Source organism: Paraburkholderia sp. SIMBA_054, from assembly GCF_046534875.1.
GTDB classification, from domain to species: Bacteria; Pseudomonadota; Gammaproteobacteria; order Burkholderiales; family Burkholderiaceae; genus Paraburkholderia; species Paraburkholderia hospita.
In genome coordinates this window covers 1-55,741 of the sequence record NZ_JAWRXV010000054.1, presented here as the reverse complement: position 1 = coordinate 55,741, position 55,741 = coordinate 1, and the positions used below count along the sequence as shown (strand labels likewise).

The window sequence follows — 55,741 nt, the reverse complement described above, 5'->3', positions numbered from 1 at the left end:
CGCAGTGTTATCGACGCCAATCGCATTGCGCACCTGATCTTCCTGCGCGACGAGCGCGGGATCGCGCTGGATCAGCAGATGGATATCGTCGTCGCTCGTGAGGCGCAGCCAGCCTGGAATCGCGATCAGCACGAGCACGCCCGCGACGATCCACGCGCGCCGCCCGCCGATGGCCGCGTGCCAGCGTTCGAGCAGCGTCGCGGCGCGCATGAAGAGACGCCGCTGGGCGTGCTTCGGCCCCTTGACGAGCAGCACGGGCAGCAGCCACAGCACGGACGCGAACGCGGTGCAGATGCCGACGATCGCAAAGCACGCAATCTGCTTGAGCGCCGGGAACGGCACCCACGCGAGGATCGCGTAGCCGAGCAGGCTCGTCGCGAGCGCAACCGTCAGCGGGGGCCGCACCGAGCGTGCGCCCTGCCGGGCATTCCAGCCACGCTGTGCGCCGAGATAGACGACGAAATATTGAATCGAATAGTCGACGGCCTCGCCGATCAGGCTCGCGCCGAACACGAGCGTCAACAGATGCAGCTTGCCGAACACGAGCATCGTGACGGCGAGCGCGCAAACAATGCCGAGTGCCGTCGACACGAAGCCGAACAGCAACAGACGCGGCGAACGGAACACCCACAGCATCAGCAGCGCGATACCGCACGCGGACGCGATGCCGATCAGATGCACTTCGCGCTCCGACGCGCTGCGCGCCGATTCCGCATAGAACACGGCGCCCGTGCGCGCGACACTCGCGTCGGGATAGCTCGAGTTCAGCGTTGCTTGCGCCTGCGCAACGGCCGACAGCACCTCGCGCTGCGTCTGCGATTCGTACGCCGAACCGGGCAGCGTCGTGACGACGAGCACGCTCGTCAGGTCGCCGCGATGCGCGACGAGCATGTTGTCTTCGAGATCGAGATTCGAAGTGGCGAGCGGCAAGGCGCTCAGGAAGTGTTCGAGCCAGCCGAACGGATCGTCGGCGAGTTGCGTGGCGAGTGGGCCGCGCACCGGGTTGTAGATGCGCTGCATCAGCGCATCGTGCAGCGATGCCGTGTTATTTGCGACGGCGTCGCGATCTTCGCGCGTCAACAGGCCGAAGCGATACGGCATGTACAACCCGCCGATCTGCGACATGTCGAAGGGCGGCAACTCCGCCGTCACCGACGCGAACGCACCGCTCTTCTGCAACGCCGCGCCGAACTGTTTCGCCGCCGCTTTCGCGCGCGCGTCGTCCTTGCTCGTCACCAGAAACACCGTGCGATCGCCGAGCGCGTTGGCGAGCGTATCGACGGCTTTTTCAGCGACGGGATCGGCTTCCGTCGCGGGCAGGAGCGCGAGCAGATTCGTCTCCAGCGGCGACGGCCCAATGAAACGAAAGACGCAGTACAGCGACGCGACGAGCGCGAGCACGAGCCATGTGGCTCTGATGCCCCACAACTGCGTCTTGGTCCACTGTCGCGCCATCAGCATCATTGTGCTCCAAGCAACGTGCGCTCGCCGGGCGCGAGATCGTTGATCGCTTCGCTCTTCGCGAACTCGATTTGCGTGACGTCGCCGTTAGCCAGCGTGATACGCAGCGTCTGCAGGAATTCACCGCCCGTCATCTGCAAGCCCTTGATCGACTGCGCGAGCTGCGGCTGGTTCGGCTTCAGTTCGAGCTTCCATTGCGACGGCGTGCCTTGCGCGTCGACATCGAACTGCGAATAGAGCGCGGACAGATCGCCGCCGAGCATCGCGCGCATCATCTTCGATACCTGTGCGACACCGCGCACGCCCTGCGCGCTCTTTGTATTGACGCGCTTACCGTTCGAGTCGACTTCACTGACGCCTGCGTCGGTGATCACATACGTTGCCTTGTACGGCGTATCGACGCGCCAGATCACGCCGCGCTCACGGAAAAACACGAGCGTGCCCGTGCTCACCAAAGGCTGCTTCATCGCGGACAGCGTCTGTGTCTGCGTGAACTGCGCGCGCACGCCCTTCGCTTGCGCAAGACGCGACGCGACCTGCGAGACGAGCGCGGGGTTGCCGTTTTGCGCTTGAGACTGCGTCTGCTGTGTCGCCGCGTATGAACTCACGCTCACCACAGCAAGCAACGCAGCTATCAGCGTAACGCGTAATGTCAGCGTGCCCATGCGCGCTCCAGCTTTTCGAACACGACAGACGGCGACACGAATTGCGTTTCCTGCGTCGCGGCATCGATCGCGACCTGGATCGTGTAGCCCTTCGTCAACCGCGTGCCCGTCGCGCAATCGACGATTTCGTAGCCTATTTTCAGGCGGTTTTCGAATTCGAGCAGCTCCGTGCGCACGTCGATCCGCTGGCCGTATGTCGCGGGCCGCACGTACTTCAGATGCGCCTCGACGATCGGCCACAAATAGCCCGACGCCTGCATCTCGCGGTAATCGTAGTCGAACGCACGCAACAGCGCGGCGCGGCCGATCTCGAAGTACTTCAGGTAATGGCCATGCCAGCAGACGTTCATCGCGTCGACATCATGAAACGGCACTTCGACGATCGCGCTCGCCTTCAACGTCTTGCCCGGGTGGCGTTCATTCATGATGCGCGCCTCCTTCAACCAGGGCGCAATCGGCAATGCGCGCCGTCAACGCGCGCAGATCGCTTTCGAGCGCGCGGTCTTCGTCGACGAACGGCGACATCGCGGCCACCTCTTGAGCGAATGCACGCAGCGGCGCGGGCACGGTCGTCTCACCGTTGATGCGCACACGCAGCTTCAGCGCCTGCACGGTGGCGAGCGTATGCGCGGCCGCGACCTGCTCCGTCAGTTCGAGCACGCGCAGGCAATCGCGCGCGGCGATCGTGCCCATGCTGACCTTGTCCTGGTTGTGCGCTTCCGTCGAACGCGAGAACACGCTCGCGGGCATCGTGTGCTTCAGCGCTTCCGCCGTCCACGCCGACGACGAAATCTGCACCGCCTTGAAACCGTGATTGATCGGCGCGCGCGCCGAGGTCGCGCCCGTCAGGTTGCGCGGCAAGCTGTTGTTGAACTTGTCGTCGACGATCAGCGCGAGTTGCCGGTCCATCAGATCGGCGAGATTGGCGACGGCCGTCTTCAACGCGTCCATCGCGAATGCGATATGCCCGCCGTAGAAGTTGCCGCCGTGCAGTACGCGCTCGCCGTCCGGGTCGATCAGCGGATTGTCGTTCGCGCTGTTCAGTTCGTTCTCGACGTCGCGCCGAACCCACGACAATGCATCGACCGCAACGCCGATCACATGCGGCGCGCAGCGGATCGAATAGCGATCCTGCAAACGATGGCCCGGCGTATCGTCGCGGCCCGCGAGGTCCGCGCGAATCCACGCGGCGGCTTCGGCCTGGCCCGCGTGCGGTTTCGCTTCGAAGATCATCGCGTCGAAGTGCGCGGCGCGGCCATCGAGTGCAACCGTCGACAGCGCCGTCAAACGCGAGGCAAGACGCGAGAGATGTTCGGCACGCGCGAACGCGAGACACGCGAGGCCCGTCATCACGGCCGTGCCGTTCATCAGCGCGAGGCCTTCCTTCGGCGCGAGCGTCAGCGGCGCATGGCCAAGCTGCGCCCACACGCCGGCGGCATCGCGCAGCGTGCCGTCGAACATCACGTCGCGTTCGCCGACGAGCGCCGCCGCCACGTACGACAGCGGCGTCAGATCGCCGCTCGCGCCGACCGAGCCTTCCGACGGAATGCGCGGCAGCACGCGATGATTGATCAGATCGGCGAGCCGTTCCAGCAGCACGGGGCGCACGCCGGAAAAGCCGTACGCCAGCGAGTTCAGACGCGCGGCGATCACGGCGAGCGCTTGTGCATCGTCGAGATATGCGCCCATTCCGCAGCCGTGATAGCGCGTCAGTTGCAGCGGCAAGGCTTCGACGAGTTCCATCGGCACATCGACGACGCACGCGTCGCCATAACCCGTGTTCACGCCGTACACCGTTTCGCCCGCGGCGAGATGACGGCGCAGAAAATCCGCGCCGCGCTGGATGCGCGAGCGCCAGGCGGGATCGCCGCTCAGTGCGACGCTCGCACGTCCCTTCGCAATCGCGACGACCTCTTCGATCGACAGCTTGCGCCCGCCGATTACCACCGCGCGCGGCGTTGCCGTGTGCGCAGCGCGTGCGTGCGCATCGTCGATCAGATCATGTTCCGACATTCGCGTCTCCGTGTGGGATGCCACCCGTTATCGTCTTTCGGGGGCGCGCCCAGAAATCGAAGAAATTGAACCATTGATAAGGTGCCTTGCGGCAATAGTGCTCGAGGCGCGACGCATAGCGCTGCGCCCAGGCGGCGATATGCTGTGCGCGTTCGCGGCGCGGCAGGTCGATGCGCTCGGCGAACGGCTCGAAGTACAGGCGGTAGCGCTCGCGATTTCGCTCGTCGCGCTCTTTCAGGCAGAAGAACAGATACACCGGACAGCCGAGCGCATGCGCGAGCACATACGGCCCTTGCGCGAACGGCGCCGTCGCACCGAGGAATTGTGCATCGGTCGTGCGGCCCGATTCGCGCGCGGGCACTCGGTCGCCGACGATCACCAGCAGCTCGCCCGCGTCGATGCGCTCCTGCATCATCATCGACGTCTCGGGTCCGAAGTCGCTGACTTGCATGAGCCGCTTCGCGAACTCGCTGTTCGCCGTCGACAGCACGCTGTTGAAGCGCTTCGCGTGCTCCGTATAGACGATGGCCGTGACCTTCGCGTGGCCGCCGTTCACGGCGAGCGCGCGCGTCATTTCGAGGTTGCCGAGATGCGCGCCGATCACGAGCGCGCCGCGGCCGCTCGCGACGAGCGCGTCGAACGCGGACGAATCGTCGAAGATCACGTCGTTCGAATCGATGCGGCCCGACCAGGCGGCGAGCTTGTCGAGACCCGATTGCGCGAACGCGAGCATGTGCCGGTATGCGGAGCGCCAGCCCGGACGCGGCGTGCGCTCGCCTTGCGCAGCCTGTTCGAGATGTGTGAAGTACGTGCGAGAAGCAGAGCGCGCAGCGCGGCCCGTCATCAGAAAATACGCGACGATAGGATGCAACCACAGCGCGGTGAAGCGCATGCCGAACAGCTTGCAACTGAGCGCAAGCAGCGTCATGCCAAGGCGGCTGCCGCGCTCTGCCATGCGCCACCATTTCGCGTTGTCGCCATGCGAATTCGAAGCGGCGGACTTGCGCGGCATGAACTTGTGCGCGAGCAGCATCGGCAGACGCAGCAGCATCCCGCACACAAGGCGCGTATGACTTGCGCTGATGCGCACGTTGTCCCACAGCACGTCGAAGTGCGACACGCCGTCCATCGCGTACGTGACGCGCGTCGGAATCGCGCGGAACGCGAGGCGCCGCCAGTACAGCCGCACGAGAATCTCGATGTCGAAGTCCATGCGCGTCGGCAGATCCACGCTGTCGATCAGCGCGCATGCGGCGTCGAGCGGATACAGACGGAAGCCGCACATCGAATCGCGGATCGTCAGCGACAGCGTTTCGATCCATACCCACACATGCGTCAGATAGCGGCCATAAAGGCGCGACTTCGGCACGCTCTCGTCGTAGACAGGCCGGCCGAGAATCACAGCGCCCGGCTCGGCGCGCGCGGCATCGAGGAAAAGCGGCACGTCGTTCGCATCGTGCTGGCCGTCCGCGTCGATCTGCAAGGCGTGCGTATAGCCCGCTCGCTTCGCCGCGCGCAGTCCCGCCATCACGGCCGCGCCCTTGCCGCCGTTGACGGGCAGGCGCAGCAGCGTCATCTGCTCGCGATGCTGGCAAGCGAGCTTCGCGAGCACGGCTTGCGTCGGTTCATCGCTGCCGTCGTCGACGACGAAGATCGGCAATCCGTGCACGGCAAGACGCTCGACGGTGCCGCCGATCGCGTCCTTGTGGTTGTAGATCGGAATGACGATGCACGCGTTGAAACCTGCGTCGCTCATGCGCGCTCCCGATACACGATCACGCCCGACGAACTGTCGCGGCCATCGACGCGAAACGCGAACAGCACGCGCCGCCGCGCGGCATCGTGCGACAGCTTCAGGTCGAGCACGGCGCCCGGCATCACGGGCGCGGTGAATTTCAGGCGATCGACGGATTCGATCTCGCGCACGCCCGTCACGTGCGCGGCGGCAAGGCGAATCGCCCAGTCGAGCTGCACGACGCCGGGAAGGATCGGCAGGCCGGGAAAGTGGCCTTTTAAATGAACGAGCGTTGGCGGCACGCGCAGTTCGTAATGCACGTCGTCGCCGTTGCGCGCTTCGGACAGCAGTTCGAAGCCGTCGTCGCGCGGCTCGAAAGCGGCGGCCACGGCGGCGGCGGGCAGCTTGCCGCGCGCGTCGAACGGCAGCGCAATGCGAAAGCGCCAGTGACGCGGCAGCACGACCACGTCGAAATAGGCGGCGAGATGGCGGCGCAAGGTCTTCGCGAGCGCGACGCGCCCCTCGTTGCGCAGCGCCGCGCTGCCCGCATCGTTGAGCGCGACCACCGCGCCGAGACGTTCGCGCGACGCGCCCGCGAGTGGCACCACGGCCGCCTGCGCGACATACGGATGCAACGCGAGACGCGCTTCGACTTCGGGTAGCGACACGCGCTTACCGTCGAGCTTGATCACGCGGTCGAGGCGTCCCTGTAGACGGAAGCGGCCGTCGTCGTCGAACACGATGGCGTCGTCGGTGCGATGCCAGTCGTCGTGGCCCAGATGCGGCGAGCGCACGTTCAGCGCACCGTCTTCGCCGCGCTGAACGTGTACGCCGTTGACGGGCCGCCATGCCGACGTCTCGTTCTGACGACGCCACGCAATACCGCCCGTTTCCGTGCTGCCGTAGATTTCGATCGGCGCGCTGCCGAAAGCGGCGGCGTATTCAGCGGCGGATTCGGCGGAAAGCGGCCCGCCCGACGAGAAAAACGCGCGCGGCACGGGCGTCAAAGCCGCGAAGCCCGGCATCGCGGGCCAGCGCGACAGTTGCGCGGGCGTCGACACGACCACGGCCGCGCCGCATTGCCCGATACGCGACTGCACGTGTTGCGGCTCGATGCAGACGGCGCGATCGAACGCGCGTCCGGCCGCGAGCGGCCACATGACGCGAAACAGCAAACCGTAGATGTGATGATGCGGAACGCTCGCGAGCATCGTCGCATCGCCGACGAGTTCGCCCCATTCGCGTTCCAGCGTGTGCACTTCGGCGTCGAACTGCGCGAGCGTCTTGTGGATCGGCTTCGGCGAGCCGCTGCTGCCCGATGTGTAGAGCGTGAGCGGCGCGTTGGGATCTATTTTTAAAGGCGTTTCGGCGCATGCCTGCGTTGCGGCATGTGCACGGACGTCGGCGTCCGTCAGCACGGCGTCGTAGGCATCCGCGAGATCGGCGAGATAGCCGGGCGTCGCGTTCGCCGGAATCACGGGCGTCTTGCCGCAGGCGAAAAGCGCGTACAGCGCGCACGCGAAATCGAAGGGATCGTCGATGCACAGCGCGTAGCGGTGCGCCGGTGTTTCGCGCAGTTGCAAAGCGATGGCGAAGACGCGCGCGCGAAACGCTGCGAAATCGATTGTGTGGTTTGCTTCGTCGCCACGGCAGACGGGCACGTGCCCAGCGCGCTCGCACGATAGCAGATCGTGCAGCGCGATCATGCCGCCTCCGAGCGTCGCACGCGCGGCAGGATCACGAGATACCGCCACGCAATTTCGCCGGCCAGCAACAGGCCGATAAGACCGTAAGCAATCGCGCCGTTATACAGCGACCACGCTTCGCGCGGCCAGTAGAGCGCGGTGTCGAGAGAGAACACGCCATTCGCGAGGAAGAACGCGCACCAGATCTGCGTCACGCGGCGCGTGTGGCGGATCGCCGGCTCGCTCAGATTGGGCGTGCCGATGCGTGCGAATTTCTCGATCATCGTCGGGCCGCGCACGAGCGTTGCGCCGAACGCGATCAGCAAACCGAGATTCACCAGCGACGGATAAATGCGCAGCAACAGTTCGCTATTGGTCCACACGATGGCGGCGGAAGCGATGCTCAGCATGAACGCCACTGCCCAGTCGACCCGCGTGAGCTTGCGCAGCGACGCGCCGAACGCGCCCGTGCCCGCGCAGCGCTGCAGCCACAACAGCGCAAACAGCAGGCAACCGACGAAGCGCGGCGCGTCCCAGAACCACGCGCACAGAATGACAGCGGGGTATGCGAGCTTCGCGAGCACACCCAGCGCGAAGCCCGCCCAGCTACGCGGGCGCTCGCCGTCGTTCGTTGCCTGCACGGCTGCTGGCGTTGCAGCTTGCGTGGCGCCCGGCGCCTGACTATCGTCCGAGGCGCCCTGCGCGTGCGAACGTTGCGTGTGCATCAGCCCTGCGCCGCGAGCAGCGACTCGACAGCCGCGATCACGTCGCCAACCGTGCGCACCGACTTGAACTCCTCCGGCTTGATCCGGCGGCCCGTCATCTCCTGCAGCTTGATCGCGAGATCGACGGCGTCGATGCTGTCCAGATCGAGCTCTTCGAACAGGTGCGCTTCGGGCGTCACGCGTTCGGGCTCGATGGCGAAGTTCTCTTTGAAGATGGCGCGGATGCGCTCAAGAATCTCGGTGTCGGTCACGGTCATTCCCCTTTCTTTGTGGTATCGCCCGATTCATGCGCAAGCTCGCGCTGGCTCGCCACCAGCGCCGCAAGTGTATTGATCGAGCGGAAGTGCTCTCGCGTGCGTTCGTCATTCGCCGCGATCGTCAATTGATAGTGTTTGCGCAGCACGATGCCGATTTCGAGTGCGTCGATCGAATCGAGACCGATGCCGTCGGTATCGAAGAGCGGCGCATCGTCATCGATGTCGGCGGGCGTCAGGTCTTCCAGATCGAGTGCTTCGATCAGAAGCTGTTTGATTTCAAGCTTTAAAGAATCCATAGTCGAACAGGTGCTGGGTGATATGTGCTTCGATGGCGCTCGTCACCGTGCGAGCGGCCAGCGCGGGCGGTTCGTCGTGCGCCGCGAGCGCGTCTGCGCCGAGCGGCTCGAGCACGTTGACGCGCATGCGGAACGCACGCTCGGGCACGTTGTACCAGCGCATGCCCTTCGTAAAAGCGGGTGGATCGCAATCCATCAGTACCGGCAGGATCGGCGCGCCGGACTTGAGCGCCATGTGCGCGAAACCGCGCGAAAACGCATGCATCCGGTTGCGCGCCGGGCTGCGCGTGCCTTCCGGAAAAATGATCATCGTGTAGCCGCGCTCAAGCTGCCGCGCGCCCGCTTCGACGAGATCGATCGGATCGGCGTTGCTCACGTATTCGGCCGCGCGCACGACGCCCCAGAAAAACGGGTTGCCCCAGTGCGCGCTCTTGACGACGCAGCACGCGCGCGGCGTCAGCGACAGCAGCACCATCACGTCCAGCCACGTCGGATGATTCGCGACCACGATGGCCGGGTCGTTGTCCTTGCGACGCAGCGCAGCAACGCCGTGCGCATCGAGTTCCATCACGCCGGCCCACTTCAGCACGGCGACGAGCGCGCGAAAGAACGCGTGAATGATCGCGGTGATCGCGCGCTGCTTCGACGCGCGATGCGGCCAGATCCACGCGATCGGAAACAGGATCAGCGAAAAGCCGAGCCCGCAGATGCCGAACGCCGTGAATGCGAGCGCCGTCGCGACGAGGCGCCAGTGGTAGTCAAGCCACGCCTTCATCCCAGCTCCATTCCCAGACCGCGTATTCGCCGCGCCATTGCGCAGCTGCATGCGTGTCGAGGCAGTGATGCACAGCCTGACTCTGGGTTGCAAAGAGAGTGCCCGCGCCTTCGGGCGGTGCCTTGCCGTCGGCGACGGCCGTGCGCGAACAGGACAGGTGGCCCGCCGGTGCTTCGTCCAGCAGGATCGCGACCGCGCCGCCCTGCACTTCTTCTTCGATCGTGCCGTAGCCGGGATCGGCCGGTTCGTCGGCGTAGACGAGCAGCACGGGCGTCGAGGTGTCGGTGGCGTATTGCGCGTGCGCTTCGAGCAGCGCGTAGCCGAGCGTCTCCGCACCGGCGGACAGCGCGCTCGCAGCCGTGCGGTCGCCGCGCGAAATGCCGAACACGCCCGTCATCGCGTTGAGCACGGAAAGACTGAAGGCCGTTGGCGACACCGGCTCGCCCGCGCTGATGTTGCGCAGGATGTCGGTGGTGCGGCGCAGCTCGCCGTGGCGCGACGCGAATACGATGCGCACGTTCGGCCGGTCGGCGGCGCAATCATGCGCGACTTTCAGCGCGATACGCGACAGCGTGCTCAGGCGACGCCGCACCATCGGCTCGATAAAGCCAATATCGGGTGCGGCGGCTGCGACGGCAGGCCAGGAAGACCAGCGAGCAACCGGAATAGTCCAGTGCAGATCGGGCATATCGGTGTTCGCGCGTGAAGGCTGCTGACGCCAGAGGCGCGCTCGCCATCGACAGCACGTGAAGCGCGCTACTCCGGGGCGAGGCGCTGCGCCAGTTCGGTGAGTCCACTTTTATTTTAAGGAGTCACCCAAATAACGGCACGCACCGGTGATTATTTAGGGGCGGGACGCCAAAACAGGTTTTCGTCTGGTCATTACGTAGACCGCCCGAAATGATACAGAGCATTCTGGCCGAAATCAGCCAGAAAAGACGTATCTATCTGTATCCGTCTCGTGCGCGCGACGGAAGCGTTCCCATGCCTTGCGCAGCCCGTCCGGGCAGCCTTTCGCCCGGCCTGACCGCGCGCCAGCACGCCAGGCATTCACGCGGTTTGTAACGCTTCCATTCGCGTTGGCAGCGCGCGACGGATCCGTAAAAAAAACGATAATCGCGCCCGATTTTGCAATGACTTGCTGTAAGTGAACCAACGGCGAACGTAAGTAGCGCGGAGTCTTCGCCTTTGCGCAAGCTGCCGTGCTATACTCCGCCCCTCATTGGGGAGTAGCCGCCCCGCTTCATGCCCGCGCAACGGCCCAGCTTCTGGCCGGCGAGCGCAGCGCGCATGATTTGCGGGGGCGCCTGTCAACAGACTTGGCCGTATTGGCCATGGCAGACGCAGCCTCTGGCCTGGCGAGACCGATGATCCACCGCCGCTTTAGGGCCCGGCGCGTTGTGGGTCGTCGCTCGCACACATCTCGGCCCGGGGAATCTATCAAAACGTGGAACAAGCCTTTCTGATCTCGACGGGCGCGGTCGCGCTGGCTGAAATCGGCGACAAGACCCAATTGCTGTCGCTCGTCCTCGCCGCCCGCTACCGCAAACCGCTGCCCATCATTCTCGGCGTGCTCGTCGCGACGCTGATCAACCATGCGGGCGCCGGCGCGCTCGGCGCCTGGCTCGGCTCGCTCGTCACGCCGACCGTGATGCGCTGGGCGCTGGCGGCATCTTTCATTGGTATGGGCTTGTGGATTCTCGTGCCCGACAAGCTCGACGACGCCGAAGCGAACACGAACCGCACGCACTTCGGCGTGTTCGGCGCAACCGTGGTCACGTTCTTTCTCGCCGAAATGGGCGACAAGACGCAGATCGCGACGGTCGCGCTCGCCGCGCGCTTCCATGATTTCTTCGGTGTCGTCGCAGGCACGACGCTCGGCATGATGCTGGCGAACGTGCCGGCGATCCTGCTCGGCGACCGCTTCGCGCACAAGCTGCCGACCAAACTCGTGCACGGGATCGCTGCAGTCATGTTCGTCGTGCTCGGCACAATGGCGTTGATGGGCATCGGCGTCTGACCGTCTGTCGGGTCATCCGGCAATCGCTCCGGTAAAAAGCAACAGCCGCATCGCTCACACGATGCGGCCGTTTTTTTATGGACAGCGCGTAATGAACCGCTTCCTGAACCGCGCTTATTGAACCGTCTTTGCACCCGAGGCTGGCACCGGCGGCGCGGCATTGTCCGCCGTCACTTCGTTCGAAATCCCGCCCTTCCCGTCGACGGGCAGCTTGACGGTGCGCACCACGCCGTTGCCCATCGGGAAATCGGACATCGCGCTGCGCGCCAGATACGGCATCGCGGCGATCAGCGAAGACTGCTCGTCCGTGTTGCGCGCCGTCACGTTATACAGTTCCTTGCCCGTCGCGCGATCCGTAATGCGGATGCCGAGCAGATGCGTGTACACGGGATAACTCTGGTTCACATAGCTCGGCGAGTACGGGCCCCACGGACCCCATGGGCCCCACGGGTCGAACGGACGGCCCCAGTAGTACGGGCCGGGCCACGCGCTGTAGTAATAGACGGGCTGCGCAACCGTTACGGTATCCGAGCGCATGCCATACGCGAGCGCGACCAGATAGTGCGCCTGGCGCTCGTCGGTCTGTCGGAACGCATGCGTCGCGAGTTCGTTTGCGACGATCTGTTCGTAGGTGGCCTGCTCAAGACTGTTCGTTTGCTCAGCCGTGCGCGCAAACGCGTAAGTGCGCGTCGCGTCGCTGCCGCTCCAGTCGGAAAAAGCCGTCACCTGCGAGGTCACATAGGTCGTGCAGCCAGCCAGCAGCGTGGCGAATGCCGCAAGCACGAGTGCGGCGTGGCGGGTCAATCGGTCGAGCTTCATGGTCGTCCTCATTGGTATCGTCGCTCGCGCCTGCCGCGCGAGCGGCCCGATAATACGCTGACCGGACAAGGCGGTAAAAAGTTCTATCCGCACGATCAGCCTAGGCTTTGTACAATGGTCCGATCACCCGGCGCGCATCTACCAGTATGGATATAACGCGCCGGCTTCGAGCTTATTCCCGACACGACACCATGGCCGATACCGAAACGCCTCAAGTGATCCGCCGCGCCGACTACGCGCCGCCCGCTTTTCTCATCGATACCGTCGCGCTCGAGTTCGATCTCGTGCCCGAGCGTACGGTCGTCAGGAATACGATGCGCATCCGCCGCAATCCCGACGCGGTGCGCGCCACGCATCTCGAACTGATGGGCGAGGCCCTGCAGTTCGTCGAGGCATCGATCGACGGCAAGCCGTATGCCAACGTCCACGCGCACGAGCACGGCCTCACTGTCGACAACGTACCCGATTCGTTCGAGCTGACGCTGACGGGCATCTGCAATGCCGCAGCGAACACGACGCTGTCGGGCCTGTATGTGTCGAGCGGCAACTTCTTCACGCAATGCGAGGCGGAAGGCTTCCGGCGCATCACGTGGTTCCTCGACCGCCCGGATGTGATGGCGACCTACACGGTCACGCTGCGCGCCGACAAGGCCGCGTACCCGGTGCTGCTGTCCAACGGCAACCTGCTCGAAGAAGGCGACCTGCCCGACGGCCGCCACTTCGCGCGCTGGGAAGATCCGTTCAGGAAACCGAGCTATCTGTTCGCGCTCGTCGCGGGCAAGCTGGTCGCGCTGGAGGAACGCGTGAAGTCCGGCTCGGGCAAGGAAAAGCTGCTGCAGGTCTGGGTCGAGCCGCACGATCTCGACAAAACGCGTCACGCAATGGATTCGCTGATCCACTCGATCCGCTGGGACGAAGAGCGTTTCGGCCTGGAGCTCGACCTGGACCGCTTCATGATCGTCGCCGTGAGCGACTTCAACATGGGCGCAATGGAGAACAAAGGCCTTAATATCTTCAACACGAAGTACGTGTTGGCCAATCCCGAAACGGCGACGGACACCGACTTCTCGAACATCGAAGCCGTGGTCGGCCACGAGTACTTCCATAACTGGACGGGCAACCGCGTCACCTGCCGCGACTGGTTCCAGCTGAGTCTGAAGGAAGGGCTGACCGTGTTCCGCGACCAGGAGTTTTCCGCGGATATGGCAAGCGGCGGCAGCACGGTCGAGAATCAGGCGGCACGCGCGACCAAGCGTATCGAAGACGTGCGCGTGCTGCGTCAGATGCAGTTCGCCGAGGATGCCGGTCCGATGGCGCACCCGGTGCGCCCGGAAAGCTACGTCGAGATCAACAACTTCTACACGATGACCGTCTACGAGAAGGGCTCGGAAGTCGTGCGGATGTATCAGACGCTGTTCGGACGCGAAGGCTTCCGGCGCGGCATGGACCTGTACTTCAAGCGCCACGACGGCCAGGCCGTCACCTGCGACGACTTCCGTCACGCGATGGCCGACGCGAACGGTCGCGACCTCGCCAAGTATGAACGCTGGTACAGCCAGGCGGGCACGCCGCGCATCACGGTCGACACGCACTATGACGCGTCGCAAAAGCGCTACACGATGACGCTCACGCAGGGCTACGGCGATGCCGCGGCGGCAGCGCGTGACACGCAGAAGGGTCCGTTGCTGATTCCGTTCGCGATCGGCCTGATCGGCGACGACGGCAACGACATGCCGCTGCGCCTCGAAGGCGAGGCGTCGGCGTCGCCGCACACCACGCGCGTGCTCGAATTCACGGAGAAGGAACAGAGCTTCACGTTCGTCGATGTGGCCGAAAAGCCGCTGCCGTCGCTGCTGCGCAATTTCTCGGCGCCTGTCGTCGTCGAATACGACTACACGGACGATGAACTCGCGTTCCTGCTCGCGCATGACAGCGATCCGTTCAACCGCTGGGAAGCTGGCCAGCGTCTCGCGACGCGCGAGCTGCTGACGCTCGCCGAACACGCGGCAACGGGCAAGGCGCTGGAACTCGACGATACCGTCGTCGCCGCGTTCGGCCGCGTGCTGAACGACGAGACGCTGTCGCCCGCGTTCCGCGAACTCGCGCTGATGCTGCCGTCGGAAGCGTATCTCGCCGAGCAGATGGACGAGTCGAATCCCGCCGCCGTGCACAGCGCGCGCCAGTTCGTGCGCAAGCGTCTCGCGTCGACGCTCAAGGGCGACTGGCTCGCGGTCCACGAACGGCATCAGACGCCGGGCGCCTATGAACCGACGCCAGAAGCAGGCGGGCATCGCGCGCTGAAGAATCTGGCGCTCGCCTATCTCGCCGAACTCGACGATCCCGCCGACGCCGTGCGCCTCGCGAAAGCGCAGTACGACGCAGCGAACAACATGACAGATCGGGCGGCGGCGCTATCCGCGTTGCTGACGGCGGCTGCGTCGAACGGCGGCGCGGCAGCCGCAGACGCACTCGACGACTTCTATCGCCGCTTCGAGAACGAGCCGCTCGTGATCGACAAATGGTTCGCGCTGCAGGCAATGCAGCGCGGCACGAAAGCGCGACCCGTTATCGAGATCGTGCGCAAGCTGATGGCGCATCCTGCGTTCACCCTGAAGAACCCGAATCGCGCCCGCTCACTGATCTTCAGCTTCTGCTCGGCGAACCCGGCGCAGTTCCACGCGGCAGACGGCTCGGGCTATGCATTCTGGGCCGAGCAGGTGATCGCGCTCGACGCGCTGAATCCGCAAGTCGCGGCGCGCCTCGCCCGCGCGCTGGAACTATGGCGGCGCTTCACGCCGGCGTTGCGCGACCAGATGCGCGCGGCACTGGAAAAGGTCGCCGCGCAGGCGAAATCGCGCGACGTGCGCGAAATCGTCGAGAAGGCTTTGGCCTGATTTTCTGACGGTACTGCTGTATGCAAAAGCCGGCACATTTGCCGGCTTTTTTTCATCTGTTTCGCGGAATGCGATTTTGCCTACGCCGCTCTGCTGACTGGTTGCGCGTCGTTGTTGCGATCACACTGAACGTGTTCATTTGATGGTTTACGTTTAACATGACACGTTATACACTTCCCGTGATCTCTACTTTTAATGACAAAGAAACTGCGGCCGTCTTCAACGGCGTATTCGTGCGGTCGCTGCCGCGCGAAGTACAGCTCGCCGCGCGCCGCAAGCTCCTGTTGATCGATGCCGCAGAGTGCATCAACGACATGTTCGTGCCACCCGGCAACCGGCTCGAACTGCTGCAAGGCGCGCGCAGCGGGCAATGGAGCATCCGTATCAACGCGCAGTGGCGCATCTGTTTCCAGTACATCGACGGCGACGCGCTCAATGTCGAGATCGTCGACTATCACTGAATCATGGGAAACCATCATGGTCATCAAACGCTCTGAACTCGAAAACCTCGACTTCTCCGACGTTTCCACCGGCGAGCGCATGCCTGAAGCAACGCCTGGCGACATCCTGCGCAGCGAATTTCTCGAACCGCTCGGCATGTCGGCCCACGCGCTGTCCATTGCGCTGCGCGTGCCCGCGCCGCGCATCAATGACATCGTGCGCGGCAAGCGGGCCATTTCGTCGGAAACCGCTTTGCGTCTGTCGTGCTTTTTCAACAATAGCCCGCTCTTCTGGCTCAACCTTCAGATCGCCTACGACCTGCGTGTCGCCATTGCGGAATCGGGCGAGCAGATTAAGCGCGAGATCGAGCCGCTGCCGCCGTCGCGCCGGCCAAAGCATTCGCAGTTGTCGCGCGAGCAGCTAAAAGCTGCCGAAGACGCAGCGGCCGCGACGCGCAGGGTCGCTGCCTCGCGTTGACGCATTCATCCCGTCGGAAGGCACGACGGGAACGCGACTTCGGACAGCGATTTTTTAAAGTCACGGAACCCGCACATCGAAAGGTTAAAATCAGGGAATTCCCAAGCCTCTCCGGAGTACTGCAATGTCTTTGCAACGTCGTACCACCCTTACGAAGTACCTGATCGAGCAGCAGCGCGAGAACAACAATCTGCCTGCCGATCTGCGCCTGCTGATCGAAGTCGTTGCGCGCGCGTGCAAGGCCATCAGCTATCACGTCAGCAAGGGCGCGCTCGGCGATGCGCTGGGCACGGCCGGCAGCGAGAACGTGCAGGGCGAAGTGCAGAAGAAGCTCGACATCCTGTCGAACGAAATTCTGCTCGAAGCCAACGAATGGGGCGGCAACCTGGCCGGCATGGCATCGGAAGAGATGGAACAGTTCTTCCCGATTCCCGCGAACTATCCGAAGGGCGAATACCTGCTCGTGTTCGACCCGCTCGACGGCTCGTCGAACATCGACGTCAACGTGTCGATCGGAACGATCTTCTCAGTGCTGCGCTGCCCTGACGGCCAGCAGCCGACGGAACAGTCGTTCCTGCAAAAAGGCACGCAGCAGGTCGCGGCGGGCTATGCAGTCTACGGCCCGCAAACCGTGCTGGTGCTGACCACGGGCAACGGCGTCAACTGCTTCACGCTCGACCGCGAGCTGGGCTCCTGGGTGCTCACGCAAAGCGACATGCGTATTCCTGTCGAGACGCGTGAGTACGCGATCAACGCGTCGAACCAGCGCCACTGGCTTGAGCCCGTGCAGCAGTACATCGGCGAACTGAACGCAGGCACGGACGGTCCGCGCCAGTCGGACTTCAACATGCGCTGGATCGCATCGATGGTCGCCGACGTGCACCGTATCCTGAACCGCGGCGGCATCTTCATGTATCCGGCCGACAAGCGCGATCCGTCGAAGCCCGGCAAGCTGCGCCTGATGTATGAAGCGAACCCGATGGCGTTCATCGTCGAGCAGGCTGGCGGCGCGGCGACCAACGGCGAGAAGCGCATCCTCGACATCCAGCCGAAGAGCTTGCATGAGCGCGTCGCGGTGTTCCTCGGCTCGAAGAACGAAGTCGATCGCGTGACCCGCTACCATCTCGAAAAGAAAAGTTGAGAAAAGCACTTGCGTACCGATACAGAGCACTCTATAATCTTGCTTCTTCGTTGCTGACGAACTAACGAAAGCAACAACGGGGCCGGAATAGCTCAGACGGTAGAGCAGCGCATTCGTAATGCGAAGGTCGGGGGTTCGATTCCTCTTTCCGGCACCAGCAGATTCAAAAAAAGCCCAGTCCTCGTGACTGGGCTTTTTGCTTTTCTCTTCCGCTCACGTGTGTCCTGCGTGCATAGCGCCGTTCATCCCAACACCGACCGCGCAATCACCGTCCGCTGAATCTCGGACGACCCTTCGTAGATACGCAAGATCCGCGCATCGCGCACGTAGCGCTCCAGTGGCATCTCGCGCGTGAAGCCGTAGCCACCATGCATCTGCAACGCCGCATCGGTGACAAACGCAACCATCTCCGACGCATAGAGCTTTGCCATCGACGCACTCTGCGTGAACGGCTCCCCCGCCGCGCGCTTCGCGGCCGCCTGCAAGGTCAGCAGCCATGCAGCTTCGAGCCGCGTCTTCATGTCGGCGATCGTCCATTGCAAACCTTGCCGGTTCGACAGCGGCTCGCCGCCAACCCGCCGCCCTTTCAGCCAGCCAATCGCCGCTGACAAGGCCGCCTCCGCAATTCCAATAGACGTTGCGGCCACATCGAGCCGGCTGTTGTCGAGCACTTTCATCGCTGTGCGAAAGCCGCTGCCTTCCGCGCCGAGCCGATTCACAGCGGGGACGAAGCAATCGAGCGCGACTTCGTGCGCCGGCGCGCCGCGAATGCCCATGAGTTTTTCGGCGGGCGCGACATCGACGCCCGGCATATGCCGGTCGACCACGAAAGCGCTGATCCCGCGCGTGCCCGCCTCGGGATCGGTCTTCGCATACACGACGATGAAACCGGCCGCATTGGCGTTCGAGATGAAGTGCTTCACGCCCGTGAGCCGGTAGCCGTCGCCTTCGCGCGTGGCGCGCGTCGCCATGTCGGCGGGATTGGAGCCCGCGCGCGGCTCGGTCAGCGCAAACGCGCCGAGCTTTTTACTGCTGGCCGCGTCGGGCAAATAGCGATCGCGTAACGCATCGTCGCCACCGATCAGGATCGAATCGGTTGCGAGATAGTGCGCGCCGATCATCGACGAAGTCGACGCGCAGGCCTTCGCGATCTCTACCAGCGACAGCACGAGCGCCACCGGCGATGCATCCACCCCGCCCCATCGCTCCGGCAGGTTCATGCCCATCACACCGAGTTCGGCGAGTTGTGCGACGTAACGCGTCGTCGGAAGCTCCTCTCGATCGACTTGCGCGGCGCGCGGCGCAAGTTCGCTTTGTGAGTAACGCGAGATCGCATCGGCAATCTCCAGGTCACTGTCTTCGATGCCCAGCCGCTTATGCATGATCTCGCTCCTCGTTACGATTGACATCGGTCGCACTGATTGCATGAACACCGAACGCGCCGCGCTCGCGCAACGACGCGATGTCGTCGGCGTCATAGCCGAGTTGCTGCAACAGCGCGTCTGCATGTTCGCCGAGCGCCGGCGCAGGCGACACGCAATTGGCCCCGTACGCGGAAAACTTCACCGGCTGCGACGGCATGCGCTTCGTATGTCCTCCGTCTCGCCGCACCTCGGTCAGCAAAGCGCGATGCGCAGCGTGATCGCTTTCCAGCGCCTCCTGAAGATTGCGAATCGGCGCGACGGGAATGCCCGCTGCGCCGAGAATGCGACTGACCTCATCAACGGTCAGCGCCGACGACCACGTCTCGATCGTCGCGCGCAAATCGGCTTCGTGACGGCAGCGTGATGCGTCGCTGGCGAAACGCGGATCGTCGGCGAGATGCGGTGCGCCGATTGCATGCGCAAAAGCCGAAAAGAGCTTGTTATTCAGCACCGCGACGACATAGAAACCATCAGCTGCCCGATACGCGCCGAACGGCGCCGACGACGGATGCCGGTTACCCACGCGGCGCGGCGCGATTCCCGTCGCGGCGTAGCGCGCGACGAGCGTCGCGCTCAGGCCGAGCGTCGCGTCGAACATCGACACGTCGACATGCGTGCCCTTGCCGCTCTTCTCGCGGCCGAGCAACGCAGCAAGCACGCCCCACGACGCGAACAGTCCGCTAACGACATCCGACACCGACTCGCCGATCATCGTCGGCGGGCCGTCGGGCGAACCCGTTGCGTCCATCAGCCCGCACATCGCCTGCAGGATGATGTCGTAGGCAGGGCGATGCGATTCGGGACCCGTCTGCCCGAAGCCCGAAACGCTCGCATACACGAGCGTTGGATTGGCGGCGCTCAAATCCGCGTAGCCGATGCCCAGCCTGTCCGCGACGCCCGGCCGGAAATTCTCGACGACGACATCGGCATCCGCGCACAACGCGCGCGCGAGTTCACGGCCCGCTTCCGTTTTCAGATCGAGCACGATGCTGCGCTTGTTGCGGTTCATCGCGGAGAACAGACCGCTCTCGCCGTCTGCCGCAAACGGGCCGACAGCACGATAGTCGTCGCCCGAAGGCGGCTCGATCTTGATCACATCAGCGCCCAGATCGCCGAGCAGCGCGGCGCAATACGGGCCGGCCAGCACGCGCGAGAAGTCGATTACGCGCAAGCCTTCGAGCGGCAAATTCGCATGTTGCATCGAATGCTCCTTTCAGCAGAGATGCAACGATTCTCGGCCGCACAGGCTATCAAGTAAAATATGGAATCAAACTAGCACCTATAGGATTTCCTGATGCGTGTCTCGTTGCGGCTTCTGCGTTATTTCACGGCGGCGGCCGAAACGGGCAGCACGACGGCGGCCGCAAAACTGCTGAACGTATCGCAGCCGTCCATTTCCGTCGCCATTCGCGAACTGGAAGCGCTGTTCGACGACACGCTGTTCACCCGCGAATCAGGCGCAAAGATGACGTTGACGCGCTTCGGCGTGCGCAAGCTGGCGGAGGCGCATCAACTGCTGAACGCCGCTGCGTCGTTCGAAGCCGACGACAGCGGCGACGCCGCAGCGGGCGAAGTGCAGATTGGCGTATTCAGCACGATCGCGCCTGTTTATCTGCCCGAATTGCTGCGCATCGCGCGCGCACGCTTCCCGGATCTGTCGATACGCTTCATCGAAGGCGATCTCTTGCAGCTCGAAGATGCGTTGCGCAGCAGCCGTATCGAACTCGCGCTGATGTACGACGTAGGCTTGCCCGCCGATATCGAGCGCGAATGTCTTGCGGAACTTCGTCCCTACGCGCTCGTGCCGGCGGAATCGAAGCTCGCGAAGAAAGCGGGCAGGCTGTCCCTGCATGACCTCGCGAAAGAGCCGCTGATCCTGATCGATCTGCCGCACAGCCGCGAGTTTCTGATGGCGCCGTTCTGGCAATGCGGGCTTGCACCCGAAGTGCGTTATCGGGCGACATCGCTGGCGCTCGTGCGCGGGATGGTGGCGAACGGGCTCGGCGTATCGCTGCTGATCACACAAGGCGATCAGGCCGCAACGTCAGGCGCGATCGAGCGGCCCATCCGCGAAGAGACCATTCGCCAGCCGCTCGTGATTGCGCGGCCCGCGCGCGCATCGCGCACGAAAGCATCGGAACTCGTCGCGCAATGCATGCGCGACGCAGTCAACCAGGCGTTGGCAAAACGCGCGGGACAAACGAACAAGGCGGCGGGCACGCGCCGCCGCACTGCGCCACCCACATAGCGCCCTAGCGATGCCAGGCGTCGAGCGTCGCGGGCTGCAACAACCCGCTCGACGCCTGGCGCGCGCCACGCGCGTCGATCAGCAGCGTGCGCGGCATCTCGCCGCGCCAGTTGGGGTCGAGCGCACGGCGCAGCTTCTCGGGGATCGCCTCGGCATTCGCGTAGAGCGCGGTTTGCGGCGGCAACGGCAACGTCGCGAGCACTTGCGACAGCGCGGCCGCGTTGTCGTCGATGGAATCCATCGCGATCATCGTCAGGCGTACGTCGCGATGCTTCTTCTGCCATTCGACGATGCGCGCCGTGTTCTCGCGGCAATAGCTGCAATCGAGCGACCAGATTTCGACGATCTGCGGCCTGCCTTGAGAAGCCGCAAGCACCGCGTCGACGTCGAGCGCGCGCAGCGGTTTGAGATCGACCGCCTGCGCGTTGAAAGCGATAGCGCACGCCGTCAGCGCCATGAAGATTCGCTTCATTTACTTCGCCTCCTCGACGGGCACGAGCATGTAGCCGTTGTTCTGCGTGCGCCACGACAGATAGACGCGGCCGGCGTCGTCGAGCAACTGCGGGTTGTCGCTGCCGCCCGCCGTCTGCGCGAGCGTCCGCGGCGCGCTCCAGTGCGCGCCTTCGTCGTCGGAGCGGCGCAGCATCAGGCGCATCGTGTCGCCGTCGAAATCCTTCCACGCGAGCCACAGCGTCTTGCCTTGACCGATCAACGCCGCGTGCGACGCCTGTTCGTCCGGCTTGCCCGTGTCGCCGAACGCCCACGGCTCGCCAATCGGCTTGCCGTCGGTGGACAGGCGCGAATAGTAGACTTCGGCGCGTCCATTGACGACGCTGAACCACGCCATGTGGCGCACGCCGTCCGGCGTGATCGCGAGCGCCGGGCCGTGCTCGGGGCAGGCTTCCATATGCCAGCCGGAGAATGTGGCGCGAATCGGCACAACGGGCTGCTGCGCGTCGACGGGCAGCACGGCGAGTGCGTGATCGCGGATCTGGCATTCGAACACGTTGCGCCACATGGCCTGCACGCGGCCTTCGCTGTCGAGCGCGAGAGCGATGCGGCAGCACTCGCACGTATGGTCGGCGACCTTGCGTTCGGGCTGGAACGTCTGCCCGCCATCCGTCGATACCGCGAAGTAGACGGCCGCGCCGTCGTACGGCTTGCCCGCCTTTTTTGCCAGCGTCAGATCGCGCTTGTCGATCCACGTAACGAAGAGGCGCCCTTGCCCGTCGACGATCAACGAATCGAAGCGATGCGTGATCGGCTGCCGGTCGCCGTGCACGGTGGCGGGCACGCTCCACGTCGCGCCGCCGTCCGTCGAGCGCGAGAAGCGGACCATGCCCGTGTACGGCGCGTCGAGCGGCATCGACCAGGTCACGTAGATCGTCGTTGCGTCGGGACTGGCGGCGATCTTCGGACGATTCTCGGCGCTCGTGTAGATCGGTTCCGGCATCGCGTTGACAGTAACGGGCGGCGACAGCGTGCGGCCCCGATCGTCCGAATGCGCAACCACGACGTGTTGCCCCTCGACCCACGCAACCCACAGGCGATGCTTCGCATCGAACGCGGCGCCAGTCGCGAGCGGCGTTTTCGCGGGCTTCGCCACGGCGGCGCCCATGTTTATGCCGCCCATGCCGTCCTTACCGCCCTTACTGCCCGCCATGTCCATCTGCATGCCATGCGCGGCGTGCGCGTCGCCCGATGCGTCATGCGCCATCAGCGGCTGCGTCAATGAGAAGCCAACGGCCCACACGGCCGCCCATTTTCTTAAAGCATCCATTTGAGTTCTCCGTAGAAGGTGCGGCCCGGATACGGGTGAAAGACGTAGTAGCGGCGGTCCGTCAGGTTGTCGATGCCAACCGACGCGAGCCAGTGCTTGCCGACCTGATAGCGCGCCTTCAGATCGATCACGAAGAACGAACTGGTGCCGCCGTAGACGTCGGGATTGATGTCGCTGTTGTCGAGCGTGTTGTACTGGCGGCCCGAGTAGCGCAGTCCCACGCTGCCCTGCCACTGCTGCGTGAAGTGGTAGTTCGCGAGCAGGTTGGCCCGCACCACGGGAATGCGCGGGAAGCGCTTGCCGACATACGACGGGTTCGCCGCGTCGGCGAGAATCTTCGAGTGGGTCGCCGTCACGTTCGCGTCGAGATCGAGCCCGTGCAGCAGCACGTTTTGTCCGGAGAATGCGAGTTCGACGCCGCGCACACGCACGCGGTCGACGTTCGAGATGTTCGTGACGGTCGTCGAACCGCTGACGGTCGTCTGACTGTAGATCGCGTCGCGCAGATCGCTCTGGAACACGCTGGCCCGCACGACGCCCACACCGACGTCGCGTTCCGCCGTGAAGTCCCAGTCGATCGCCTTTTCCGGCTTCAGCCCAGGATTGTTGTTGACGATCGCGTTGTTCGAGATCGTCCCCTGGAACAGCTCGGCGACGCTCGGAAAACGCGTACCCGTCGCAAACGACAGACGAAACAGCCAGTCTTGCGTCGCCTGCCATTGCACCGACGCTTTCGGCGACAGCGCGTTCGCGCTGCGGTCCGCGTAACCGAAGGTCGACGAGCCGTTGCCGAGCGCGCCGTCGTACGCGTCCCAGCGCTCGTAGCGCAGGCCGAGCGTCGCGAGCCAGCCGGGCGCGAATCGCCAGGCGTCCTGGCCGTACAGCCCCTGGGTGCGCGTGTCGCCGCGATAGGTGCTGGCGAGCGTCGACGGCGAGCCGTTCAGCCAGTCGGGCGTGTTGTACGTCTCGTTGCGCAGAAAGTAGTTGTCGAAGTGATAGCCGACCGTCAGCGCATGGCCCGCGTACAACGGCGATTCCGCTTTCAGGTCGAAGGTGCGCCAGCCCGTGCCGTCGCCGTAGAAGATCGTGCCGGGGCCGCCACCGTATGCCGCGGGCGGCGCAGTCGTCGACGAGCGCAGCGTGTCGCGCGACACGTCATACGCCGATACGATGCCCGACAGCTTCCAGCCCGAATCGAGCCGTCCGTTCAGCCCGAACGCGTAGAGCCAGTTCTCCTGATCGCCATTGGCGGGCGAGAACGCCGTCGGCGAGATCGTGTAGTTCTTCCCGCCGATCGTTACGTTGCCCGCATAGACGGGGTTGCCCGCGGCGTCCGTCAGAAACGTCTGCGCGCGGTCCTTGTAGTGGTTTTCCCAATGGCCGAGTGTGAGCGTCGCGTCGACGTGATCCGTGATCGCGTAGCCCATGCGCACGCTCTCGTTGATCTGCTCGGTGCGCTCCATCATCTGCGGACCGACGATCACGCGCGGCTGGCCGTTCGGGCCGATGTCCGTGGCCGCGCCCGTCACCGCGACGGGCGCGCCGAGCTTCGCGTTGTACGTGCTGTTGGGGCTCGCGTACTGCAGCGGCTGGCTGTTGTTCTCGAGGCGGTCGAGCGTCAGGGAATACCAGAAACGGCCGACGCGATCGGCGATATGCGCCGTCTCGTGATTGCCGCCGAAGTTCTTCGAGAAACCGTACGCGTCGTCGTAATGCTGCGTGAAAAGCTGCGTATCCAGCGACGCCTCGAGCTTCTCCGGCTTGCGCGTCGTGATCTGCACCGTCGAGCCGATCGAGTTGCCCGGATACAGCGCCGAGAACGGGCCATACAGCACTTCGACCTGCGCGATGTCGTCGGGCGCGATCAGCGACCAGCGCGGCGGATACGCGTAGCTCGAGCCCAGCAGGTTCGACAACAGCAGCCCGTCGGCATAGACGAGACCGCGCGCGCTTTGCAGTTCGTTGAAGTCGCGGCCGGCGAAGACCGAGTTGCGGTCGCCGGTGAAGCGCTTGCGCACCATCACGTTCGGCGCGTACTTGAGGGCGTCTTCCGTGTTGACGATATTGCGCGCGTCGATCTGCTCACGCGTGACGGTCTCGACGACGCCGGGCGTATCGGGCGCGAACGTCGGCGCGGTGCGCGCGGCTGTCACGCTGACGGCCTGCAATGTGTTGGCAGGTTCCGTCAACGAATTCGCGGAGCTGTTCGTTACAGAAGGATGGGAGACCGAAGTATCGGACGCGGAATGGTCGATGACGGCACGATCGGTCGTACTTTCGTCGGCCCAGGCGGGTTGAACGGCGAACACTGCCGCGCACGCGAGCGATAGCCGCGTGCGTGCGGACAGCGCAGCGGAAACGATGCGCATATGAGTCCTGTGGACATGATCGAAGGCGCCATGCCGACCCGGATGTCGCCGCACTGCGCCGCGTGAAGAACACGGGCGGACAGAGCACTCGGGACAAAGAGGCGCGCATGGCGGCCCGCCGCCCGCTACGTCATAACGACGTCAGACGCGGGCAAGCGGACTGGCTGAGACAGCTAGCTTCAGATCGACGGGACAGGTGGTGCGCGAGGCTGTGCGACGCGTACGCTGCGGCGCACAAAGACGGCCTCCGGCTCGATGGCTTGCGAGTACGCAAGCGTGCGGACGGAAGGCACAACGAACGGGACGCTGCTGCCAAGCGCGAAGTTGGCGGCAAAGCCCGGACAGTAGACACAGTGGGGAACGACGAGGTGCGTCTTCGACGTGTTGTCGTGCGAACCATCGAGATCGATGACGACGTTCTGCGCACCGGCTGCGTGACAAAGCTCGACGGATAGCGGGCCTTGAGCGCCCGGAGCACGCGCATAGCCGATGACAGGCGACAGTACATTGAGTACCAGCGCCAGCCATACGAGGCCGATCCAGCGTGTCGAACGTGTCATCGCGACTTGGAAAAAGTGAGCGCGCGCAGTATAGCAAGCGGCCGCGAGACAGTCTTTAGACGTACTGCAATACCGACAATCGTCAAATTTTAAACAAGGCGCTTCAATCCCTGGGAGCGTGTGCCGTTAAAGCAACAAAGAGCGCGCCAAAACATCGGCTGTATGCGGCAGCGCTGGTACGCCACGCGTGCTGAGGGACATAATGAATTCGTAAAGGAGAACCCATCATGGATAGCAGACCGCCAAAGATTCCGACCCCCGACAAGGTGCTCAGCCCGGATCCGGAACCTGCAGGCGTTGAGTTTCTGGTCGCGGAACTGCCCGAGCATGTTCGCGCGTTCTTTGACGAACAACGCAAGATGTGCGAGTCGAAGTAACGGTCGATCTGTGCATTGCAGCATCGGGGGTCGCGCAGCGGATGCATGCGCGTAGTGCTGATGCGCGTCTACACGCTTCATTGATTGACGCGTGGCGTTGGCGCGCGCCGATGTTCCGGCCTGGCTCAACGCTGATTTCGTTCTGCTGAGCGCCGCTGACGACGCGTCATTGTGTCGCGGGTTCGCGCGTCCGTTCGAGTTCGACACTCACCCCTCCTCTTCTTCGCTTTGCCTGCGCATGTTGCGCATGCATGGCGCATCTTCCCGCGCTTCGTCTATTCTTCTGTCTTTTCCTTTATCTCTTAGGCGGCCGCGTGCTGCATCAAGCTCAATGACCCGTCCGAATCTCATCGGCGCGCTTGGCGCGATCCTGTTCGCTTCAGCCCTCGCCTTCACGCCGGTATCCGCCCGCGCCGACGGCGACGACACCGCGCTGACGAATCTGATTGCACTCGTGTCGCAGCGACTGTCGCTTGCCGAGCCTGTCGCGCGTTACAAGTGGGCGCATCATCAGCCGATCACCGATACGCCGCGCGAGCAGGCCTTGCTCGCCGACGTCGAAAAGCGCGCAGCGCGCGCTGGCGTGGACCCGGCGTTCGCGCATGAGTTTTTCCAGGATCAGATCGATGCGAGCAAGGAAGTGCAGAACGCACTCTTCGACACGTGGCGCGCAAGCCGCCCGCCCGAAGGCGCGGCGCCGGATCTCGCGACGAGCCTCAGGCCACAGCTGGATAAGTTGACGCAATCGCTGATCACCGCGCTCGCGCGCGTTCAGACGCTGCGCGCGCAGGACGATTGCCCGACGCGCGTGGCGCGCGGCATCGACAACTGGAAGTCGCTCACTCGCTACGACAACACCCGCAATGCAGCGCTGACGCGCGCGCTCGGGCACGTGTGCGAATCGGGCGGTGTCGGAGCGACGGGCTAGGCTGCGTCGGCGGGCGCCGCTGCGAGGCTGGCGCCTGCCTCGGGCTGGACGGCCTGACGGCTGAGCGGCAGCACACTCAGGCCGCGTGCGAGATGCGACTGCAGAACGCGCCACGTCGATAGCTCGAACGCGCCAAGGACGCTCGCGGCGAGCAGCGTCGATGCCTCGGCCAGCGACGGCGCGTGTCCAAGATAGCGCCACTGATCCACGACATGGAACACGCGCGCCCCCTCGGCCGCGTCCCGCTCCTCGAACGCGATTGCGCCGTCGTAAGGCCAGGGGGCGTCAACGGGATCGGCGCGGCTCACGCGCGGCACGCGGTTATGCGGCGGGCGAAGCGCCGCGATCATTTGCGCTTCGGCAAGCAGCGCGCCGATTTCCCCGCCTGTGCCGCGCCACTCGACGCGGCGCACCTGCTGTGCGAGCTTCAACTCTTTCGACGAACGGCGCTCGCCCGTCAGATGCGTGCGCAGACGCTGGCGCACGCGCACGCTTCGTCCGACGTATAGCGGCGCGTCGTTCTCGCCATAGAACGCGTAGACGCCGCAGCCGGCAGGCGCGGTATCGAGCAGTTCTTCCGTGATATCACCCGCGATCCGGAACCGGCGCATGGTCTTGTCGATTTGCGCACGCAGCACCTCGACGGGAACGAGGCCGTGCAACCGCTGCCAGAACTGCCAGAGCAGATCGGCATCGGCAAGCGCGCGGTGCCGGTCCGACGGCACGAGCGCATGCCGTTCCACGAGCGCGTCGAGGCCGTGACGCTTTTCGGCAGGAAACAGCGCGCGCGAAAGACGCACGGTGCACAACATATCGGGATTGAACGTGAAGCCCACGCGCTGGAACTCGCTGCGCAAAAATCCACGGTCGAAGTTCGCGTTATGCGCAATGAAAAGCTTGCCGTCGAGCCGCGCGAAAAGATCGGCGGCAATCGACTCGAAGGTGGGCGCGCCGCGCACCATCGCGTTGGTGATGCCCGTCAACTGCTGGATGAAAGGCGGGATCGGCTGGCCGGGGTCAACGAGCGTGGTCCACGTGGACGCACCATCCGGCCCCAGTTCGACGACGCCGATTTCAGTGATCCGGTGATCGCCGACGGAACCACCCGTCGTTTCCAGGTCGACAAAAACAATCGGCACATCGAGGGCCGGTTCAAACAGAAGCAGTTCAGACATGTGAGGAAACTGTGCAATGCATAACTTTGCACAAGTATGCCCTATCGGCGGCGGCCGTTGCGCGGGCAATGTCGAACAGCGGGAAATGATGCACGATCGGTGAAGGGGCCGATGGGAATACGTTTATTCGACTGAGTGACCATAAATAAATCATCAATCAGGGATTACACGAATATGACATATTGATGTGCGGTCGAAAGAAACTGTCGGGCGTTTTCGAACAGCATTCTCCTTCGGACTGACTTGGGAGCGGATTAATTCTGGATTGCAGGCAATAAAAAACCCTCGTGAACGAGGGTTTATCCTGAGAGCCAGCGGCTCGGCCGCGTATTACAGCGGCTGGATGTTCGCAGCCTGCTTGCCCTTGGGTCCAGCCTTCACCTCGAACGACACGCGCTGGTTCTCCTTCAGCGACTTGAAGCCGTCCGCGCGGATTTCCGAGAAGTGCGCGAAGAGGTCCTCGCCGCCCGCGTCGGACGTGATGAAGCCGAAGCCCTTAGCATCGTTGAACCATTTGACGATACCAGTTTCCATGTTCCACTTTTCCTCAATTTGATAAGACAGGTAATGCCGTTAATGCCGATTACGATTCACGATTCCGCAAACCGTGAATATATGCGCGATGCACAATCAAGGTTTCGCCATCGGAAATCCAGCAAGGCATTTATAAGGGGAAGCGGATATAAGCGTCAAGCGGTTTCAAATCGAAAACTGGATGCACGTCAAATGCGCTGTTAAAGCGAACATAAAGTCAGGAATTATTCAGCTGGCTCATAATTCCAACCGGTCTGAATTGCCGATCTGACTTGTCTAACAATTAGATGTCAGAAAACTTTTCCGGTATGTAACAAAACGTGTCATTCGTAAGTGTTTTCACGACTTGTTAAGGTGAACTGTCAAACGCAAGATTTCAGCCAGCAGTTTGCAATCGGAGAAATGCCATGTTGTTCGATACCCTTCGCCGCATCGCCGCACAACTGTTGCCATCCACGAAGGGCGCACCGCTCTCCGAAACAGCTTCGCAACGCCCGTCCCTGCTGGAGTTCGACCCGATGTGGCACGGCGACCACTGGCAGAACCTGCTGTCATCCCCAATGGACGCGCGTCATTACGTGATCGAAGATTGGACCTTGACGCCGGGACTCGAACTCGCCCCGGTTAGCCCGGATGGAAAGCGTCAATAAGTCAACGCAGTAGCCGGAGGCAAAAAAGCAAAAAAAAGCGCGACTCTTGAGAAGTCGCGCCGACAAAGGTTTGGAGATCTTTTTCGTCAACGAAAAAGTCTGCTTCGAAAAGCAGAGATTTCAGTATAGCGCCCGTGGTGGATTTGATTAGCTTCGACTCTCGCAATCAACTATTGCAGAGCTGACAACAATCGCGATTCAGCGATTTTTGCGTTGTTTTTGCACGTCATTTCATGTCGTAATTGAACAACGCGCAAAGGTTGACACCTGGGGCTGGCACGAGCCAATCGGCCGCAAAGCCTTTATCAATAAGGCTTTAAGCCTCCATCTCGATAATTTCCTATCACGTAATACTTTATTGCTGATTTCGGAACGGCCATCGGGCGGGTCACGTCTCTACACTTTGCCTACCCGGAAACGAACGCACGTCGGTCACCGTGCGTTGTTCACGCGACCTTGCCTCTCGCAGCATTCGCGTGAAGTTTCCTTCAAGCCTGGGTTTCCAAAACCCATCCTGTTCTCGGAGTTACAAAGATGAAAAAGACTCTCATGGTCGCGGCCCTCTCGGGCGTTTTCGCAACCGCTGCGCACGCTCAAAGCAGCGTCACGCTGTACGGCCTGATCGACGCCGGCATCACGTATACCAACAACCAGGCAACTGCTCCGGGCCAAGGTCACAGCAACGTCCAGATGACGAGCGGCTCGGTGAACGGCAGCCGTTTCGGCCTGCGTGGCGCTGAAGACCTCGGCGGCGGCCTGAAGGCTATCTTCACGTTGGAAAACGGTTTCGGCATCAATGACGGCACGCTCAAGCAGCAAAGCCGTCTGTTCGGCCGTCAGGCGTTCGTTGGTCTGGCAAGCGAGCAGTTCGGCGCTGTGACCCTCGGCCGTCAATATGACAGCATGGTCGACTACGTTGGTCCGCTGTCGCTGACGGGCACGCAATACGGTGGCACGCAGTTCGCCCACCCGTTCGACAACGACAACCTGAACAACTCGTTCCGCGTCAACAACTCGGTCAAGTACCAGAGCGCGAACTACGCGGGCTTCAAGTTCGGCGCGTTGTACGGCTTCTCGAACCAGGCTGACGGCTTCTCGAACAACCGTGCATACAGCGCGGGTGCGTCGTACAGCTTCGCCGGCTTCAACTTCGCTGCTGCTTACCTGCAACTGAACAGCAACGGCGCGACGGGCTCAGCTGCTGCGTTTAACACCGGCGGCGCAGTCAACGGCGACAACACGTTCTTCGCTGGCCGCCAGCAAACGTGGGGCGCAGGCGGCAACTACACGTTCGGCCCGGCAACGGTCGGCCTCGTGTACTCGCAAACGAACCTGTCGAAGATGGCTGGCATCAACCAGGGCGCATCGGGCAACCAGGGCCTGCAGAACCGTTTCGGCGGCGACAGCGGTCACTTCCAGAACTACGAAGCGAACGCACGCTACGCTCTGACGCCGGCAATCAGCATCGCTGGCTCGTACACGTACACGAAGGCAAGCCTGGGTGGCGAGCACCCGCACTGGAACCAGTTCAACCTGCAAACGGCTTACGCGCTGTCGAAGCGTACCGACGTGTACCTGCAGGGCGAATACCAGCAAGTCAGCGAAAACTCGCTCGTCAACGCCAACATCAATGGCCTGAACGCGTCGGCGAACGAGAAGCAAGTTGCTGTGACGGCTGGTCTGCGTCACCGCTTCTAAGCATCAGCAGTACTTGCAGCATGAAAAAGGCGCCGCTTGCGGCGCCTTTTTTTCGTCCGGGCTTCGGCGTTCGGTCGAGCCCGCTTCCTGCGGCATTGGCCTACGCGTTCTCAGACGGGAGAGGACTCAAGCCTCCTCTTCTTCACGCGTCGGATACGCTACGTCGAGCACGTCGATCGGCTGCGGCCCGGCAGGCGTATGCAACGTCACCTGATCGCCGACCTTCGACTTCAGCAGCGCACGCGCGATAGGCGAAATCCAGCTGACGTGCCCTTCATCCAGATTCACCTCATCGATGCCCACGATCCTCACCGTATGCGTCTCGCCGTCTTCCGTCGCGTATTCGACGGTCGCACCGAAAAACACCTGATCCGTGTTTTCCTGGCGGCTGCTGTTCACGACTTCGGCGAGATCGATACGCTTGGTGAGAAAGCGGATACGCCGGTCGATCTCGCGCAGCCTCCGCTTGCCGTAGATGTAATCGCCGTTCTCCGAACGGTCGCCGTTCGACGCCGCCCACGACACCAGCTTCACCACTTCCGGCCGCGCCTCGTCGATCAGGTGCAGCAACTCGTCACGCAGTCGCCGGTAGCCGGCGGGCGTGATGTAGTTCTTCGCACCCGCGGGCATGTCGGGTTGCGCGGCTTCGAGATCGTCGTCGTTCTCGTCAGTCGATTCTTTGACAAAGGCTTTATTCATGGTGGTTCAGCATTGAAGCGGACATCCGCATCTCTAGCCTACATGATACGGCTGCTGTCACAAATTTCCCGGGCGCCCCTTCCCTTTTTCCGATACCTTGCTATAATCTCATTTCTGCGTGCGGCTGTAGCTCAGTTGGATAGAGTACTTGGCTACGAACCAAGGGGTCGTGGGTTCGAATCCTGCCAGCCGCGCCACTTTTTACGAGGGCCTTCCTCCGGGAAGGCCCTTTCGTTTCACCGGGGTGTACGCAAAGCAGCATGCGTTGCCCGAGCAGTTCAAGTTTAGCGTGCGGCTGTAGCTCAGTTGGATAGAGTACTTGGCTACGAACCAAGGGGTCGTGGGTTCGAATCCTGCCAGCCGCACCACCCATGAAGGGCCTTCCATCCGGAAGGCCCTTTGTCTTTTCCCTTCCTGCTTTTCTCTGTCAGCGGCGAGCGTTCTGGCGACAACGAACGGCCCGTCGCTTCAGCGCGGCGCCGACTTGATATCACCGATCTCGCCATCCGGTTTCGGCAGCTCGTTCTCGACGCCCAGCGCCGCCGTCTGCTCGCCGATCGGCGTCGCACGCGTGCCAAACAGCGACTGGGGCTGACGGAGAACATCGTCGACGGTATCGCCGAACTGGCTGCTCACGAACGCCCTCAGAAGCGCGATACGCAGCGATTCGCCATGCGCGGACACCGTCCGGTGGCCGCCCTCGAAGTCCGCGACGCAATGTGCCGCGCCGTCGCGCGTGCGCTCGCGCACTTCGAGCCGCTGCGCGCGCTCGAGCACGACGGCCGCCGCCTCCCATGACGTCGACGGCGTGAAGCGCCCATCCCACGGACGGCCACGATCGTTGCCGCGTATCGAGACGACGCGCCCGCTGTCGGTAAAGTAGATTTCGCGCACGAAGTCGTGCAGGCTGCGCGCGACCCAGTAGTCGAGCGCCAGATCGGAGAGATCAGCTACGTTCATCGCGTTGTTCCTGTGGACAGGCAAAGGCAGAGCGTCATCGTGCAAAACAAGTGCAAGCGACGCGCCCGCCTCCCAACTTCGATTTCAGTAATCGGCGCGCTCGCGGTCGATCCGCATGCCGCCGTCGTGATGACGATGCCCTTCTTCGCTCGGCCGTTCGCGCGCGATGCGCATCACGTCGAGATTGGTCCGCACGCGGCGCATCACGTTGGCCAGATGCACGCGGTCGCTGACCTGGATGACGAAGCGCAGCACCGTCGATTCCTGCGACTGGTCTTCGTCCATCGCAATGTGAACGATGTTCGCGTCGGCGGACGTGATATCCGCGGCAACGCGTGCGAACACGCCCTTCGTATTCTTGACCAGCACCTTGATCGCGACATCGAACAGGCGGCCCGGCTGCGGCGCCCATGCGACGTCGATCCAGCGGCCCGGATCACGCCGGTGAATGCGTTGCGCGACGCGGCAATCGGTAGTGTGAATCGCCATACCGAGGCCGATGCCGATGTAGCCCATGATGTCGTCGCCGGGAATCGGGCGGCAGCACGCCGACAACTGCACCGACATCCCTTCCGTGCCCGTGATGACCACGGGCGGCGCAGTCGACGTGCCATGCTCGCGCGGGTGGTCGTCGTCGCCGTCGTGACCCTCGCGGCCGTTCATCAGCACTTCGATCCGTTTGGCCATCACGGCCGCCACACGCCTACCAAGACCGATATCCGCGAAGATTTCCTGGCGGTTCTTGTTGCCCGTCCATAGCACGAGCTTGTCCCACACTTCCGGCGTGACGTCGGAGAGCGCGAGCCCATAGCCCTTGAGCGACTGATCGACGAGACGTTCGCCCAGCTGCACCGACTCGTTCAGGCGCATCGTCTTCAGATAGTGGCGGATCGCAGTGCGCGCCTTGCCGGTGCGCACGAAGCCGAGCCACGCGGGGTTCGGCTTCGAATACGGCGCCGTGATCACTTCGACGATATCGCCGCTCTTCAACTCGGTACGCAGCGGCAGCAGTTCATTGTTGATCTTCACCGCGACACACTGGTTGCCCAGGTCGCTGTGGATCGAATACGCGAAGTCGAGCGCCGTGGCGCCGCGCGGCAGCGCCATGATCTTCGACTTCGGCGTAAACACGTAGACGGCATCCGGGAAGAGGTCGATCTTCACGTGTTCGAGGAATTCACTCGAATCGCCGACTTCGCTCTGAATGTCGAGCAGCGACTTGAGCCACTGATGCGCGCGCTTCTGCACGTCGTTCAGATCGGCGCCGCCGTTCTTGTACAGCCAGTGCGCAGCGACGCCCGCTTCCGCGATCTCGTGCATCTTGCGCGTGCGCACCTGGAATTCGATCGGCGCGCCAAACGGGCCGACCAGCGTGGTGTGCAGCGACTGATAGCCGTTGACCTTCGGAATCGCGATGTAGTCCTTGAACTTGCCCGGCACCGGCTTGTAGAGCGCATGCAGCGCACCGAGGCAGGTGTAGCATTCGAGCGGATTCTCGACGACCACGCGGAAGCCGTACACATCGAGCACCTGCGAGAACGACAACTGCTTGTCGCGCATCTTCTTGTAGATGCTGAAGATGGTTTTCTCGCGGCCCGTCACTTCGGCGTCGAGCTTCGCGTCCGAAATTGCGCGCTGGACGGATTCGAGAATCTTGCCGACCACTTCGCGGCGATTGCCGCGCGCAGCCTTCACCGCTTTTTCCAGCGTCGCGTAACGGTGCGGATTGAAGTTCGCGAAGCTCAGGTCCTGCAGCTCGCGATAGGTATTGTTCAGGCCGAGCCGGTGCGCGATCGGCGCGTAGATATCGAGCGTTTCGCGCGCGACGCGGCGGCGCTTTTCCGGCGGCACGGCGCCGAGCGTACGCATGTTGTGAAGCCGGTCCGCGAGCTTCACGAGAATCACGCGCACGTCGCGCGCCATCGCGAGCAGCATCTTGCGGAAGTTCTCCGCCTGCGCTTCCTCGCGGCTGCGAAACTCCATCTTGTCCAGCTTCGACAACCCGTCGACCAGTTCTGCGACCTTCGGGCCGAACCGCTCCGCGAGTTCGGTCTTGGTCACGCCCTGATCTTCCATCACGTCGTGCAGCAGCGCCGCCATGATGGACTGCGCGTCGAGCTTCCAGGACGCGCACGTTTCCGCGACGGCAACCGGGTGCGTGATGTAGGGCTCGCCGCTTTGACGGTATTGCCCGAGGTGGGCTTCGTCGCTGAAGTGGAAGGCCGCCTTGACCTCTTTGATCTCTTCCGGGCTCAGGTAGTCCGAAAGCGCGGTAGTCAGCTTGGCGATGGAGACGACGTCATGCCGGCGCGGCTGCTCCGGCGTGGCGGTTGGTCCGAACAGATGGCGAAACGATTGTTCGAGGACCGCGTCGATGTACTTGCGTGCAGACGATGGCGAGTCGCTATCGTGTTCGTGGGCAGCGTGGTCCACTTCCGTTGCGGATGGCGAGGGGTCGGTGCTCATGGTCGCCTCCGTGTCGATAGTGCCGTCTGCACGCATTGGGTTGAGTTACATGACGATCAAACGTTGGAGCGTGCCTTAGACGGGCACCTTCTTCAGCATTTCGACGCCAACCTGGCCGGCCGCAATCTCACGCAACGCGACCACGGTGGGCTTGTCGCGGCTTTCGATTTTCGGCGTGTGGCCTTGAGCGAGCTGACGTGCGCGATAGGTCGCAGCAAGCGCCAGTTCAAAGCGATTCGGGATCTGTTTCAGACAGTCTTCGACGGTAATGCGGGCCATGTTGAAAATTCCTTCTCTGTATGTTGGTTATTCTACCTTATGTCCTTCCGACCTCGCCCGTATCACGCGTGCGGCAAGTGAATGCCGAGCTGCATGAAGAGGTCCGTGTGGCGCGCGTATTGCGATGCGAAGCGCGAGCGCGTCGCCGACACGAGGCATTGCAGTTCAGCCAGCGCGCGATCGAAGTTTTCGTTGATCACGACATACTCCGCTTCCGCCGCGTGCGCCATCTCGCTGCCCGCTGCGAGAAGACGTCGCGTGATCACGTTCGGCTCGTCCTGGCCGCGCTTCTTCAGACGCTCTTCGAGCGCTTCGAGCGACGGCGGCAAAATGAAAATCTCGACGGCATTGCGGAACTGCTTCTTCACCTGCTGCGCGCCCTGCCAGTCGATTTCGAGCAGCACGTCATGGCCGCTTTTCATCTGCTCTTCGATCCACACACGCGAGGTCGCGTAGTAGTTGCCGTGCACTTCCGCGCTTTCGAGGAACTCGCCCGCGTCGTGACGCTGGAGAAAATCTTCGATGGTCGTGAAGTGATAGTGCTCGCCGTCCTGCTCCTTCGGACGCGGCGGGCGCGTGGTGTACGAAATCGACAGACGGATCGCCGGGTCGCGCGCGAGCAGCGCGTTGACGAGCGTCGACTTGCCGGCGCCCGACGGCGCGACAACCATGAACAGGTTGCCGGGATAGACGCCTGCGTACGGATTGCGCGGTGCGCTGCTTTCGCGTTTGGTTTCGGTCATGCTGGTGAGACTCCCCTATTACTCCAGGTTTTGTACTTGTTCGCGCATCTGTTCGATGAGCAGCTTGAGCGTCATCGAAGAATCTGCAAGTTCCTTCGCGGCCGCTTTCGAGCCCAGCGTGTTCGCTTCGCGGTTCAGCTCCTGCATCATGAAGTCCAGACGCTTGCCGACCTTGCCGCCCTTTTGAATCACGTGGCGCGTTTCGTTCAGGTGCGCGGTGAGGCGCGACAGTTCTTCCGCGATGTCGATACGAATTCCGTACATCGTCACTTCCTGACGGATGCGCTCGGCGATCTCTTCGCGCGACACGATCGTCGCCGACTGGTCGGGCGCGGCGATGCCAAGCGCTTCCTGCAAACGCTCGACGATCTTCTGCTGATGCTTCGCGATCAACTCCGGCACGAGCGGCGTGATCTTCGTGACGATGGCTTCCATCTCGCTGACGTTGTTCAGCAGCATCGTCGCGAGTTGCGCGCCTTCGCGGCCGCGCACATCGATCAGATCGCCGATTGCCTGCTTGCCGCATTCGAGCACGGCATCGCGCAGCACTTCCGGAGACACGCCGCTCTCGGCCAGTACGCCCGGCCAGCGCAGGATTTCGCCCGTGCGCAGACGGCCCGCTTCAGGAAACGCCGCGAGCACCGACCGCTCGAGCAAGGCAAGCTGTTGCAGCGCGTCGCGATTGACCGCGCCTGCGTTCGCCGACTGCTCGCTGCGCTGCAGGTTGATACGGATATCGACCTTGCCGCGCGACAGCTTGCTCATCAGCATTTCGCGCAGCGTCGGCTCGCAGACACGCACGTCTTCCGGCATCCGGAAGTTGAGATCGAGAAAGCGCGAGTTCACCGTGCGCAATTCGACGGATACGCTGATGCCGCCGTTGCCCGTTGCCGCTGCGAGTTCGCGCGTGGCGCTCGCATAGCCAGTCATACTGTAGATCATGATAGGTCTCGCGATTGTGGTCGCGCGAACATCACATCGCACGACCAGGGATTCGAGTCGCCCGGCGTTTACGAGACGCGAGGCGGGGAACGCGCATTATCCCATCTTTACCGGCGACACCTGCCGGAAGCGGCTTTCGGGTAAGCCCGGGCAGACGGCTTTCGTGACGCGTTGGCCGGCGAGCTGCCAGGCAGCGCTCCCGGCGCGGCGCATCGGGTTGAAGCGCACGGGCGGCGGCGGCGCGATCGGCGGTAAAATTGCGGTTTCCTTCCGCCCTCTCTTCCCCTTCATTCCCTTCAATTCCGACGATGAACGACATCACGAAACGCCCCAGCGGCCGCGCCGCCGATCAGCTGCGCGACGTGCGCATCACGCGCCATTACACGAAGCACGCGGAAGGCTCCGTGCTGGTCGAATTCGGCGACACCAAGGTGATCTGCACGGCGAGCGTCGCCGAAAGCGTGCCCGGGTTTCTGCGCGACCGCGGCCAGGGATGGTTGACGGCCGAATACGGCATGCTGCCGCGCGCGACGCACACGCGCAGCGACCGCGAAGCCGCGCGCGGCAAGCAGACGGGCCGCACGCAGGAAATCCAGCGTTTGATCGGCCGCGCGCTGCGCTCGGTGTTCGATCTCGAACGGCTCGGCGCGCGCACGATCAATATCGATTGCGACGTGATCCAGGCCGACGGCGGCACCCGCACGGCGAGCATCACGGGCGCGTTCGTCGCCGCGCACGACGCCGTCGCGAAGCTGCTCGCAACGGGCCGCATCGAAGCGTCGCCGATCAACGATTACGTCGCGGCCATTTCCGTCGGCGTGTTCGACGGCCTGCCCGTGCTCGACCTCGACTACGACGAAGACTCGCAGTGCGACACCGACATGAACGTCGTGATGACGGGCGACGGCGGCTTCGTCGAAATCCAGGGGACGGCGGAAGGCGTGCCGTTTTCACGCGATGAGATGAACAAGCTGCTCGATCTCGCGCAAGGCGGCATCAGGACGCTGATCGAGAAGCAAAAGGAAGCATTGGAGTTGAAGGGTGACTGATCGAAAAGACAACCCGCTGGGCAGGATCGTGCTCGCGTCGAACAACGCGGGCAAACTGCGCGAGTTCGCGGCGCTGTTCGGCACGGCGGGTATCGAGCTGATCCCGCAAGGCGCGCTGAACGTGCCGGAGGCGGAAGAGCCGCATCCGACCTTCGTCGAGAACGCGCTGACAAAGGCGCGTCACGCATCGAAGCTGACGGGCCTGCCCGCAATCGCCGACGATTCCGGCCTGTGCGTGCGCATATTGCGCGGCGCGCCTGGCGTTTATTCGGCGCGTTATGCGCAACTCGCGGGCGGTGAGAAAAGCGACGCGGCGAACAACGCGCACCTCGTCGAGCAACTGAAGGGCGTGAGCGACCGGCGCGCGTACTACTTCTGCGTGCTCGCGCTCGTGCGCCATGCCGACGACCCCGAGCCGCTGATCGCCGAAGGCCGCTGGCACGGCGAGATGCTCGATGCGCCGCGCGGCGCGAACGGCTTCGGCTACGACCCGTACTTCTTTTTGCCGGCGCTGAACGCGACAGCGGCCGAACTCGAGCCTGCCGTGAAGAACGCGAGCAGCCATCGCGCGATTGCGTTGCAACAGCTGTTCGCGCGGCTGAAGGAGGAAGCGTGAGCCACGCATCAACGACGGGAGCCGGCGTCATCAAGGCGTTCACGTCGCCCGGCAGCATCCGTTTGACATCGCTGCCGCCGCTCGCTCTTTATGTGCACTTTCCGTGGTGCGTGCGCAAGTGTCCGTACTGCGACTTCAACTCGCACGAGTCGAAAGGCGGCGCGTTTCCCGAAGACGATTACCTCGACGCGCTGCGCAGCGATCTCGAACAGGCGCTGCCGCTCGTGTGGGGACGGCAGGTGCATACGGTGTTCATCGGCGGCGGGACGCCGAGTCTGATGTCGGCGAAGGGGCTCGATCGCCTCTTGTCCGACGTGCGCGCGCTGCTGCCGCTCGATGCCGACGCCGAAATCACGCTCGAAGCGAATCCCGGCACGTTCGAAGCCGACAAGTTCGCGCAGTTTCGCGCGAGCGGCGTGAACCGGTTGTCGGTTGGCATCCAGAGCTTCAACGAGACGCATCTGAAGGCGCTCGGCCGCATTCACGATGCGACGCAGGCGCGCCATGCCGTCGAGGTTGCCGCGACGACGTTCGATAACTTCAATCTCGACCTGATGTTCGCGCTGCCGAAGCAGACTTTGGCGGAGTGTCAGGCCGATATCGAAACGGCGCTGTCGTTCGCGCCGCCGCATCTGTCGCTGTATCACCTGACGCTCGAACCGAACACGCTGTTCGCGAAGTTTCCGCCGCCGCTGCCCGACGACGATTCGTCCGCCGATATGCAGGACTGGATTCACGAACGCACGCGCGAAGCGGGCTATGAGCGGTATGAGGTGTCGGCGTATGCGAAGCCGCATCGGCAGAGCAAGCACAACCTGAACTATTGGCGCTTCGGCGACTATCTCGGCATCGGCGCGGGCGCGCATACGAAGCTGTCGTTTCCGAACCGCATCCTGCGGCAGATGCGCTACAAGCATCCCGCGTCGTTTATAGAAGAGGCGCGTTCGGGCAATGCCGTGCAGGAAGAACATGAAGTCGGCACGCGCGATCTGCCGTTCGAATTCATGCTGAACGCGCTGCGGCTGGTGGAAGGGTTTCCGGTGCATCGGTTCATCGAGCGCACAGGTCTGCCGATGACATCGATCGAGCCGGCTTTGCAGGAAGCGGAGCGTCGCGGGCTGATCACGCGCGACTACGAAAAGATCGCGCCGACGCCGCTCGGCCAGGCATTCCTCAACGATCTTCAGGAGCTGTTTTTGAAGGATTCGTGAGCGGGTTCGTGGTTTGTTGCCCGAGGGCCTGGCGTTCCAGGTTACAATTTCGGGCTCGGAGGGTTGGCAGAGCGGTTGAATGCACCGGTCTTGAAAACCGGCGAGGCTTTACGGCCTCCGTGGGTTCGAATCCCACACCCTCCGCCAGTTTTTTTCTTCAGCTTGCCTGCGACTCTATCTCCAAAGAGTCAAACTCAACGACAAGTTCCGCCCCGCACGTTGAGAAAACCTGCGCCACGATCCCCGGCTGGCCATCGGTCCATCGTTCAGCCTTCGCGAGTATCTGCTGCGCTTTCTCAAATCGCGACGTTCCTGGCTCAACGATCTCGATCGCATAGACGATATTCTGAGGCCCGAGATTTTCGAGCAGGCATCGATTCGTCCCAACGAACGACACCGATGCTCGTTGATCTTGCAGGTACAGGCCGAGCGTCAGCGTCTCTCGCTCTATCGATAAATGGATTGTGTCCATGTACCAATCGTGAAAATGGTTGAAGGCACTCAGGTTGTCCATGTGGAGCTTTACGAAGCGAGAATCGAAACAGGATCGCGCATTACCAGAGCCCCTTTGCAAAACTTCATCAAGCCAAGCCAAACGCCAACCTATGCCACGCGCATGCGCGCTACCTCTCACATCCGTACCAACGCTCATTGAATCGCAACACGCATCGTCTACGATGAAGATACATCTCGCATGCGAGTTATTGCGATGTCTACCCTCTCGCTTCCCGGCCGCATCAACCCGACATTCAGGCGAACAGCGGCACTCGCCTTCACGCTGCTCTGCGCAGGCTGCAACTTCACCGTCACGCCGCCGCAGCGACCCGCGGTCGTCACACCACCGCCCGCGGCGATCAACAGCCTGACACTCGATCAGTACCGTTCGGTCGTCGCGCAACGCATCCTCGAACGCAACCCGTCGTACGTACTGCGCGGCACTCCGCAGGCGATGCTGCGCTCGCTCGTCGTCGTGTCGTTCGTCGTGGATCGCAATGGACAGATCGTCGCATCGAGCGTCTTTCGCACGAACGGCGACGACGAAGCGGAGAGCACGGCGCTCACCTCCTTGCGACGCTCGGCGCCCTTGCCTCTGCCGCCACCGAAACTGCTGAACGCGAAAGGCCAGGTGGAAATGTTCGAAGACTGGCTCTTCAACGACAACGGCAAGTTCCAGTTGCGCACGTTCGCGTCGCCGCAGGCACAAACGATCGATTGAAACCGCGCTCGATGGGCCAAGGTTTCCGCCAACACGGCGGCTCGACGCCGTCGTTCGGCTGCCTGCAGCAAACGCACATCGAAGCGAATCGAAGCGCATCGAAACGGAACCCAAGCCGCTCCAACGAAGCCGCAAACAACGGCACGCAGCGCCCGCCTTGCTGTGCCCCGCCCGCCCTCGTTATAATTTTTTAAACATCTGCCGGAATCTCCGGCCATCGCTGCGTGCCGCGCGCTCACCCGCCCGCCGCACGCAGCACGACCGTCACGTTGCCGCGCCACCCGCGCGCGCGTCCGCCCGGTTTGCATCGTGCTTCGCTTTCGCGCCGCTTCACCCGCTCCGACGGCAACGCAACGCGCGCAGTCCCGTCAGCACGTTGCAAGCTGTCGACTCGTTGCACATGCAACGTCTCGCGTAGCAGGTTCGCCTGCACCGCTGTTCGCCACGTTGTGGGCACAATTGCGCGCGCACCCGCTTCGCTCCACACTTAGACGCACAAACAGACACACAAACGCGTGCCGCCCGCCCCGCGGCTGCGTCACGACATTTGGAGACCCTGCATGTCCACATCGCCCCTTTCTAGCGCGCAGCCCGGCGCAGACCGAAAGAGCAACGCTTCACGCGTGATCTTCGCGAGCTTCATCGGCACCGCGATCGAGTTCTACGACTTCTACGTCTACGCAACGGCCGCCGCGCTCGTCATCGGCCCGGTGTTCTTCCCGCACGGCTCGGCGACGGCGCAAGCGCTGTCGGCGTTCGTCACGTTCGGCATCGCGTTCATCGCGCGGCCGATCGGCTCGTTCCTGTTCGGCCACTTCGGCGACCGCATCGGCCGCAAGTCGACGCTCGTCGCGTCGCTGCTGGTCATGGGCCTGTCGACGACGCTGATCGGCTTCGTCCCCGGCTACGACTCGATTGGCAGCCTCGCGCCGATCTTGCTGTGCGTGTTGCGCTTCGGCCAGGGTATCGGCCTCGGCGGCGAATGGGGCGGCGCCGCCCTGCTCGCGACTGAAAACGCGCCCGCCGGCAAGCGCGGCTGGTTCGGCATGTTCCCGCAGCTCGGGCCGTCGATCGGCTTTCTCGCCTCCAACGGGCTGTTCTTCGGCCTCGCGCTGTCGCTGTCCGACGAGCAGTTCCGCAGCTGGGGCTGGCGCGTGCCGTTCATCGTCAGCGCGGTGCTGGTCGCGCTCGGCCTGTACGTGCGCCTGAAAATCGCGGAAACGCCGGCGTTCCAGGCAGCGATCGACCGCCAGGAGCGCGTGCGCGTGCCCGTCGCGACGCTGCTCAGCCGTCATCTGGGACCGGTGCTGCTCGGCGCGCTTGCGATGGTCGTCTGCTACACGCTGTTCTACATCTCGACGGTGTTCTCGCTGTCGTACGGCGTGTCGGCGCTGCATATCTCGCGTCAGAGCTTCCTCGGCATGCTGTGCGTCGCCGTCGTCTTCATGGCGCTCGCGACGCCGCTGTCCGCGTGGGCCAGCGACCGCTTCGGCCGCAAGCCGGTACTGATCGTCGGCTGCATCGCCGCGATCCTGTCGGGCTTCACGATGGCGCCGTTGCTCGGCAGCGGCTCGATGCCGCTCGTGCAGCTGTTCCTCATCATCGAGCTGTTCCTGATGGGCGTCACATTTGCACCGATGGGCGCGCTGCTGCCCGAGCTGTTCCCGACCAACGTGCGTTACACGGGCGCGGGCGTCGCGTACAACCTGGGCGGGATTCTTGGCGCATCGGTGGCGCCGTACATCGCGCAGATGCTGGCGGCGAAGGGCGGGCTGTCGTGGGTGGGACTGTATGTGTCGACGGCAGCCGTGGTGAGCCTGGTCGGCGTGCTGTGCATGCGCGAAACGCGCGATTCACGGTTGATGTAACTCATCGGCTATCGGCGTAAGTCGAAAGCGAAGCGGCCCCGGCGCGATGCATTGCGCCGGGGCCGTTTTTGTTTTGTAAGCCTGTCAAAGAAGCTTGAGTCCGTACGAACGAGAACCGGGAAACTCCCCTGCTTGCCGCCGTTTTTGACCTGCCTATACTCGAATCAAAGCAAGCGGTCATGTAGTCATGCTGAACGGGGAGGCATCGATGAACTTTCACCTGGGCAACGCGGATATCGTCGTCATCATCGCGCTGGCGCTGCTTGGCTCGCTGCTGCTCGCGCTGCGCTTCAAGCCGGCGAGCTGGAAAGGGATCGTCGTCGAAGCCGTCGCGGCCAATCTGGCCGCCATCGCCGCCGTCGTCGCTTTCGAAATGCTGATGGCCTGAGCGGCCATCAGCATCCATTGCCCGATCAGCGATAGTAGTAGCCGTGATGATGATAGCCACCGTCCGGCACCACGATACAGCCGCTCAGCGATGCCGCCAGCAGCGCGCCCGTCACCAAAGCCAAGATCAAGCGTTTCACGTTTTTTTCTCCCTTTCGAGTCAGTATCGTTTTATTCGAGCGAACCCCGAATGACCTCGATTGAACACGAACCTGACAGGGGCGACCGTTGCAATTTGTAAGCATCGACTGGGCTTGTGTTACAGGCGGCGAGCGCTCCGCTACGCTGCGAACCATCGCGATGACAGTCTCGCGGCACGGCAGGGATACGAGTCAAAGCGCATGAAGGCCGCCCGGAAAGCCTTCGCGGGCGCGGCTTCGAGAGAATGGGAGCAGGATGCGTCGCGAGCGTCGGCGAAACGCGCCGCCGAAAGCCAAAAGAAAAGCGACAGTTTTAACAGGCGTGTAATGGGCGCAATGACAATTGCGAGCGCATCAAGCGAACCTATCGCCACATGTCACAAGGAAACGGCAGACACGAATCCCGCGCGAAGCGTCGCCGCAAAATTCGAAAAAAATCAAAAATGGTTGAACTTGTTCACACCCGCGTGGTCTTTACGGATGTTGTACAGGTTTGTTCTGCAGGTTTCCTCTCGGTCCGCGCGCTTCAGGCGCGGGCTTTTCAGAGGCGCCTCGCGACGGCGTCCGAAATTGGGCGATTGCGCGTGCGCCTCTTTTCTTTTTTCTCGCGCCCCGCCCGCTTCCCCAGTCGACCTCAGGCCGCGGCGACCGATTTGCCCTGCCCGCCGAGACTGAGCGGGTCGGCATGCACGTGATCGATGGCGGCCAGCGCCTCGGCGACGGGCGGCACCGAATTGCCATCCCCAATCGAAACCGACCGGAACGGCACGTTATTCTCAAACGTTTCCCGCGACGTCGCGATGAAGATCATCACGGTGCGCTTGCCGAGCGCGTGCGCCAGATGGACGAAGCCCGTATCCACGCCGATCACAAAGTCCGACGCCGCGAGCACCTGGGCGATTTCGGTCACGCTCAGTTGCGGCAGCAGTTCCGCGCCTTCCACCTGATCGACGATCGCGAGCCCCTCGCTGCGCTCAGCCTGCGACCCCCACGGCACGACGACATGGAAGCCCCGCCGCACGAGGTCCCGCGCGATCGCGATCCAGTGTGCTGCCGGCCACTTCTTGTCGTCCTTGGATGCCGCGTGGAACAGCATCGCCAGCGGGCGTCCGCCCGTATCGACGAGCGGCCTGGCCGGCGCGGGAATATGCAGGTTGTAGTCAGGGGGATTATCGAGCGGATAGCCGAGCGCCGTGCTGACAGTCTCGCGCATGCCGCTCCAGGCATTGCGATCGCGCGGCGGCATGAACCGGCCCGTATAGGCGAATGCGGCGCCGCGCTCGCCGAGATGCTTGTTGCCATAACCGAGGCGCTTTCGCGAGCGCGACAGGAACGAGATGATCGCGCTCTTGTAGACGCCGTGAATATCGAGCGCGACGTCGTAGCGATACGCGCGCAGTTCGGCGATCGACTCCCAGATCGCCTTGAAATCCGACCAGCGACGCGCCTTCTTGAAGCGGCGCAGCGGTGCGCACAGCACACGGTCGGTGCCGGGATTCCAGCGGGCAATCTCGGCGAACGATTCGTCGACTGCCCAGTCGACCTCGACGCCGGGAAACGCGCGCTTCAGATCCGATACGATCGGCTGAGCCTGTATCACGTCGCCCATGGAGGTGACTTTGACGATGAGAATTCGCTTCATTGATGGCCCGTGTTGTGGCTGCTGTGGCTGCTTGCTAGCAATCTGCAATTTTAGCTGACCATCCCGACAATTGCCCGCAAAATGGGCAGCAGCAAATCTTGCCGGACCTGCCGCGTCGTTACCAGACGTTACTTCCCTTGACAGGCCGCCGCCCGCAGCCGGGTCATTCGGGCAACCATCCGGCCCGCTTTCGCCGTGCCACCGCCTGCGAGGCGACTATAATTTGCCCATTTCCCAGCCCGACTCCCCATGTCACGGACACCCCTGCTGTCCTCGAGCATCGGCCGGCGCGTACGGCGTCTGTGGCGTCAGTACGGCATTTTCTGGCTGGGCGCGATCGCCGTCGGTCTCACGGCCGTCTTCTATGCGCGGCTGATCGACTTCGGTTACAACGCTTTCCTCCATCTGCAGAACGAGCACCGGTGGCTCACGTTGTTTTTGACGCCCGCCGTCGCGGCGGCGTCGGTCTGGCTTACCCGACGCTTCTTTCGCGGCTCCGAAGGCAGCGGCATCCCGCAGGTCATCGCGACGCTGCATTCGAACACCAGCGCCGCCGGCATGCGGCTGCTCACGTTCCCCATTCTGCTCGGCAAGATCCTCGTGTCGTTTCTCGCGATACTCGGCGGCTTCACGATCGGGCGCGAAGGGCCGACCGTGCAGGTCGGCGCGGCGCTGATGTTCAACCTGCGCCGCCTCTACCCGCGCTCGAACGCACTGATCGAACGGCAACTGGTGCTGGCGGGCGCGGCGGCCGGCCTGTCGGCGGCCTTCAACACGCCGCTCGCGGGCATCGTCTTCGCCATCGAGGAACTCACACGCAGCTTCGAGGCGCGCGCCAGCGGCGTGCTGATCACGGCCATCATCATCGCCGGGATCATCGCGCTCGGGCTGAACGGTAATTACACGTACTTCGGCACGATCGACATCGGCACGCATTTCCCCGATTCGCTCGCGGTGGCTGTCGTCATCACGGGCATCGTGACGGGCATCGCGGGCGGCGTGTTCGGCTGGCTGCTGCTGAACACCGAGCGCTGGATGCCCGCGCCGTTGTTCTCGCTGAACAACGAGCGGCCCGTCGCGTTCGCCGCGCTGTGCGGCCTGGCCATTGCGGTGATCGGTCTCGTGTCGGGCGGTACGACCTTCGGCAGCGGCTACGCGGAAGCGCGCGGACTGCTCTACGGCACCGAGCATCTGTCGGTGTTCTATCCGCTGCTGAAGATGGCGTCGATGATCGGCTCGTATCTGCCGGGGATTCCGGGCGGCATCTTCGCACCGTCGCTGTCGATCGGCGCAGGCTTTGGCAACGTGCTGCACATGGCCTTCAGCGACATGCAGCTGCCGATGCTGATCGCGCTCGCCATGGTCGGCTATCTTGCGGCTGTCACGCAGTCGCCGATCACGTCGTTCGTGATCGTGATGGAGATGATCAACGGCCACGCGCTCGTGATTTCGCTGATGGCGACGGCGCTCGTGTCGAGCCGGATTTCGAGCGTGTTTGCGCCGCCGTTGTACGAGGCGCTGGCGAAGCGGTATATGACGCCCGCCGCATCTGCTGCGGCGCCTTCAGTCGAAGAAGAAAGCCGTAGCGAAGAACAGCCGACGACGCGCAACGAAGCAAAAGAATGAGCTTGCGGCAGATTGGCTTTCGCCATTGCCACTAAAAAATCGGGCGCATCCCGCAGAGATGCGCCCGACCTCCCCACAATCGTCAGTACACGACGATGCCGACCGGATGGTAATACACCGGGCGTGCCGGCACGACGACGCAACCGGCCAACGTGACCGCCAGCACGGCGATCGCGAGCAAGGTCCTTTTTCTCATTTGACGACTCCCTTGATGGTTGCGATTAAGCGCGCTCTCGGGCGCGTTCGGAGAACGGGCGGATGGCCACGCGCGATGCCGTCAACACGCGCCATCCCAGCCCGTTGGATTCACCCGGGCATCACGCCCAGTGGCCTTGCACCCAGTGCCAGTTCGGACCATGCGCGACCCAGTGGCCCGGCACCCAGTGATAGCCGACGCGCTCGACCTGCCAGTGACCCGCCACCCACACGTAGCGGCCGTGGTCCCAGCGCCAGTGGCCCTTGTCCCACACATAGCCCGCGCGCGGCGCGGGTGCGGCTTCGAAGCGTTCGACGGGCGGCGCGGACGGCGCCACGACGATCACTTCCTCAGCCGACGCCGACGCAGCGGCGGACAGACCGGACACCACGAGCACAGCGGAAACTGCGAGCAGACGAATCGACTTGTTCATGTTTTCACCTCTTGTGTCAGCACCGAATGACGGCGTTGTCCGTTCAATGCGCGAGGTGACGAAAGGGCTGACAGCGGACGTGTTACCGCGTGCCCTCAAGTGCAACGGATTATTTCGGGGGAGTTATCTCGGGGGTATCGACGGGAGAGCGTGCGCAGCGAATGTGCGCACGAAAAACGATGGCACAGCAAAGCGCGCCACCCGATGACGGTGACGCGCGTCAAGCGATAAAGAAGCTACAGACCGCTCAAGCCTGCGGAATCTCGATCTTGACCTCGAGCACTTCGAGGTCGTCGTGTCGTTCGAGATTGACGCGGATATCGTCGTCCGAAATCTTCACGTACTTCGAGATCACGGCAACGAGTTCACGTTGCAACGCGGGCAGATAATCGGCGGGCGCTTTGCCGCCTACGCGCTCATGCGCGATGATCAGCTGCAGGCGTTCCTTCGCTATCGACGCAGACTTCTTCTTCTCGCCCAGCAAAAACGAAAGAATGGACATCACGTTCGCCTCCCTTACTTGGTGCCGAAGAGGCGCTGCAGCAGGCCCGGCTTCTGGTAATCGGTAAAGCGAAGCGACTTCTGCTCGCCGAGGAAACGCGACACGACATCCTTGTACGCTTCGGCGACATCGGTGCCGTCGAGGTGTACAGCGGGCAAGCCCTGGTTCGACGCATGCAGCACGGCTTCCGATTCCGGAATCACGCCAATCAGGTCGATGCGCAGGATTTCCTGAATATCCGTGAGCGACAGCATTTCGCCTTCGCTCACGCGCTTCGGGTTGTAGCGCGTGATCAGCAGATGCTCCTTGATGGGCTCCTTGCTTTCGATCGCGCGCTTGGTCTTCGACGACAGGATGCCGAGAATGCGGTCCGAATCACGCACCGACGACACTTCCGGGTTCGTCACGATCAGTGCTTCGTCGGCGAAATGCATCGCGAGCAGCGCGCCCGATTCGATACCTGCCGGCGAATCGCAAACGATGTATTCGAAGTCCATCGCGATCAGGTCGTTGATGACCTTCTCGACGCCTTCCATCGTCAGCGCGTCTTTATCGCGCGTCTGCGACGCGGGCAGGATGAACAGGTTCTCGCACTTCTTGTCCTTGATCATCGCCTGGTTCAGGTTGGCTTCGCCCTGGATCACGTTGATCAGGTCGTACACCACGCGGCGCTCGCAACCCATGATGAGATCGAGATTGCGCAGACCCACGTCGAAATCGATCACTGCCGTTTTCGCGCCACGCAATGCGAGCGCGGATGCGAAACTCGCGCTCGTGGTCGTCTTGCCTACGCCACCCTTGCCCGAAGTCACCACAATGATTTTTGCCATTACCCTTTACCTTGTGTTCGTCTATTCGTCTATTGAGTCCGGCGGGAGTTCCATCGCGCAGCGCGCGCACTGCATGCGCGGCGCACGCGTCAGGTGAGCCGCAGCGGTTCGATCATCAGCTTTTCATCTTCGAGCCAGATCTGCACCGGCTTGCCATGCACGTCGGCAGGCAGCGGGTTCTCGGTCGTCCGGTAGATGCCCGCGATCGAGATCAGCTCGGGTTCGAGACACGTGCAGAAGATGCGCGCGTCGTGATTGCCGTGCACGCCCGCCAGAGCGCGGCCGCGCAACGGCGCGTAAATATGGATGTTGCCTTCCGCGATCACTTCGGCGCCGTTGCTCACCATGCCGAGCACGACGAGATCGCCCTTCGCGTAGATACGCTGGCCTGAGCGCAGCGGCTTGTCGACCACCATCGTCTGCGACGAGGTGCCGATGCGCACGGGCTCCGCCGCAGCCGACTCGGCTTGCTCCGGCTCGCGCGCGGCAGCATCCGCAGCGGGCGGCGTGTCTGTTTTCGCTGCAGCCTTTGCGTCGTCGCCGCCTGCATCCGTATTGCTCTTGCTGACGCGAGCATCCCGAGCGTCGCGTGCATCGAGCAGCGGCAGCCCCGCTTCGTTCGCCCACGCGTGCTGCGCGCTGTCGGCGACGACGCCGATGGGACGCATGCGCACGCTGTCCAGCAGCTTCGCGATGTCCGCAAGCGGCACGCGCTCGTTTTCCGCGAGACGGCGCACGTCGATCGCGACGGTGTCGTTCGCGAAGAATTCGGGTGTCGCCTCGAAGCGCCGGGTCAGCTCGGCACGCATCTCATCGAGGTTGGTCGTCTTGACGACAAACAGCAATGTGTCGACCGCGCCACTGCGCAGTTCAAAAAATGGCGATTTCTTCGGCGACATAGCGTTCGGCAAAAAATTTTGCGTATTTTACAGGCGTCCTGGCGAACGGTGAGCATTTTTGCCAATAAGTCTTCACGCGACAGGAAAATGCCGCGTGCGTGCTGGTCCGGGCCGGACGGATCGACAAAAACTGGGAAGAAAGCGCGCGAAACACGCGCCCGGAGAAACGATCGAAAGCGGCGAAAGGGGCTGGGAAGCGTTTAACCGGCCTGCCCGTGCGCGGGATCGTCGGATGCCTTTTCTTGCGGCACGTGCCGCACGAGCAGCGTCTGGAACTGGTCCGGCGCACGCGCAATACGCTCGTGTTCGCCCGTCGGGCCGAAGCCGAGGCGCTCGTAGAAGCGCATTGCGTTGCGGTTCTCGTCCGCGATCCATGCGTAGATTTCGGTGGCGCCCGCTCCCGCGAGCCACCCGCTTGCCGTGTTGACGAGCAACTCGCCGCCGCGCAGATGCCGCACGGCGGGCGCGACCCACAACTCGCTGACGAACGCGCGATGCGAGGGCGCGTCCTCGAAGCAGGCGCCGATCAGACCGGCGGGATGCCCTTCCGTGTACAGGATGAAAGATGTCGACGTGGCCGACGCGGCGTGCCGCGCGGCCGTTTCTTCGAACGTGGACGCATCGGCCGACAGCGCTTCTTCCAGCGTCTCGCCGAATGCGTAAGGCGCTTCGCGCAGCGAGGCGGTACGAAGCTCGCGGAAGACGACGCCCTGATCGGCTGCGATACGGCGAACGGTCAGTGAAGGACTCATGCGTTCGAAAATCCCTTAAATCCCTTGTGTCATCCGGGTAAAGCGCTAGCGCGTAGCTTTAACCGAACCGACGCGTGAGTCAAATCTTTAATTCGGCGCAGTGCGACCCAGCGCGCATGGGTTGACACGCGGCTACAAAACCGGCACACGCGAGGCCAGGCGTTTCGCGTCGCATCGTGCGCGAGTGGCCACGAACACTTTCAGCGCCGTCAGCTTGCAGGTCACTCGGGCACGCCGCCGCGCTTCGTGGCGCATCAGGGCGCCTCGTAGCGCCCCGTGCCGTCGGGCCACGGCGTGAGCAGCTCGTAGCCGTCGTCGGTGACGGCGACCATGTGCTCCCATTGCGCGGACAGCGAGCGGTCTTTGGTGACGACCGTCCAGCCGTCGCGCATCACCGACGTGCCGGCGCGGCCCGCGTTGATCATCGGCTCGATCGTGAACACCATGCCCGGCTTCAGGCGCACGCCCTGCCCCGGCTGGCCGTAGTGCAGCACCTGCGGGTCCTCGTGATAAACCTTGCCGATGCCGTGCCCGCAGTAGTCGCGCACGATCGAAAAGCCCTCGCGCTGCGCGATCTGCTGGATCGCATGACCGACGTCGCCGAGCGTCGCGCCCGGCTTGACCTGGCGGATGCCCGCGAGCATCGCCTCATACGTCGTGTCGATCAGCTGCTGTGCGACCGTGCTCGGCTCGCCGACCGTGTACATGCGGCTCGTGTCGCCGAAATAGCCGTCCTTGATGACGGCCACGTCGATGTTGATGATGTCGCCGTCCTTGAGGACCTCGGCGCGGTCGGGAATGCCGTGACACACGACGGAGTTGACCGACGTGCACACCGTCTTCGGAAAGCCCATATAGCCGACGTTCGCGGCAATCGCCTTCTGCGTGTCGACGATGTAGTCGTGGCAGATCGCGTCGAGTTCGCCCGTGGAGATGCCGGGCTTCACATGCTCGCCGATCATGGCGAGCACGTCGGCGGCGAGCCGGCCTGAGATGCGCAAGCGCGCGATGTCTTCGGGAGTCTTGTAGGTGATGGCCATGTCGTGTAAAGCGTTGGCGGCATGCATGGCACGGCGCGTTCAGCGTCATCGTGCGACGGGCGATCAGGCGGGCATCGCGCGCATCTGGCGCAACTCGCCTGGCACGGGATGGCCCGCAACGCAAGCCATGCAGCCATGCGTGCGGTTGTCGATCAGGCCATTGTACAGAGTCTGCCCGCGCGGCCGCTTCAGACCCCGCAGCGCATCTGCGGCTCAACCGGGCGGCTCAACCCGGCGGCGCGCTCCGGATCGCCGCGGCGATGTCGCGGCTCACGGCGGCGAGCGCCCGGCTGTGCGCGGCGACGAGCGCGGCATCGTCCGCGCCCTGCACCGGCTCGCGTATCGTCGAGCGGCCCGTCAGCAAGGCCGTGCGGCCCGTCACGCGCACGGTCCACAGCGCGTCGACGGCGACGGCCTCGCCCGGCATCGAATCGAACTGCAGGATATCGACGCGCACGCGGTACGCTTCCGTGCCCGCCACCATCTGCGACGACACCGACACGCGCTGCGAGCCGAGCAGCCGCGTCAGGTCGGCGGCGATCACATCGGCCACGCCGCTCTTGAGCGGCTCGCCCCAGCGCGCGAACTCGTTGAGCTTCACTTCGTTGCCCGACACGCGTGTCACGAGCTGCGGCCGGTCGACCAGATCGGGCACCGTCACGGGCCCGACCACGACCGACACCGACAGTGGCGCGCCCGCGCTTTCGAGCGTCGTGTCGGGACTCAGCGTATAGAAGTTCGAGGGCGGCGAGCTGCAGGCGGCCAGCAAGGTAATGGCGGCGGCGGCGCAAACGCATGCGCCGGGCGGGAGCATCGATCGCTTCACTTTGCGTCCTCCTGTTTGCCTCGCAGCAGCGCTTCGGGATGGCGTTGCAGATAATCCGAGAGCGCGCGGAACGACGCAGCCGTGCGCGCGAGTTCGCGGATCGCGTCGCTCGTGTCCTGCTGCAGCGTCGAATCGGGCGCAAGCGCGCTATTCGCCGAATTGAGCGTAGCCTGCGCCGCCGACAACGTGCTCTTCGCCTGCGGCACGACCTGCGTATTGAGGCTCTGCATTAGCGTACCCGCATCGGCGAGCGCCTGCTGTGTATTCTTGCCGATCTGCTCGATCGGCAGTTTGTCGATGCGCGCGACGATCCGGTTGATCGACTCCTGCAGCGATTGCAGGCCGCTCGGCTCGGTCGGCAGCTCGGCGGGCGTGCGGTTCCAGTCGACGGTCGCCTTCGGCGCGCGCGGGAAGAAATCGAACGACACATACAATTGGCCGGTCAGCAGGCTGCCCGTTTTTAGTTGCCCACGGAAGCCGCGCGACACGAGGAAATCCGCAATCGTCTTTGGATCGCGCATGACACGCCCGTCTTCAGGCTTGCCAGTCGCATAGCGCGACGTGAAGCGCTCCGGATAGAACTTGATCTCGACAGGAATGCTGATCTGTTTCGTGACGGGATCGAAGCGCGTATAGATCGCCGCCACTTCGCCGAGCACGATGCCGCGAAAATCGACGGGCGCGCCCACCGTCAGGCCGCGCACCGATTCCTTGAAATTGAGCACATAAGTATCGACGATGCGGTCCTGCACCTTCATCGCCTCGGCGCGCGTCGCGAACAGCGTGAACGGCGTGCGCGCCTGCGCTTCGGGCTGTGCCAGCGACGCCGCGGGCGTTTCGAACGCCAGCCCGCCGATCAGGATCGACACCAGCGACTGCGTGTTGATCTTCACACCATCCGTGCCGAGCGCGACATCGATGCCGCCTGCTTCCCAGAAGCGCGAATCACTCTTCACGTAGCGGTCGTACGGCGCGTTCACGAAGATATGCATGGTGATGCCGCCGCCGTTCTTGTCGAGTTCGTACGACGTCACCTGCCCGACGCGCAGGCGGCGGAAATAGACCGGCGAGCCGACATCGAGCGAAGCCAGGCTCGACGCGTTCAGCACGAACTCGCGCCCCGGCACGTCGCTCGCGAACACGGGCGGCACTTCCAGTCCGGTGTAGTCGCGCCGCTCATTCTTCGCACGGCCAATGTCCATACCGATGAACGCGCCTGACAACAATGTGCTGATGCCCGACACGTTGCCGCCCGTCACGCGCGGCCGCTCGACCCAGAAGCGCGTGTCGTCGACGAGCATGTCGGTGGCGTCGCGCGTCAGTTCGGCCGTGGCGACGACGGTCTTGTAGTCCTTCGACAGCGCAACCTTCTTCACGACGCCGATATCGACGTCCTTGAACTTGATCTTGGTCTTGCCCGCTTCGAGCCCTTCGCCTGTCTTGAAGCTGATCGTGATGGTCGGCCCTTGCGAGAGCACCGCCTGAACCGCGAGCCAGACGCCGACCAGCACGGCGACGACGGGCACCAGCCAGATCCACTGGATGTGCCAGCGCTTGCGCGGCACGGCGACGGTGTCGGGCAGGTCGGGCGGCCGGTTCATTCGGTTTTCCTCGCATCCCAGATGAGCCGCGGATCGAACGACATCGCGGCGAACATCGTCAGCACGACGACCGCGCCGAACGCGATCGCGGCAGGACCGGCGCGCACGGTAGCGAGCGCGTTGAACTGCACGAGCGCCGTGAGCACGGCGATCACATAGATATCGAGCATCGACCAGCGCCCGACCAGTTCGACGAGCCGGTAGATGCGCGCGCGCTGGTCCGGCTGCCAGGTGGAGCGGAAATTGGCCGAGATCGCGAGAAAGCTGATCGCGAGAATCTTCAGCATCGGCACCGCGATGCTCGCGATGAAGACCAGCACCGCAAGCGGCCACGAACCCGAGGTCCACAGATACACGACACCGCTCATGATCGTGTCCTTCTGCGCGCCGAACAGCGAGCTCGTGTCCATCACGGGCAGCACGTTCGCCGGGATGTAGAGGATGATCGCCGCGATCAGGCAGGCCCAGGTGCGCGCGAGGCTGTCGGGCTTGCGCAGATGCAGATGCGCGCCACAGCGCGGGCAATGCGTGGCATGCGCCGGCACGTGCACGGCGGCATGCACGTTCGCGTAGTCGCGTTCGTCACGCGCCTGCGCGGGCGCGGCGCGAGTCAGCAAGCCGCAGTCGTGGCACACGCACAGGCCGCACGCTGCTGCCGTCTCGGCAGGAAACAGCATATCGCTGTCGAACGCGGGGCCGGCATCGGGCACGCCCTGGAGCCGCGACCACAGATCGCGCGCATCGAACGCGGAGGCGGCGGCAGCGAGTAACAGCATCAGCGCGCCGAACGACCACAACGACGGCCCCGTCACCACCGACGCGATATGCGCAAGCTTCACCAGCGCGACGAGCAGACCGAGGATCAGCACCTCCGTCATGCCCCACTCCTGCGCGACACGCAGCGAGCGGAACACGGCATCCGCGCGATACGGCGTGCGCCCGAGCCGCAACGGCAACAGCAGCCACACGAGGCCGAGCGCCTGGCACGCGGGCATCAGCATCGTCGTGATGAAGATCAACGCCGACAGCGGCCACATGCCATCCCGGTATAGCACGCGCACCGCGCCGAACAGCGTCGTTTCGACGAGATCGCCGTTCACCGACAGACCGACGATGGGAAACGCGTTCGACACGATCCACAGCACGCAGGCGGCGAGCGCGTAGGCAAGCGTGCGGTCGAGGCTGTTCGCGTGACGCCGGTACAGGGTCGCGCGGCAGCGGCAGCAACGCAGCGCGCCTTCGGGCGGCACGGTGCTTTCGCGCTGGAGCAGATCGCATTCGTGACAGGCGATCACTGGCGTGCGCGTCGCGTGGCCGAGATACGCGGACGACGTCTCGCTCATTTCGCGCTCTGCGCGGCCGCATCGCCGCTGTGTTGCGCTGCCTGGGTGGTCAGGCCTTCGGCTGTGATGACCCAGCCGCCGCCCATCGCCTTGTACAGGTTCACATACGACACCAGCACGCCCGCCTGAGTCTGCGTCTGGTTCAGCTGCGCGTTGAAGAGGCTGCGCTCGGCATCGAGCACTTCGATATAACTCGTGTAGCCGCCTTCGTACCGCAGCCGCGCAAGATGCGCGTACGTCGCCAGCGCCTCGACCTGCCGTACCTGCACATCGAACTGTTCACGCACCTTCTGCGACGAGATCAGCGCGTCGTCGACTTCCTGGAACG

Annotated in this window: 56 protein-coding genes, 4 tRNA genes and 1 riboswitch (1 of these 61 cut by a window edge); of the genes, 21 read left to right on the top strand and 39 right to left on the bottom strand. The window is 63.5% G+C overall.

The annotated features are described in order from the left end of the window. The 11 genes in view from SB822_RS41930 to SB822_RS41880 are tightly spaced (at most 2 nt apart) and all read right to left on the bottom strand, a layout consistent with a single transcriptional unit that may run on beyond the window. Positions 1-1,461 carry the 5' portion of an MMPL family transporter gene (locus SB822_RS41930; protein ID WP_090838102.1) on the bottom strand. It extends 945 nt beyond the left edge of the window, so only the first 1,461 of its 2,406 coding nucleotides appear in the window; it begins with the start codon at positions 1,459-1,461; its stop codon lies beyond the left edge, outside the window. Then, the gene (locus tag SB822_RS41925; RefSeq protein WP_090838037.1) at positions 1,461-2,126 is read right to left on the bottom strand and encodes a LolA family protein; all 666 of its coding nucleotides are present in this window, start codon (positions 2,124-2,126) and stop codon (positions 1,461-1,463) included. Before SB822_RS41925 ends, SB822_RS41930 begins: the two co-directional genes overlap by 1 nt. After that, positions 2,114-2,551, bottom strand: a complete 438-nt coding sequence (locus SB822_RS41920) for an acyl-CoA thioesterase (protein WP_090838039.1) — start codon at positions 2,549-2,551, stop codon at positions 2,114-2,116. Before SB822_RS41920 ends, SB822_RS41925 begins: the two co-directional genes overlap by 13 nt. Then, positions 2,544-4,139, bottom strand: a complete 1,596-nt coding sequence (gene hutH, locus SB822_RS41915; protein ID WP_090838042.1) for a histidine ammonia-lyase — start codon at positions 4,137-4,139, stop codon at positions 2,544-2,546. Before hutH ends, SB822_RS41920 begins: the two co-directional genes overlap by 8 nt. Beyond that, positions 4,126-5,895 (bottom strand): glycosyltransferase family 2 protein, encoded by a 1,770-nt coding sequence (locus SB822_RS41910; protein ID WP_090838044.1) that lies wholly within the window; start codon positions 5,893-5,895, stop codon positions 4,126-4,128. The genes hutH and SB822_RS41910 overlap by 14 nt, the downstream gene beginning before the upstream one ends. Next, entirely contained in the window at positions 5,892-7,580 is a 1,689-nt protein-coding gene (locus tag SB822_RS41905; protein ID WP_410857453.1) for an AMP-binding protein, read from the bottom strand. The genes SB822_RS41910 and SB822_RS41905 overlap by 4 nt, the downstream gene beginning before the upstream one ends. Next, on the bottom strand, positions 7,577-8,284 hold the full coding sequence (locus SB822_RS41900; RefSeq protein ID WP_410857452.1) for a hypothetical protein: 708 nt from the start codon (positions 8,282-8,284) through the stop codon (positions 7,577-7,579). Before SB822_RS41900 ends, SB822_RS41905 begins: the two co-directional genes overlap by 4 nt. After that, positions 8,284-8,535, bottom strand: a complete 252-nt coding sequence (locus SB822_RS41895; protein WP_007578129.1) for an acyl carrier protein — start codon at positions 8,533-8,535, stop codon at positions 8,284-8,286. Before SB822_RS41895 ends, SB822_RS41900 begins: the two co-directional genes overlap by 1 nt. Before the next feature lie 2 nt (positions 8,536-8,537). Further along, on the bottom strand, positions 8,538-8,837 hold the full coding sequence (locus SB822_RS41890; protein ID WP_007578130.1) for a phosphopantetheine-binding protein: 300 nt from the start codon (positions 8,835-8,837) through the stop codon (positions 8,538-8,540). Then, positions 8,818-9,612, bottom strand: a complete 795-nt coding sequence (locus SB822_RS41885) for a lysophospholipid acyltransferase family protein (protein ID WP_007578131.1) — start codon at positions 9,610-9,612, stop codon at positions 8,818-8,820. The genes SB822_RS41890 and SB822_RS41885 overlap by 20 nt, the downstream gene beginning before the upstream one ends. Then, positions 9,596-10,300: a beta-ketoacyl synthase chain length factor gene (locus SB822_RS41880; protein ID WP_090838049.1), complete on the bottom strand. Its 705-nt coding sequence runs from the start codon at positions 10,298-10,300 to the stop codon at positions 9,596-9,598. Before SB822_RS41880 ends, SB822_RS41885 begins: the two co-directional genes overlap by 17 nt. Before the next feature lie 524 nt (positions 10,301-10,824). Further along, positions 10,825-11,004, top strand: a riboswitch (yybP-ykoY riboswitch). Positions 11,005-11,059: 55 nt separating this feature from the next. Here SB822_RS41880 and SB822_RS41875 point away from each other — a divergent pair. After that, positions 11,060-11,632 (top strand): TMEM165/GDT1 family protein, encoded by a 573-nt coding sequence (locus SB822_RS41875; RefSeq protein WP_007578133.1) that lies wholly within the window; start codon positions 11,060-11,062, stop codon positions 11,630-11,632. 114 nt (positions 11,633-11,746) lie between these two features. Here the strand turns inward: SB822_RS41875 and SB822_RS41870 are convergent, their stop codons facing one another. Next, the gene (locus SB822_RS41870) at positions 11,747-12,451 is read right to left on the bottom strand and encodes a DUF4136 domain-containing protein (protein WP_090838051.1); all 705 of its coding nucleotides are present in this window, start codon (positions 12,449-12,451) and stop codon (positions 11,747-11,749) included. 191 nt (positions 12,452-12,642) lie between these two features. On the opposite strand from SB822_RS41870, the gene pepN reads away from it, so the two are divergent. The 5 genes from pepN (at position 12,643) to SB822_RS41845 (ending at position 17,561) form a co-directional block, all read left to right on the top strand. Then, a complete protein-coding gene (gene pepN, locus SB822_RS41865) occupies positions 12,643-15,345 on the top strand; it encodes an aminopeptidase N (RefSeq protein WP_090838052.1) in 2,703 nt (900 codons plus the stop codon). Positions 15,346-15,503: 158 nt separating this feature from the next. Then, positions 15,504-15,806 (top strand): type II toxin-antitoxin system RelE/ParE family toxin, encoded by a 303-nt coding sequence (locus SB822_RS41860; RefSeq protein ID WP_007744150.1) that lies wholly within the window; start codon positions 15,504-15,506, stop codon positions 15,804-15,806. Positions 15,807-15,822: 16 nt separating this feature from the next. Continuing rightward, on the top strand, positions 15,823-16,263 hold the full coding sequence (locus tag SB822_RS41855; protein WP_007744152.1) for a HigA family addiction module antitoxin: 441 nt from the start codon (positions 15,823-15,825) through the stop codon (positions 16,261-16,263). Positions 16,264-16,387: 124 nt separating this feature from the next. After that, a complete protein-coding gene (locus tag SB822_RS41850) occupies positions 16,388-17,404 on the top strand; it encodes a class 1 fructose-bisphosphatase (protein ID WP_007578138.1) in 1,017 nt (338 codons plus the stop codon). Between the two features lie 81 nt (positions 17,405-17,485). After that, positions 17,486-17,561, top strand: a tRNA-Thr gene (locus tag SB822_RS41845). A gap of 85 nt (positions 17,562-17,646) precedes the next feature. Here SB822_RS41845 and SB822_RS41840 read toward each other — a convergent pair. Both SB822_RS41840 and SB822_RS41835 read right to left on the bottom strand, forming a co-directional pair. Next, a complete protein-coding gene (locus SB822_RS41840; protein WP_090838054.1) occupies positions 17,647-18,786 on the bottom strand; it encodes an acyl-CoA dehydrogenase family protein in 1,140 nt (379 codons plus the stop codon). Beyond that, a complete protein-coding gene (locus tag SB822_RS41835; protein ID WP_090838056.1) occupies positions 18,779-20,029 on the bottom strand; it encodes a CaiB/BaiF CoA transferase family protein in 1,251 nt (416 codons plus the stop codon). The genes SB822_RS41840 and SB822_RS41835 overlap by 8 nt, the downstream gene beginning before the upstream one ends. Before the next feature lie 93 nt (positions 20,030-20,122). Between SB822_RS41835 and SB822_RS41830 the strand changes: the two genes are divergently transcribed. Next, complete coding sequence (locus tag SB822_RS41830; RefSeq protein ID WP_090838058.1) at positions 20,123-21,076, top strand: LysR family transcriptional regulator; 954 nt, start codon at positions 20,123-20,125, stop codon at positions 21,074-21,076. Between the two features lie 4 nt (positions 21,077-21,080). Here SB822_RS41830 and SB822_RS41825 read toward each other — a convergent pair whose 3' ends face one another. The 4 genes from SB822_RS41825 to SB822_RS41810 form a co-directional block, all read right to left on the bottom strand. Further along, entirely contained in the window at positions 21,081-21,548 is a 468-nt protein-coding gene (locus SB822_RS41825) for a TlpA disulfide reductase family protein (RefSeq protein ID WP_090838060.1), read from the bottom strand. After that, positions 21,549-22,793: a sialidase family protein gene (locus SB822_RS41820; protein WP_407671759.1), complete on the bottom strand. Its 1,245-nt coding sequence runs from the start codon at positions 22,791-22,793 to the stop codon at positions 21,549-21,551. 50 nt (positions 22,794-22,843) lie between these two features. Further along, positions 22,844-25,225, bottom strand: coding sequence for a TonB-dependent receptor (locus SB822_RS41815; protein WP_090838064.1), 2,382 nt, complete (start codon positions 25,223-25,225; stop codon positions 22,844-22,846). A 179-nt stretch (positions 25,226-25,404) separates the two neighbouring features. Continuing rightward, positions 25,405-25,785, bottom strand: coding sequence for a DUF2946 domain-containing protein (locus SB822_RS41810; RefSeq protein WP_090838066.1), 381 nt, complete (start codon positions 25,783-25,785; stop codon positions 25,405-25,407). A 227-nt stretch (positions 25,786-26,012) separates the two neighbouring features. Here SB822_RS41810 and SB822_RS41805 point away from each other — a divergent pair, with 227 nt between their 5' ends. Continuing rightward, complete coding sequence (locus SB822_RS41805) at positions 26,013-26,162, top strand: hypothetical protein (protein WP_007578152.1); 150 nt, start codon at positions 26,013-26,015, stop codon at positions 26,160-26,162. A gap of 331 nt (positions 26,163-26,493) precedes the next feature. Beyond that, a complete protein-coding gene (locus tag SB822_RS41800) occupies positions 26,494-27,090 on the top strand; it encodes a chorismate mutase (RefSeq protein WP_007733478.1) in 597 nt (198 codons plus the stop codon). Here the strand turns inward: SB822_RS41800 and SB822_RS41795 are convergent. Together SB822_RS41795 and SB822_RS41790 are read right to left on the bottom strand one after the other, a co-directional pair. Then, positions 27,087-28,265, bottom strand: a complete 1,179-nt coding sequence (locus SB822_RS41795) for an exonuclease domain-containing protein (RefSeq protein ID WP_090838068.1) — start codon at positions 28,263-28,265, stop codon at positions 27,087-27,089. The two genes, SB822_RS41800 and SB822_RS41795, sit on opposite strands and share 4 nt — an antisense overlap. Positions 28,266-28,595: 330 nt before the next feature. Then, positions 28,596-28,799 (bottom strand): cold-shock protein, encoded by a 204-nt coding sequence (locus SB822_RS41790; protein WP_007578158.1) that lies wholly within the window; start codon positions 28,797-28,799, stop codon positions 28,596-28,598. 407 nt (positions 28,800-29,206) lie between these two features. On the opposite strand from SB822_RS41790, the gene SB822_RS41785 reads away from it, so the two are divergent. Then, the gene (locus tag SB822_RS41785) at positions 29,207-29,449 is read left to right on the top strand and encodes a hypothetical protein (RefSeq protein ID WP_410857451.1); all 243 of its coding nucleotides are present in this window, start codon (positions 29,207-29,209) and stop codon (positions 29,447-29,449) included. Positions 29,450-29,983: 534 nt separating this feature from the next. Next, positions 29,984-31,147: a porin gene (locus SB822_RS41780; RefSeq protein ID WP_007578162.1), complete on the top strand. Its 1,164-nt coding sequence runs from the start codon at positions 29,984-29,986 to the stop codon at positions 31,145-31,147. Between the two features lie 126 nt (positions 31,148-31,273). Here SB822_RS41780 and greB read toward each other — a convergent pair whose 3' ends face one another. Further along, positions 31,274-31,846 (bottom strand): transcription elongation factor GreB, encoded by a 573-nt coding sequence (gene greB / locus SB822_RS41775; protein ID WP_007733481.1) that lies wholly within the window; start codon positions 31,844-31,846, stop codon positions 31,274-31,276. A gap of 120 nt (positions 31,847-31,966) precedes the next feature. On the opposite strand from greB, the gene SB822_RS41770 reads away from it, so the two are divergent. Both SB822_RS41770 and SB822_RS41765 read left to right on the top strand, forming a co-directional pair. Continuing rightward, positions 31,967-32,043 (top strand) — tRNA-Arg (locus tag SB822_RS41770). A gap of 94 nt (positions 32,044-32,137) precedes the next feature. Then, positions 32,138-32,214: transfer RNA gene (locus SB822_RS41765), tRNA-Arg, on the top strand. 100 nt (positions 32,215-32,314) lie between these two features. On the opposite strand, the gene SB822_RS41760 is transcribed toward SB822_RS41765, so the two are convergent. The 5 genes from SB822_RS41760 to SB822_RS41740 form a co-directional block, all read right to left on the bottom strand. Next, positions 32,315-32,806: a phage protein NinX family protein gene (locus tag SB822_RS41760; RefSeq protein ID WP_007578166.1), complete on the bottom strand. Its 492-nt coding sequence runs from the start codon at positions 32,804-32,806 to the stop codon at positions 32,315-32,317. A gap of 84 nt (positions 32,807-32,890) precedes the next feature. Then, complete coding sequence (locus SB822_RS41755; protein ID WP_007578168.1) at positions 32,891-35,272, bottom strand: RelA/SpoT family protein; 2,382 nt, start codon at positions 35,270-35,272, stop codon at positions 32,891-32,893. Positions 35,273-35,347: 75 nt separating this feature from the next. Beyond that, positions 35,348-35,551: a DNA-directed RNA polymerase subunit omega gene (gene rpoZ / locus SB822_RS41750; protein WP_006025620.1), complete on the bottom strand. Its 204-nt coding sequence runs from the start codon at positions 35,549-35,551 to the stop codon at positions 35,348-35,350. A gap of 62 nt (positions 35,552-35,613) precedes the next feature. After that, complete coding sequence (gmk, locus tag SB822_RS41745; RefSeq protein ID WP_007578256.1) at positions 35,614-36,294, bottom strand: guanylate kinase; 681 nt, start codon at positions 36,292-36,294, stop codon at positions 35,614-35,616. A gap of 18 nt (positions 36,295-36,312) precedes the next feature. Next, positions 36,313-37,236, bottom strand: coding sequence for a YicC/YloC family endoribonuclease (locus SB822_RS41740; RefSeq protein ID WP_007578258.1), 924 nt, complete (start codon positions 37,234-37,236; stop codon positions 36,313-36,315). Positions 37,237-37,544: 308 nt separating this feature from the next. Here SB822_RS41740 and rph point away from each other — a divergent pair, with 308 nt between their 5' ends. From rph to SB822_RS41720, 4 genes are all read left to right on the top strand, one after another. Then, positions 37,545-38,285: a ribonuclease PH gene (gene rph, locus SB822_RS41735; protein WP_090838075.1), complete on the top strand. Its 741-nt coding sequence runs from the start codon at positions 37,545-37,547 to the stop codon at positions 38,283-38,285. After that, a complete protein-coding gene (rdgB, locus tag SB822_RS41730) occupies positions 38,278-38,901 on the top strand; it encodes an RdgB/HAM1 family non-canonical purine NTP pyrophosphatase (RefSeq protein WP_007578263.1) in 624 nt (207 codons plus the stop codon). The genes rph and rdgB overlap by 8 nt, the downstream gene beginning before the upstream one ends. After that, positions 38,898-40,112, top strand: a complete 1,215-nt coding sequence (gene hemW / locus SB822_RS41725; RefSeq protein ID WP_090838077.1) for a radical SAM family heme chaperone HemW — start codon at positions 38,898-38,900, stop codon at positions 40,110-40,112. Before rdgB ends, hemW begins: the two co-directional genes overlap by 4 nt. Before the next feature lie 57 nt (positions 40,113-40,169). Next, positions 40,170-40,259 (top strand) — tRNA-Ser (locus SB822_RS41720). Positions 40,260-40,269: 10 nt separating this feature from the next. On the opposite strand, the gene SB822_RS41715 is transcribed toward SB822_RS41720, so the two are convergent. Further along, a complete protein-coding gene (locus SB822_RS41715) occupies positions 40,270-40,626 on the bottom strand; it encodes a hypothetical protein (protein ID WP_090838079.1) in 357 nt (118 codons plus the stop codon). 195 nt (positions 40,627-40,821) lie between these two features. On the opposite strand from SB822_RS41715, the gene SB822_RS41710 reads away from it, so the two are divergent. After that, positions 40,822-41,328: a TonB C-terminal domain-containing protein gene (locus SB822_RS41710; RefSeq protein ID WP_007583322.1), complete on the top strand. Its 507-nt coding sequence runs from the start codon at positions 40,822-40,824 to the stop codon at positions 41,326-41,328. A gap of 235 nt (positions 41,329-41,563) precedes the next feature. Here SB822_RS41710 and SB822_RS41705 read toward each other — a convergent pair whose 3' ends face one another. Next, on the bottom strand, positions 41,564-41,710 hold the full coding sequence (locus SB822_RS41705) for a hypothetical protein (RefSeq protein WP_158660484.1): 147 nt from the start codon (positions 41,708-41,710) through the stop codon (positions 41,564-41,566). Positions 41,711-41,888: 178 nt separating this feature from the next. Here SB822_RS41705 and SB822_RS41700 point away from each other — a divergent pair, with 178 nt between their 5' ends. Both SB822_RS41700 and SB822_RS41695 read left to right on the top strand, forming a co-directional pair. Further along, positions 41,889-43,196 carry an MFS transporter gene (locus SB822_RS41700; protein ID WP_090838085.1) on the top strand — a complete coding sequence of 436 codons (1,308 nt, stop codon included), beginning with the start codon at positions 41,889-41,891 and terminating at the stop codon, positions 43,194-43,196. 208 nt (positions 43,197-43,404) lie between these two features. Then, positions 43,405-43,584 (top strand): hypothetical protein, encoded by a 180-nt coding sequence (locus tag SB822_RS41695; RefSeq protein ID WP_007583328.1) that lies wholly within the window; start codon positions 43,405-43,407, stop codon positions 43,582-43,584. A gap of 773 nt (positions 43,585-44,357) precedes the next feature. Here the strand turns inward: SB822_RS41695 and waaC are convergent. Next, positions 44,358-45,365: a lipopolysaccharide heptosyltransferase I gene (waaC, locus tag SB822_RS41690; RefSeq protein ID WP_090838089.1), complete on the bottom strand. Its 1,008-nt coding sequence runs from the start codon at positions 45,363-45,365 to the stop codon at positions 44,358-44,360. Between the two features lie 249 nt (positions 45,366-45,614). On the opposite strand from waaC, the gene SB822_RS41685 reads away from it, so the two are divergent. Next, positions 45,615-46,991, top strand: a complete 1,377-nt coding sequence (locus SB822_RS41685) for a chloride channel protein (RefSeq protein WP_090838091.1) — start codon at positions 45,615-45,617, stop codon at positions 46,989-46,991. A 317-nt stretch (positions 46,992-47,308) separates the two neighbouring features. On the opposite strand, the gene SB822_RS41680 is transcribed toward SB822_RS41685, so the two are convergent. The 10 genes from SB822_RS41680 to SB822_RS41635 form a co-directional block, all read right to left on the bottom strand. Next, positions 47,309-47,620 (bottom strand): YXWGXW repeat-containing protein, encoded by a 312-nt coding sequence (locus SB822_RS41680; RefSeq protein ID WP_090838093.1) that lies wholly within the window; start codon positions 47,618-47,620, stop codon positions 47,309-47,311. A gap of 247 nt (positions 47,621-47,867) precedes the next feature. Beyond that, on the bottom strand, positions 47,868-48,122 hold the full coding sequence (gene minE / locus SB822_RS41675) for a cell division topological specificity factor MinE (protein ID WP_007583338.1): 255 nt from the start codon (positions 48,120-48,122) through the stop codon (positions 47,868-47,870). Positions 48,123-48,136: 14 nt separating this feature from the next. Continuing rightward, positions 48,137-48,952: a septum site-determining protein MinD gene (gene minD / locus SB822_RS41670; RefSeq protein ID WP_007741582.1), complete on the bottom strand. Its 816-nt coding sequence runs from the start codon at positions 48,950-48,952 to the stop codon at positions 48,137-48,139. A gap of 89 nt (positions 48,953-49,041) precedes the next feature. Further along, entirely contained in the window at positions 49,042-49,851 is an 810-nt protein-coding gene (minC, locus tag SB822_RS41665; protein ID WP_007741583.1) for a septum site-determining protein MinC, read from the bottom strand. A gap of 200 nt (positions 49,852-50,051) precedes the next feature. Continuing rightward, complete coding sequence (locus SB822_RS41660) at positions 50,052-50,603, bottom strand: GNAT family N-acetyltransferase (RefSeq protein ID WP_007741584.1); 552 nt, start codon at positions 50,601-50,603, stop codon at positions 50,052-50,054. Between the two features lie 254 nt (positions 50,604-50,857). Further along, entirely contained in the window at positions 50,858-51,643 is a 786-nt protein-coding gene (gene map, locus SB822_RS41655; RefSeq protein WP_007583347.1) for a type I methionyl aminopeptidase, read from the bottom strand. 226 nt (positions 51,644-51,869) lie between these two features. Next, positions 51,870-52,469: a PqiC family protein gene (locus SB822_RS41650; RefSeq protein ID WP_007583349.1), complete on the bottom strand. Its 600-nt coding sequence runs from the start codon at positions 52,467-52,469 to the stop codon at positions 51,870-51,872. After that, complete coding sequence (locus SB822_RS41645) at positions 52,466-54,070, bottom strand: intermembrane transport protein PqiB (protein WP_090838094.1); 1,605 nt, start codon at positions 54,068-54,070, stop codon at positions 52,466-52,468. Before SB822_RS41645 ends, SB822_RS41650 begins: the two co-directional genes overlap by 4 nt. Further along, entirely contained in the window at positions 54,067-55,413 is a 1,347-nt protein-coding gene (locus SB822_RS41640; protein ID WP_090838096.1) for a paraquat-inducible protein A, read from the bottom strand. The genes SB822_RS41645 and SB822_RS41640 overlap by 4 nt, the downstream gene beginning before the upstream one ends. Next, positions 55,410-55,741 (bottom strand): TolC family protein (locus tag SB822_RS41635; RefSeq protein ID WP_410857450.1); only part of this gene is annotated, 332 nt, incomplete at its 5' end. The genes SB822_RS41635 and SB822_RS41640, both read right to left, overlap by 4 nt.

Excerpts from the sequence above, each read along its gene's own strand:
- SB822_RS41925 (WP_090838037.1), bottom strand. The coding sequence starts at position 2,126 with ATGGGCACGCTGACATTACGCGTTACGCTGATAGCTGCGTTGCTTGCT.
- SB822_RS41920 (WP_090838039.1), bottom strand. The coding sequence starts at position 2,551 with ATGAATGAACGCCACCCGGGCAAGACGTTGAAGGCGAGCGCGATCGTC.
- hutH (WP_090838042.1), bottom strand. The coding sequence starts at position 4,139 with ATGTCGGAACATGATCTGATCGACGATGCGCACGCACGCGCTGCGCAC.
- SB822_RS41910 (WP_090838044.1), bottom strand. The coding sequence starts at position 5,895 with ATGAGCGACGCAGGTTTCAACGCGTGCATCGTCATTCCGATCTACAAC.
- SB822_RS41905 (WP_410857453.1), bottom strand. The coding sequence starts at position 7,580 with ATGATCGCGCTGCACGATCTGCTATCGTGCGAGCGCGCTGGGCACGTG.
- SB822_RS41900 (WP_410857452.1), bottom strand. The coding sequence starts at position 8,284 with ATGCACACGCAACGTTCGCACGCGCAGGGCGCCTCGGACGATAGTCAG.
- SB822_RS41890 (WP_007578130.1), bottom strand. The coding sequence starts at position 8,837 with ATGGATTCTTTAAAGCTTGAAATCAAACAGCTTCTGATCGAAGCACTC.
- SB822_RS41885 (WP_007578131.1), bottom strand. The coding sequence starts at position 9,612 with ATGAAGGCGTGGCTTGACTACCACTGGCGCCTCGTCGCGACGGCGCTC.
- SB822_RS41880 (WP_090838049.1), bottom strand. The coding sequence starts at position 10,300 with ATGCCCGATCTGCACTGGACTATTCCGGTTGCTCGCTGGTCTTCCTGG.
- SB822_RS41870 (WP_090838051.1), bottom strand. The coding sequence starts at position 12,451 with ATGAAGCTCGACCGATTGACCCGCCACGCCGCACTCGTGCTTGCGGCA.
- pepN (WP_090838052.1), top strand. The coding sequence starts at position 12,643 with ATGGCCGATACCGAAACGCCTCAAGTGATCCGCCGCGCCGACTACGCG.
- SB822_RS41860 (WP_007744150.1), top strand. The coding sequence starts at position 15,504 with ATGACACGTTATACACTTCCCGTGATCTCTACTTTTAATGACAAAGAA.
- SB822_RS41855 (WP_007744152.1), top strand. The coding sequence starts at position 15,823 with ATGGTCATCAAACGCTCTGAACTCGAAAACCTCGACTTCTCCGACGTT.
- SB822_RS41850 (WP_007578138.1), top strand. The coding sequence starts at position 16,388 with ATGTCTTTGCAACGTCGTACCACCCTTACGAAGTACCTGATCGAGCAG.
- SB822_RS41840 (WP_090838054.1), bottom strand. The coding sequence starts at position 18,786 with ATGCATAAGCGGCTGGGCATCGAAGACAGTGACCTGGAGATTGCCGAT.
- SB822_RS41835 (WP_090838056.1), bottom strand. The coding sequence starts at position 20,029 with ATGCAACATGCGAATTTGCCGCTCGAAGGCTTGCGCGTAATCGACTTC.
- SB822_RS41830 (WP_090838058.1), top strand. The coding sequence starts at position 20,123 with ATGCGTGTCTCGTTGCGGCTTCTGCGTTATTTCACGGCGGCGGCCGAA.
- SB822_RS41825 (WP_090838060.1), bottom strand. The coding sequence starts at position 21,548 with ATGAAGCGAATCTTCATGGCGCTGACGGCGTGCGCTATCGCTTTCAAC.
- SB822_RS41820 (WP_407671759.1), bottom strand. The coding sequence starts at position 22,793 with ATGGCGCATGACGCATCGGGCGACGCGCACGCCGCGCATGGCATGCAG.
- SB822_RS41815 (WP_090838064.1), bottom strand. The coding sequence starts at position 25,225 with ATGCGCATCGTTTCCGCTGCGCTGTCCGCACGCACGCGGCTATCGCTC.
- SB822_RS41810 (WP_090838066.1), bottom strand. The coding sequence starts at position 25,785 with ATGACACGTTCGACACGCTGGATCGGCCTCGTATGGCTGGCGCTGGTA.
- SB822_RS41805 (WP_007578152.1), top strand. The coding sequence starts at position 26,013 with ATGGATAGCAGACCGCCAAAGATTCCGACCCCCGACAAGGTGCTCAGC.
- SB822_RS41800 (WP_007733478.1), top strand. The coding sequence starts at position 26,494 with ATGACCCGTCCGAATCTCATCGGCGCGCTTGGCGCGATCCTGTTCGCT.
- SB822_RS41795 (WP_090838068.1), bottom strand. The coding sequence starts at position 28,265 with ATGTCTGAACTGCTTCTGTTTGAACCGGCCCTCGATGTGCCGATTGTT.
- SB822_RS41790 (WP_007578158.1), bottom strand. The coding sequence starts at position 28,799 with ATGGAAACTGGTATCGTCAAATGGTTCAACGATGCTAAGGGCTTCGGC.
- SB822_RS41785 (WP_410857451.1), top strand. The coding sequence starts at position 29,207 with ATGTTGTTCGATACCCTTCGCCGCATCGCCGCACAACTGTTGCCATCC.
- SB822_RS41780 (WP_007578162.1), top strand. The coding sequence starts at position 29,984 with ATGAAAAAGACTCTCATGGTCGCGGCCCTCTCGGGCGTTTTCGCAACC.
- greB (WP_007733481.1), bottom strand. The coding sequence starts at position 31,846 with ATGAATAAAGCCTTTGTCAAAGAATCGACTGACGAGAACGACGACGAT.
- SB822_RS41760 (WP_007578166.1), bottom strand. The coding sequence starts at position 32,806 with ATGAACGTAGCTGATCTCTCCGATCTGGCGCTCGACTACTGGGTCGCG.
- SB822_RS41755 (WP_007578168.1), bottom strand. The coding sequence starts at position 35,272 with ATGAGCACCGACCCCTCGCCATCCGCAACGGAAGTGGACCACGCTGCC.
- rpoZ (WP_006025620.1), bottom strand. The coding sequence starts at position 35,551 with ATGGCCCGCATTACCGTCGAAGACTGTCTGAAACAGATCCCGAATCGC.
- gmk (WP_007578256.1), bottom strand. The coding sequence starts at position 36,294 with ATGACCGAAACCAAACGCGAAAGCAGCGCACCGCGCAATCCGTACGCA.
- SB822_RS41740 (WP_007578258.1), bottom strand. The coding sequence starts at position 37,236 with ATGATCTACAGTATGACTGGCTATGCGAGCGCCACGCGCGAACTCGCA.
- rph (WP_090838075.1), top strand. The coding sequence starts at position 37,545 with ATGAACGACATCACGAAACGCCCCAGCGGCCGCGCCGCCGATCAGCTG.
- SB822_RS41715 (WP_090838079.1), bottom strand. The coding sequence starts at position 40,626 with ATGGACAACCTGAGTGCCTTCAACCATTTTCACGATTGGTACATGGAC.
- SB822_RS41710 (WP_007583322.1), top strand. The coding sequence starts at position 40,822 with ATGTCTACCCTCTCGCTTCCCGGCCGCATCAACCCGACATTCAGGCGA.
- SB822_RS41700 (WP_090838085.1), top strand. The coding sequence starts at position 41,889 with ATGTCCACATCGCCCCTTTCTAGCGCGCAGCCCGGCGCAGACCGAAAG.
- SB822_RS41695 (WP_007583328.1), top strand. The coding sequence starts at position 43,405 with ATGAACTTTCACCTGGGCAACGCGGATATCGTCGTCATCATCGCGCTG.
- waaC (WP_090838089.1), bottom strand. The coding sequence starts at position 45,365 with ATGAAGCGAATTCTCATCGTCAAAGTCACCTCCATGGGCGACGTGATA.
- SB822_RS41685 (WP_090838091.1), top strand. The coding sequence starts at position 45,615 with ATGTCACGGACACCCCTGCTGTCCTCGAGCATCGGCCGGCGCGTACGG.
- SB822_RS41680 (WP_090838093.1), bottom strand. The coding sequence starts at position 47,620 with ATGAACAAGTCGATTCGTCTGCTCGCAGTTTCCGCTGTGCTCGTGGTG.
- minE (WP_007583338.1), bottom strand. The coding sequence starts at position 48,122 with ATGTCCATTCTTTCGTTTTTGCTGGGCGAGAAGAAGAAGTCTGCGTCG.
- minD (WP_007741582.1), bottom strand. The coding sequence starts at position 48,952 with ATGGCAAAAATCATTGTGGTGACTTCGGGCAAGGGTGGCGTAGGCAAG.
- minC (WP_007741583.1), bottom strand. The coding sequence starts at position 49,851 with ATGTCGCCGAAGAAATCGCCATTTTTTGAACTGCGCAGTGGCGCGGTC.
- SB822_RS41660 (WP_007741584.1), bottom strand. The coding sequence starts at position 50,603 with ATGAGTCCTTCACTGACCGTTCGCCGTATCGCAGCCGATCAGGGCGTC.
- map (WP_007583347.1), bottom strand. The coding sequence starts at position 51,643 with ATGGCCATCACCTACAAGACTCCCGAAGACATCGCGCGCTTGCGCATC.
- SB822_RS41645 (WP_090838094.1), bottom strand. The coding sequence starts at position 54,070 with ATGAACCGGCCGCCCGACCTGCCCGACACCGTCGCCGTGCCGCGCAAG.
- SB822_RS41640 (WP_090838096.1), bottom strand. The coding sequence starts at position 55,413 with ATGAGCGAGACGTCGTCCGCGTATCTCGGCCACGCGACGCGCACGCCA.